We start from the raw sequence: 57,671 nt of genomic DNA, 5'->3' as shown, positions 1-57,671 counted from the left end.
ATGCTGGGGCTGTTTCAGGGGATCCCCGGCGCGCGCCAGTGGCGTCGTTACCTGAGTGAAAATGCGCACAAGGCAGGAGCCGATATTGAAGTGCTCGAGCGGGCACTGAAGCTGGTGGCGGATAAACGCTAATCTTCACTACAATCTGGTCAATTTCACCACGCCTCGCTACCGTATGCGGGGCGTTTTTATTGATAATCAATAGCTTAATTCTGGCACGATTTTTGTAAATATAATGGTATCAAGGCATATTTCGGGGGAGATCGTCATGCTGGAATTACTTTTTGTTATCGGATTTTTTGTCGTGCTGCTGATGACGGGCGTATCACTGCTGGGCATCAGCGCGGCGCTGTTCGTGGCGACGGCGCTGATGTTTGTTGGCGGCCTGTTTGCGCTGGTCATCAAATTGCTGCCATGGCTGTTGCTGGCGGTCGCGGTGGTATGGGTTATTCGGGTAATAAAAGCGCCAAAAGTACCGCAATATCAGTGCAATAAGCGCTCTCGTTACTAAGGAATGTGCAGAGGATCACAACCCCAGCACTTTGGACGAGAATCGCGTAGGCTTTGCTTAGCAAATCTGTCACTATTCTCCGTCTAACGAATTCATCGCGCTGTACCCTACATACGGCCGAACTAAAAAAAAGTAAGGGCTTCCCTCGTGGAAGCCCTAAACTTTTCTAGGGGATCAGCAGGCTTGAACCCTGCGTCGCCCGGCTCTCAAGCGTCTCATGGGCTTTTTGCGCATCCTTCAGCGCAAATTTTTGCGCCTCCGCCACATCCACCTTGATCACGCCGCTGGCGATCAGTGAAAACAGCTCATTGCTGGCTTCGGTCAGCTCCTCGCGGTTAGTGATGTAGCCCTGAAGGGAAGGGCGCGTCGCGAACAAGGAACCTTTCTGATTCAGGATGCCAAGGTTAACGCCGGTAACCGGGCCGGAAGAGTTACCAAAACTCACCATCAGTCCGTGGCGTTGCAGGCAGTCCAGCGAGGACTCCCAGGTATCTTTACCTACCGAATCGTACACTACGTGCACTTTTTTACCGCCGGTGATCTCTTTTACCCGCTCCACCAGGTTCTCTTCGCGGTAGTTAATCACCTGCCACGCGCCCGCCTGCTTCGCCCGCTGCGCTTTCTCCGCCGAGCCGACCGTGCCGATGAGCTTCGCGCCCAGCGCTTTCGCCCACTGGCAGGCGATTAGCCCAACGCCCCCGGCGGCAGCGTGAAACAAAAACACCTCATCCGGTTTAATTTCATAAGTTTTACGCAGTAAATAGAACACCGTCAGCCCTTTAAGGAACGAGGCGGCCGCCTGCTCAAAGGAGATGGCATCCGGCAAAATAGCCGCTTTATCAGCAGGTACGTTGTGTACCGAGCTGTAAGCGCCGAGCGCGGACTGCGCATAAACCACCCGGTCGCCGGGCTTGATATCGCTCACGCCGCTGCCGACTTTACTCACTACGCCCGCCGCCTCGGTGCCTAATCCGCTGGGCAATGACGGCGGCGGATACAGCCCGCTGCGGATATAGGTGTCGATGTAGTTGATGCCAATCGCTTTATTCTCTACCTGAATCTCATTTTCGGCTGGATCGCCCGGCGTAAACTCCACCGCCTGCAACACTTCCGGCCCGCCGTGCTTGTTAAATTCGATACGTGTTGCCATGCTTCCTCCTGAACAATGTGATAATCTTTCGACCCATTCATCATCTCGGTAACTCCATTCACTATGGCAGGAAATAAACCCTTCAACAAACAGACTGAACCTCGCGACCCGCAGGTCGCCGGGCTGAAAATGCCACCGCACTCGATTGAAGCGGAACAGTCGGTGTTGGGTGGTTTAATGCTGGATAACGAACGCTGGGACGATGTCGCCGAACGCGTAGTGTCGGATGACTTTTATACCCGGCCACACCGGCATATTTTCACCGAAATGGGGCGTTTGCAGGAGATGGGGAAACCCATCGACCTGATCACCCTCGCTGAATCCCTTGAACAACAGGGGCAGCTGGACAGCGTCGGCGGCTTCGCCTATCTGGCGGAACTATCAAAAAATACGCCAAGCGCGGCGAACATCAACGCTTACGCGGATATCGTGCGCGAACGCGCCGTCGTCCGCGATATGATTTCGGTGGCTAATGAGATTGCCGATGCGGGCTACGATCCGCAGGGCCGCAGCAGCGACGAACTGCTGGATCTCGCCGAATCCCGCGTTTTTCAGATCGCCGAAAACCGCGCGAATAAAGACGAAGGCCCGAAGAGTATCGATCAGATCCTCGACGCCACCGTGGCGCGTATTGAGACGTTATTTCAGCAGCCGCACGATGGCGTCACCGGGGTGGATACCGGCTATCAGGATCTGAATAAGAAAACCGCCGGTCTGCAACGCTCGGATTTGATCATCGTGGCGGCACGTCCGTCGATGGGTAAAACCACCTTTGCGATGAACCTCTGCGAAAACGCGGCGATGTTGCAGGATAAACCGGTACTGATCTTCAGTCTGGAGATGCCCGGCGAACAGATCATGATGCGTATGCTGGCGTCGCTCTCCCGTGTCGATCAGACGCGCATTCGTACCGGGCAGCTTGATGACGAAGACTGGGCGCGGATCTCCGGCACGATGGGGATCCTGCTGGAAAAGCGCAATATGTATATCGACGACTCCTCCGGCCTAACGCCGACGGAAGTCCGCTCCCGCGCACGGCGTATTTTCCGCGAGCATGACGGGCTGAGCCTGATCATGATCGACTACCTCCAGCTGATGCGCGTGCCGTCGCTGTCCGATAACCGTACCCTGGAGATCGCCGAAATCTCCCGCTCGCTGAAGGCGCTGGCGAAAGAGCTTCAGGTGCCGGTAGTGGCGCTGTCGCAGCTTAACCGCTCGCTGGAGCAGCGTGCCGACAAACGCCCGGTGAACTCCGATCTCCGTGAATCCGGCTCCATTGAGCAGGACGCCGACTTAATCATGTTTATCTATCGTGACGAGGTGTATCACGAGAACAGCGATCTTAAAGGCATCGCCGAAATTATTATCGGTAAACAGCGTAATGGCCCTATCGGTACGGTACGTTTGACCTTTAACGGGCAGTGGTCGCGTTTTGATAACTACGCCGGACCACAGTACGACGACGAATAATTCAGGTAGTTAAAGCAAACACTTATCAAGGAACACACATGCAAGCGGCAACTGTAGTTATTAACCGCCGCGCTCTGCGACACAACCTGCAACGCCTGCGCGAACTGGCTCCCGCCAGCAAGCTCGTTGCGGTGGTGAAAGCGAACGCCTACGGACACGGTCTCCTGGAGACCGCGCGAACGCTCCCCGACGCTGACGCTTTCGGCGTCGCCCGTCTCGAAGAGGCTTTACAGCTGCGTCAAGGCGGCATTCCCCAGCCGATTTTACTGCTCGAAGGCTTTTTCAACGCTGCCGATCTGCCGACCATCGCCGCACAGCATCTGCACACTGCCGTCCATAATCCCGAACAGCTTGAGGCGCTGGAAAGCGCCGATCTCAGCGAGCCGGTTACCGTATGGATGAAGCTGGATACCGGTATGCACCGCCTCGGCGTGCGCCCGGAAGAGGCGGAGGCGTTTTATCAGCGTCTGACGCAGTGCAAAAACGTGCGTCAGCCTGTCAATATCGTCAGCCATTTTGCCCGTGCCGATGAGCCTGAGTGTGGGGCCACAGAGAGACAGCTCGATATTTTTAATACGTTCTGCGAAGGCAAACCGGGGCAGCGCTCTATCGCCGCTTCGGGCGGCATTCTGCTATGGCCGCAGTCGCATTTTGACTGGGCGCGGCCGGGCATTATTCTCTACGGCGTCTCGCCGCTGGAGCAAAAACCCTGGGGCCCGGATTTTGGCTTCCAGCCGGTCATGTCGCTCACCTCCAGCCTGATTGCCGTGCGCGAACATAAAGCCGGCGAGCCGGTCGGCTACGGCGGCACCTGGGTGAGCGAGCGCGATACCCGTCTGGGTGTGGTGGCGATGGGCTACGGCGATGGTTATCCACGCGCCGCACCGTCCGGTACGCCGGTGCTGGTCAACGGGCGTGAAGTGCCGATTGTCGGGCGCGTGGCGATGGATATGATCTGCGTTGATTTAGGCCCGGAAAGCGCCGACCGTGCAGGTGATACCGTGATCGTGTGGGGCGAGGGTTTACCCGTTGAGCGAATTGCTGAAATTACAAAAGTAAGTGCTTACGAACTTATCACGCGGCTAACGTCGCGGGTAGCGATGCAGTATATCGATTAATCCTGGCTTTCCAGGGAGGGAAAATGTCCATACCGGAAATCGCCGCCTGCCTCAGCTATGCCATTTCAGTCTGGCTGGCGGCGCGTAACAGCGTTCACACCTGGTGGACGGGCATTATCGGTAGCGTGCTGTATGGCTGGGTATTCTGGTCGGTACAACTCTACGCCGATGTGACGCTACAGATCTTTTTCATCGCCACCAGTATTACCGGCTGGCTACACTGGCTTAAAGGCTATCACGGCGAGGTGCTTCCCATCAGGAAGACACACGTCGGCCATCTTTTTCTGCTTTTCTGCGGCGCGATCCTCGTCGCCGCTGGCTATGGCCTCTTATTGCATACCTTCACTAACGCCTGGTCGCCGTGGCTGGATTCCTTAATCCTGACGTTCAGCGTGCTGGCGCAGTTTATGCTGATGGGCCGCCGTCTGGAAAACTGGTACGTCTGGCTTGCCGTGAACACGCTGGCAGTCCCGTTGTATGCGTATCGTGGATTGTCCCTGACGGCGGGGCTGTATCTGATTTTCTGGTTTAACGCCTGGCACGGTCTGTGGAAATGGCGCAGAGAGCTGAGAAGGCAATGAAGCGCTTCGCCACCGGTCTTATTGTCGGCAAGTTTGCGCCACTGCACTGCGGCCATGAGCGGCTGATTAACGCCGCGCTGGCGCAGTGCGACACGGTACTGCTGCTGAGTTATTCGGTGCCTGAACTGCCGGGCTGCGAGCCGGAAAAGCGGCAGCGCTGGCTGCAACAGCGGTTTCCTCAGTGTCGGTCAATTGTGCTGACGCCTGAGCGGGTGACGGCGTGGCAACTCCCGGCGATCCCTCATAACGAGGATAGCGCGGATAGCCATCGACACTATGTTGCCACGGTATGCGAGCAGGTTTTTCAGCAACGTCCGCAGGCGGTATTTAGCGGAGAAGATTATGGTGACGGCTTTGCGGCGGTGCTCAGCGAGCGTTTTAAACAGCCGGTTACGCACGTCAGGCTACAGCGCGGTGCGGAGCCTGACGCGCCGTCCGGGACGCTGATCCGCGCCGATGTTCACCGCCATCGTGCGATACTGGCGGACGAGGTCTACCGTGATTTTATTTTTCGCATTTGTCTGCTGGGCGGAGAGTCCACCGGTAAAAGTACGCTCTCAAAAGCGCTGGCAGAGGCGCTGAATACCACGTTCGTCGCTGAATTTGGCCGTGAATACTGGGAACAGAAGCAGGGGGAGTTAGGTTATCACGATCTTCTGCATATCGCCCGCACCCAGGTCCAGCGCGAAGAGGCCGCACAGCCAGCGCAGTATCTGGTCTGTGACACCTCGCCGCTGACGACCCTGTTCTATACGCTTCATCAGTTCGGCCATGCGCCGCCAGAACTTCATCACCTTGCCGAGCGAGATTACGCATTGATTGTCCTGTGCGATGCCGATTTCGATTTTGTGCAGGACGGCACGCGGCAGGGGGAGGATTTTCGCCGTCTGCAACAGGCGTGGTATGAGCGAGAGCTGACGCGCAGAAAGCTGCCGTTTATTCGCGTCCTTGGTCCGGTTTCTGAGCGGATTACGCAAATTCTGACGCACCTGGCGACGCTGCATTAAACGCTGTTATCTCTTTGCAGGCTGGTTTATTGTGTAATTCACTCAGACCGTAAACCTGGAGAACCACCACGTGTTTCAGAAAGTTGACGCCTACGCTGGCGACCCGATTCTCTCCCTGATGGAACGCTTCAAAGACGATCCGCGCAGCGACAAAGTCAATCTCAGCATCGGCCTTTATTACAATGAAGATGGCATTATTCCGCAGCTACAGGCGGTGGCTGAAGCCGAGGCGCGTCTCAATGCGCAGCCGCATGGCGCGTCGCTTTATCTGCCAATGGAAGGTCTGAATAGTTATCGTCACACCATTGCTCCCCTGCTATTTGGTGCCGATCATCCGGTACTGGCGCAGCATCGCGTGGCGACCATCCAGACCCTCGGCGGCTCTGGCGCGCTGAAAGTCGGGGCGGATTTCCTGAAACGCTATTTCCCGAATTCTGGCGTCTGGGTCAGCGATCCAACCTGGGATAATCACGTGGCCATTTTTGAAGGTGCCGGATTCAGCGTAAACACCTACCCCTGGTTTGACGATACCACCAAAGGCGTTCGCGTTAATGCGCTCATCGAAACGCTGAATACGCTGCCCGCGCAGAGTATTGTCCTGCTGCATCCGTGCTGTCATAACCCTACCGGGTCCGATCTCACCAATGATCAGTGGGATGCGGTAGTAGAGGTGCTGAAGGCCCGTGAGCTGATCCCGTTCCTCGATATTGCCTATCAGGGTTTTGGTGCGGGTATGGAAGAGGATGCGTATGCGATCCGCGCGATTGCCAGCGCCGGGCTGCCCGCGCTGGTCAGCAATTCGTTTTCCAAGATTTTCTCGCTGTACGGCGAGCGCGTCGGCGGGCTGTCGGTGGTCTGTGACGATGCTGAATCGGCCTCTCGCGTGCTGGGTCAGTTAAAAGCGACCGTGCGTCGCAACTACTCCAGCCCGCCGAATTTCGGTGCGCAGGTGGTCTCGACGGTGCTGGGTGACGCCGGGTTAAAAGCTAGCTGGCTGGCAGAGGTGGAAGAGATGCGCCTGCGAATTCTGGCGATGCGTCAGACGCTGGTCACGGTGCTAAAAGAGGCCGTGCCGGGACGCAACTTCGACTACCTGCTGCAACAGCGCGGCATGTTCAGCTATACCGGACTGAGCGCGGCCCAGGTTGATCGCTTGCGCGACGAATTTGGTATTTACCTGATTGCCAGCGGACGAATGTGTGTCGCCGGACTGAATACACGCAACGTTGAGCGCGTGGCACAGGCTTTCGCTGCGGTAATGTAAGCGCTCACTTACCCGCTGCCCGGGCGCGAAGTCTGGCAAAATCATGTCGGACTTCGCGCATTACCTGCCTTTTTGATCCCGCACAACCAATGCCGATAAAACCCTTTCTTTCGCCTGCCGCTGAGATTAAGGTCTGAAAAAGCGCACAATAACTGCGCACGTTAACAACATAAAAAATAGGGACTTAAGGGAAACGTATGCGCAAAATTATCATGGCGCTCAGTACCGCCTGCCTGGCTCTGGCACTTAATGGCACGGTCGTCGCCCGCGCCTCCACGCCTTCTCCGCTGTACACAGGCACCAACGTTGCCAGACTCGCTGAACAAGCGCCGGTTCACTGGGTTTCCGTGGCGCAAATCGAAAATAGCCTGACGGGACGCCCGCCGATGGCCGTGGGTTTTGATATCGACGATACCGTGCTGTTCTCAAGCCCTGGCTTCTGGCGCGGTAAAGAAACGTATTCGCCCGACAGCGAGGACTATCTGCACAATCCGGCCTTCTGGGAAAAAATGAATAACGGCTGGGATGAGTTCAGTATTCCAAAAGAGGTGGCGCGCGCGCTGATTGCTATGCACGTTAAACGCGGCGACCGTATTTACTTCATCACCGGACGCAGCCAGACCCAGACCGAAACGGTGTCAAAAACGCTACAGAACGATTTTTCTATTCCGGCGGCAAACATGAATCCGGTCATTTTCGCGGGCGATAAAGCAGGCCAGAATACCAAAACCCAGTGGTTACAGGATAAGCAGATCAAACTGTTCTACGGCGATTCTGATAACGACATTACTGCCGCGCAGGAGACGGGCGCGCGGGCGATCCGTGTGCTACGCGCCTCTAACTCGACCTATAAACCGCTGCCGCAGGCTGGCATGTTTGGCGAAGAAGTGATTGCTAACTCTGAATATTAACGTTCACATGTGAATTGCTGGCTTTTTAAACAAAAAGACGCCAAAGGGTTTACCTTTTGGCGTCTTGCTGCACACTTAGAGAGGTTCATCTTTCTGACTGGAGCAGCTTATGTGGTATCAGCAAACCCTGACATTACGCGCGCAGCCGCGTGGATTTCACCTGGTGACGGATGAGGTGCTGGGGCAAATTCACGATCTATCACGCGTTAACATCGGCTTGCTGCATCTGCTGCTTCAACACACTTCCGCCTCCCTGACCCTCAATGAGAACTGCGATCCGAGCGTTCGACGCGATATGGAACAGCATTTTCTCAAAGCCATCCCCGATAACGCCCCGTATGAACATGATTATGAAGGGGCAGACGATATGCCCTCGCATATCAAATCATCAACGCTGGGCGTTTCCCTGCTGCTGCCGGTGAAAAACGGGCGCGTGCAACTCGGCACCTGGCAGGGGATTTGGCTGGGAGAACATCGTATCCACGGCGGTTCGCGTCATATTATCGCGACCCTGCAAGGAGAATAATCATGACCGATTCGGAACTCTTACAATACTGTATGGCAAAACCGGGCGCGGAACAGAGCGTACACAGCGACTGGAAAGCCACGCAGATTAAAGTCGCAGATGTCCTTTTTGCGATGGTCAAAATAGTGGAAGAACGCCCGGCCGTTTCCCTGAAAACCAGCCCCGAGCTGGCAGAGCTATTACGTAATGAACATAAAGATGTTCGACCCAGCAAGCATCTTAATAAAGCGCACTGGAGCACGGTGTACCTTGACGGCACATTGCCAGCTTCACAAATTTATTATCTGGTAGATGCCTCTTATCAGCAGGTCATCACGACGCTGCCGGAAGATAAACGCAAACTGCTGGCGCGCTGACTCAGAGTGCGGCAATCAGCGTTGCCAGTGCGATATCAAGCAGGCGGATGACAATCGACTGAATGCGACTGCGGAGAGCTATTTCCGCATTATTCGCGCGCAGGCGGGCGATGTCGCGCTGCCCCTCCAGTAAAACGATCAGATCATCCTGGGTAAGCCAGCCACGTGCTTTTTCGCGCAGAGCCAGTGCGATCAACGTTCCGGCATCGCGTATGCCGGCATCTTCATCGCGGGTGGCAAGATCAAGCAGGGTGATAAATTCTGTGGCCGCTGTGCCTAAGCTCGCAGGCTGTCCTTTGGCGTTGGTTAAAAGCGTATTAAGCGATGGCATCTTTATTTCTCCGGATGGCAGGCGGAACCGGGTCGCAGACATTCGCCCTCAATAGCCAGTTGCCATGCCTGCCGGGCCTGCTGTGTGAACAGTCTCGCCTGAACTTCTGTCAGCGCGCTGTTTTGTCGGATTACTCGCGCATGCAGGCGAAAGTAATTGTCTTCCAGCAGGGTCAGATTCTCTATGCGTAGCGGATCGTTAAGCGTTGCCGCCAGCATCAGCGCCTCATCAAAGCCCTGGCGGAGTTCGCTATCGTCCCGGGCAATGATGTTTGTATCCAGCGGCGCGGTGGCCGCATCGGCGATAAAGTGCAGATACGACGTTTCCAGCCCTTCCAGTTGCTGATGGGCCTGAGCGTTGTAGTTATCGGTTAGCGAGCAGGCCGACAGCAAAAGGGCGCAGCATACGGCGGCGCATCGGGTGATCCAGTGATAGCAAAGCATGATCGTTTCCGGCGGTGAACAGGTGCGGCAATCTCATACCAGCCGGGGTGACGGGGCAAATCATAAAAGCTCACGGGGGAGAAATGAGAACGGATGAGGAAAAATGATGCCGCTTCCCGTAACAGGAAGCGGCAGAGAACGGTTACAGCATCGGTTTGAGGAAACGCGCGGTATGCGAAGCTTCGCACTCCGCCACCGTTTCCGGCGTGCCGGAGACGAGGATCTCGCCGCCGCCGCTGCCGCCTTCCGGACCGAGATCGACCACCCAGTCGGCGGTCTTGATGACATCAAGGTTATGCTCAATCACCACGATGGTGTTGCCCTGATCGCGTAACTGGTGCAGCACTTCCAGCAGTTGCTGAATATCGGCAAAGTGCAGACCGGTAGTCGGCTCATCAAGAATATACAGCGTCTGCCCGGTACCGCGCTTCGACAGCTCACGCGCCAGCTTCACGCGCTGGGCTTCACCGCCGGAAAGCGTTGTCGCCGCCTGACCGAGACGGATGTACGACAGGCCAACGTCCATCAGCGTTTGTAACTTACGCGCCAGCGCCGGTACGGCATCAAAGAACTCACGCGCTTCTTCGATGGTCATATCCAGCACTTCGTGAATGCTTTTGCCTTTGTACTTCACTTCCAGCGTTTCACGGTTATAGCGCTTGCCTTTACACTGATCGCACGGCACGTAAATGTCCGGCAGGAAGTGCATCTCAACCTTAATCACGCCGTCGCCCTGACAGGCCTCGCAGCGCCCGCCGCGCACGTTAAAGCTAAAACGTCCTGGCGTATAGCCGCGTGAACGGGACTCCGGTACGCCGGCAAACAGTTCTCGCACTGGCGTAAAGACGCCGGTGTAGGTCGCCGGGTTAGAGCGCGGCGTACGACCGATTGGGCTTTGGTCGATGTCGATAACCTTATCGAAATGCTCCAGGCCCTGCACATCGCGGTACGGTGCCGGTTCGATGATGGTCGCGCCGTTCAGCTGACGCTGAGCAATCGGGAACAGCGTATCGTTAATCAGCGTTGATTTACCGGAACCGGAGACGCCGGTCACGCAGGTAAACAGCCCCACCGGCAGCGTCAGGGTAACGTCTTTCAGGTTATTGCCGCGTGCGCCGGTTAACCGCAGCACTTTCTCCGGATCGGCTTTCACCCGCTCCTTCGGCACCTCGATTTTGCGCTTGCCGCTCATAAACTGACCGGTCAGGGATTCCGGCACCGCCATAATGGCGTCCAGCGGACCTTCTGCTACTACCTGACCGCCGTGAACGCCTGCACCGGGGCCGATATCAATCACGTGATCCGCCGCGCGAATCGCGTCTTCGTCATGCTCCACCACAATCACGGTGTTACCAAGATCGCGCAGGTGAACCAGCGTCCCCAGCAGACGTTCGTTATCGCGCTGATGCAGGCCGATAGAGGGTTCATCCAGCACGTACATGACGCCGACCAGGCCCGCACCAATCTGGCTTGCCAGACGAATACGCTGCGCCTCGCCGCCGGAAAGCGTTTCCGCCGAGCGTGAAAGCGTCAGGTAGTTCAGGCCGACGTTGACCAGGAATTTCAGACGATCGCCAATCTCTTTGAGCACTTTCTCAGCGATTTTCGCCCGCTGGCCGGACAGCTTCAGGTTAGTGAAGAAGTCCATCGCATGACCGATGCTCATATCAGAGATGGTCGGGAGCGCGGTGTTTTCAACAAATACGTGACGCGCTTCGCGACGCAGACGCGTCCCTTCACAGGTCGCGCACGGACGGTTGCTGATGTACTTTGCCAGCTCCTCGCGCACCGCGCTGGATTCGGTCTCTTTATAGCGACGCTCCATATTATGCAGCACGCCTTCAAACGGATGACGGCGCACGGAAGTATCCCCGCGGTCGTTCATGTATTTGAATTCAATAGACTCTTTACCGGAACCAAAGAGAATGACCTTCTGCACGCTGGCGCTCAGGCTGCCCCACGGTGCATCGACGTCGAATTTGTAATGCTCCGCCAGCGAGCGCAGCATCTGGAAATAGTAAAAGTTACGGCGATCCCAGCCGCGGATCGCCCCGCCCGCCAGCGACAGCTCCGGGTTTTGCAGCACGCGATCGGGATCGAAATACTGCTGCACGCCCAGCCCGTCACAGGTTGGACACGCGCCCGCCGGGTTATTAAACGAGAACAGGCGCGGTTCAAGCTCGCGCATGCTGTAGCCGCAAATCGGACAGGCAAAGTTGGCGGAGAAGAGCAGCTCTTCCGCTTTGGGATCGTCCATATCGGCGACGATGGCCGTACCGCCGGAGAGATCCAGCGCCGTTTCAAAAGATTCGGCCAGACGCTGAGAGAGATCGTCACGTACCTTAAAGCGGTCGATCACCACCTCAATAGTATGTTTCTTTTGCAGCTCCAGCGAGGGCGGGTCCGAGAGATCGCAGACTTCGCCGTCAATCCTGGCGCGGATATACCCCTGACTGGCGAGGTTTTCCAGCGTCTTAGTGTGTTCGCCCTTACGCTCTTTGATGATGGGCGCGAGCAGCATTAGCCGCTTTTCCTCAGGCTGTGACAGCACGTTATCGACCATCTGGCTGACGGTTTGCGCGGCCAGCGGTACGTCGTGATCCGGGCAGCGCGGCTCGCCCACGCGGGCAAATAGCAGACGCAGGTAGTCGTGGATCTCGGTAATCGTCCCTACGGTAGAACGCGGGTTATGCGACGTTGATTTCTGTTCAATAGAAATCGCTGGCGATAAGCCTTCAATATGATCGACATCCGGCTTTTCCATCAGCGACAGGAACTGACGCGCATAGGCAGAAAGGGACTCGACGTAGCGACGTTGCCCTTCAGCGTATAACGTGTCAAAAGCCAGAGAAGATTTGCCAGAACCCGAAAGCCCGGTGACGACAATCAGTTTGTCGCGAGGGATAACGAGGTTGATGTTTTTTAGATTGTGGGTACGTGCGCCCCGAACTTCTATCTTATCCATTCACCTTTCCCGGTAGCCTGATTTGTTTGAAGGACAAACGGCGTTTTTTTGCAACTGAAACGGCTAATTATGACACAAATTAACCTGAATGAATATACAGTATTGGAATGCAACTTCCATGCAGATGTGCAAAAATGTCATCAGGAAGTTGTTTAACGGAATCGACTTCACAAGGTATCAAAGCGTGGTCTGGTAATGTTACAATCGCGCGTTTACACTCATTAAGAACGTTTTCAGGAGACACAATTATGGCCAGTAGAGGCGTAAATAAGGTGATTCTCGTCGGTAATCTGGGGCAGGACCCGGAAGTACGCTACTTGCCGAGTGGTGGCGCAGTTGCCAACTTCACGCTGGCTACTTCCGAATCCTGGCGTGATAAGCAGACCGGTGAGACGAAAGAGCAGACAGAATGGCATCGCGTGGTGATGTTCGGCAAACTGGCGGAAGTGGCCGGTGAGTATCTGCGCAAAGGTTCTCAGGTGTATATCGAAGGGCAGTTACGTACCCGTAAATGGACCGATCAAAGTGGTCAGGAGCGCTACACCACCGAGATTAACGTCCCGCAGATTGGCGGCGTGATGCAGATGCTGGGCGGACGTCCGCAGGGCGGCGGCGCACCGGCAGGCGGCGGTCAGCAGGGCGGTTGGGGTCAACCTCAGCAGCCTCAGCAGCAGTCTCAGGGCGGCAACCAGTTCAGCGGCGGCGCGCAGTCTCGCCCGCAGCCACAACAGCAGGCAGCACCTGCGCAGTCCAACGAACCGCCGATGGACTTTGACGACGATATTCCGTTCTAAGCGCGATATCCCGACCAGCTCCTTTACCGGGGCTGGTCAGTTCATTGTGTAACAGACTATCATCAGGTCATGACCACAGGCCATTCCGGCGGCATCTGCCCCATCGTTTCAACCATCACATCTTTTACGTTGCCCCAGATCATAGAGACATCAGCCATCGTGATCCCCAGCAGGTTGGTCGCAAACCAGCAGGCGGCAATCATACCCAGCAGCGTGCTGATCACCGCCAGGCCGATATAATCCGCTTTGCGAAACTGAATGTTCAACGTGCTGGCTAAAAACATTAGCCCGGCGCTTACCAGAGGCCAGCGCAGCAACACGACGCTGGTAGTAATGGTAGCCATGAAATCTTATCCTCAGTGAAAAACGACATGCCTTCGGCCAGCAGCCCGGCCGGGAGGCGCAGACTGTCGTCAGGCAGGGAAATTTTTATGAAACGGCGTTCCTGTGTCACAGGATTTGTGAACTATATCACATTTGTTGTTTTATTCGCCAGTGAAAGAACCGCCTTCGTGCTTGTCGAAGGGCAAGAAAAATGTCATACGTAGTGATGAAACTCCGCTATAGTGATATCTGGTTTTCTCAATTCAGTTTTGATTAAGAATTAAGCGGCGATAACATGTTTCGCCCTATAACTATTTTATAAAATGTCGCAATACGGATTGTTATGCGTCAGCTTAACTTTTTAGCACCCCTTTAACCGCGGGCTTTTTAATTCTCCTGGCATTTTTTTTGCTCGTATTTTTATGTTTCTCAACGCTGCATATATTTTTTTGTAATTTAACGAATACTTAATTATTACGCTGTTTATCTTTAGCGAATATCCTCAAAAGTTGTATCTCTAATTCAGCATTTATGCTGCTAAAAAGGACACTCATCAACCAGTTGATGCAGAACTATACAATACGCTTTAGCCCTTAGCCTGGCTTCTCCTGCTTTAAACAACGCCATGTACATTTTCTCCTCTCCTTAATAAAAACGTGACCTCCACTTTAAGTTTGCCTTACGGAAAAATATTATCGTCATCACTAAATATTAGGTTTTTGCGATAAAAAGTCGGTTGCTAATGTCGTATGATTCATGCAACGTAATCACTTCTTTTATCAAAGTATCCATTTTGGGGCTCAGGCACATAAAATGCAGGGATATTAGGCTGAAATGAACCATAGCGTGCAACGCAAGGTGCTGAGAGTCCTCGGGATCATCATGGTAGTTTTACTGCCGGTGATGCTTGCGCTATGGTTTGCTCATTTAAGAGCCGTTTCAGAAACTCGTGACCAGCTGCGCTCATTTGCGCAACTTGCTCTCAATAAAACGGAAAAAGTAATTCGTCAGGCCGATCTGGCACGCGATGCCGCAGAGCAATTCCGCGGTGACATTTGCAGCGTCCGCCATCAGCAACAAATGCTGAATATCGTTCATGGCCGACTATACGTTGATGATTTAATCTACGCCGAGGGCGATCGTTTTTTATGCTCGACGTCTCTTCGTCCTGCACAATCCTATCTGATGCCGAGACAGAATTACTGGCGTAAGCCCGATATCTTTATTTACTACTACCGTGATACCCCGTTTTACCCTGGCTATAAAATGAACTATATGCGGCGAGGGAATTATGTTGCTGTTATTAATCCTCTCTCCTACAGTGAAGTTATCTCGGAAGATCAGTCCCTGGCGTATGGGGTATACGATACGGTCACCAATGCGTTTTTTTCGGTAAGTGAGCAGGCCGATCCCGCGATATTAAAAAAACTGCTGCTTAATAAAGACTACACCTTTCAGTATAACGGACGCTTTTATACTATTGCGCGATCTGAACGACGGCCAATCGCTATTATTGTCTCAACCGTTTCATCCCGCTTTCATGATAATTTCTACCACCAGGCATCGCTCACGCTCCCTCTGGGAATGATATGCAGTATTCTTATCCTGCTGGTCTGGGCGCGAACGCATCGGGAGTTTAACTCTCCGCGCCGTCTGCTACAGCGCGCGCTTCAGAAACGCCAGCTTCGCCTGCACTATCAGCCTATTATTGATATCAAAAATAACCAGTGCGTTGGCGCAGAAGCGCTATTGCGCTGGCCAGCATTTGAAGGGCAAGTGATGAGTCCGGCGGAATTTATTCCGCTGGCAGAAAAAGAGGGGCTGATTGAGCATGTAACGAATTACGTGGTGGAAGAAGTGTTTACCGATTTAGGCGAGTTTCTTGCCGCGCATCCGCAGCTCTATATCTCAATCAACTTATCGGCTTCGGATTTCCACTCTTCGCGTTTAATCGCGTTAATCTCTGATAAAGCACAAAAATACTCGGTGCTGGCCCAGCAAATCAAAATTGAAGTGACCGAACGTGGGTTTATTGATGTGCCAAAAACCACACCGGTTATTCAGGCGTTTCGTCAGGCTGGCTATGAAGTGGCAATTGATGATTTCGGCACCGGCTATTCTAACCTGCACAATCTCTACTCGCTCAATGTCGATATATTAAAAATCGATAAATCATTTATTGATACCTTAAGCACCAACAATCTGATTGCTGAGCATATTGTTGAAATGGCACAGAGTTTGCGCCTGAAAACCATCGCTGAGGGTGTGGAAACGGCGGAGCAGGTCTCCTGGCTATTGAAACGTGGCGTTCAATACTGTCAGGGCTGGCACTTTGCGAAAGCGATGCCGTCGCACGAGTTTATTCTCTGGCTCCAGCAACCGATAAGGCTGCTGAAGCCGCGTAAGCGTCACGCTGAAATCTGATGGCGATAATCCGTCGGCGTGCGATCAAACTCGCGGCGGAACACGCGGGAAAAGGTCTGCTGGGAGACATAACCCAAATCCATCGCAATATCAAAAATCGGCCGCTGCGTGGTGCGCAACGCCTCCGCTGCCATCAATAAGCGCCGCTGACGGATATAATCACCCAGCGTTTGATGCATCACCGCACGGAACATCCGTTGCAGATACCACTTCGAATAGCCTGATTTTCTGGCAACCATATCGATGTTAAGCGGTTGATCGATATGCTCATCAATCCATTCAATCAGCGTTTGAATAATTTCACGATGCGACATACAGCGTCCTCTTCTCATCATCAGATTCGTCGTTTTCTCTGCGGGCGAGTATAATTCCTCAAGTTAACTTGAGGTAAAGCGGTTTATGGAAAAGAGATCACCCCGGATTAAAGCGATGCTGACGCCCGGCGAGGTTGCCAGACGTAGCGGCGTTGCCGTCTCGGCCCTGCATTTCTATGAAAGCAAAGGGCTGATAAAGAGCGTGCGCAATAGCGGCAATCAACGGCGTTACTCGCGTGATGTGCTGCGATATGTGGCGATTATTAAGATTGCTCAGCGTATTGGCATTCCACTTTCCACCATTGGCGAGTCGTTTGGCGTTCTGCCGGAAGGGCATAATCTGAGCGTCAAAGAGTGGCAGCATCTTTCATCGCAATGGCGAGAAGAGCTGGATCGGCGCATTCATACCCTGGTGGCGTTGCGCGATCAGCTGGATGGCTGTATCGGCTGCGGCTGTCTTTCCCGTCGCGACTGTCCGCTGCGTAACCCCGGCGATAAACTGGGAGAAGAGGGGACCGGCGCACGGCTGCTGGAGGAAGAATAAAGGCCAAACCTCTCCTATAGTTAACAGCTTAACGACAGGAGAAAATTATGCTGAAGGTGCACCATCTGAATCAGTCGCGTTCACAACGCGTGCTCTGGGCGCTAGAAGAATTAAATCAGCCTTATGAGATCGTACGCTACGAGCGCGAAAAAACCATGCTCGCCCCGGAATCCCTTAAAAAGGTGCATCCGCTGGGAAAATCGCCAGTGCTTGAAGATGACGGGCTGATTATTGCCGAATCCGGGGCGATCCTTGAGTATCTCGAAGAGTATTACGATCCCACCCACCAGCTTCAGCCGCAGGATAAAGCGCAGAAATTACAGTATCGTTTCTGGCTGCACTATGCCGAAGGATCGCTGATGCCCCTGCTATTGATGAAGCTGGTCTTCGGGCGGCTGGGTAAACCCCCCGTACCGTTCGGGCTGCGTACACTCGGCAGCGCATTAGGTCAGGGCGTGCAGAAAGCGTACCTGAATAAGCAGATTGAGACGCACGCGCGTTTTATCGAATCTGAACTGGCGCATAAGCCGTGGTTTGCGGGTGACAACCTGAGTATGGCGGATGTGCAGATGAGCTTTCCGGTATTTGCGCTGCTATCGCGCGGCGGCATTGATAATTTGCCGAATCTGCATGCCTGGAAAAAGCGGGTGGAAATGCGTCCGGCATGGAAACACGCTATCGAAAAAGGCGGGCCCTTCACCTTGCCTGGCGAATAGCTTTTTCTAATGGCAAAAGGCCGTTCCTCAAATTGAAAATAATCCGCAATAAAAATGTTGCCAGTTTGCGCATAAACGATAACGTTTGCGCATGCGCTGGCGATTTCTTCACCGTCATAAGCGAAACTTAGCAAAATGCTGCAAAGTTCAGTTGAAAAAGGCGGGTTAAAGGCTGGATAATCGTTTGCCTTTTATTTTGCAGGCCGAGGATGACTGATTTTGTCGCCCTCATTTGCCTGTTGAATAACATTGTTAAGCCGTTTTGTTTGCGCGGAGTTAAACGTTTGCTTTTTACGGTGCTTCTTTACCGTAACGCAGCACAGGGAGATGACGTTTACCTGGCAGTGGATTGTCCACCACGCTAACCAACGAAAGATAAAAAATTCTCAGGGGATGTTTTCTATGTCTACGCCTTCAGCGCGTACCGGCGGTTCACTCGACGCCTGGTTTAAAATTTCTGCTCGCGGCAGTTCCGTTCGTCAGGAGATTCTGGCGGGGTTAACCACTTTTCTGGCGATGGTGTACTCCGTCATTGTGGTTCCAGGAATGCTCGGTAAAGCTGGCTTCCCGCCTGCCGCCGTCTTTGTAGCGACCTGTCTGGTGGCGGGCGTTGGCTCTCTGTTAATGGGCCTGTGGGCCAATCTGCCGCTGGCAATTGGCTGCGCTATCTCTCTGACCGCCTTTACCGCCTTCAGCCTGGTGCTCGGTCAACACATCAGTATTCCGGTGGCGCTGGGTGCGGTCTTCCTGATGGGCGTGCTGTTTACCATTATTTCAGCGACCGGCATTCGTAGCTGGATCCTGCGTAACCTGCCGCAGGGCATTGCACACGGTACCGGGATTGGTATCGGTCTGTTCCTGCTGCTGATCGCCGCCAACGGCGTGGGTCTGGTCATTAAAAACCCGCTGGACGGGCTGCCGGTCACGCTGGGTCATTTCGCCAGCTTCCCGGTGATCATGTCGCTGATTGGTCTGGCGATGATCATCGGCCTCGAAAAACTGAAAGTACCGGGCGGCATTTTGCTGACCATTATCGGTATCTCTATTGTCGGTCTGCTGTTTGATCCGAACGTCCATTTCTCGGGTATTTTTGCCATGCCGTCGCTGAGCGATGAACATGGTAACTCGCTGATTGGTAGCCTGGATATTATGGGCGCGCTGAACCCGGTGGTACTGCCAAGCGTGCTGGCGCTGGTCATGACCGCCGTTTTCGACGCCACCGGCACCATTCGCGCGGTAGCCGGACAGGCGAATTTGCTGGATAAAGACGGGCAGATCATCAACGGCGGCAAAGCGCTGACCACCGACTCCCTGAGCAGCGTCTTCTCCGGCCTGGTCGGTGCGGCTCCGGCAGCGGTCTATATCGAATCTGCGGCAGGGACGGCGGCGGGCGGCAAAACCGGTCTGACGGCAATTGTGGTCGGCGTTCTGTTCCTGCTGATCCTGTTCCTCTCTCCGCTGTCTTACCTGGTTCCGGCCTATGCGACCGCACCGGCGCTGATGTACGTTGGCCTGCTGATGTTAAGCAATGTGGCACGCATCGACTTTGCGGACTTTGTTGATGCCATGTGCGGTCTGATCACCGCCGTCTTTATCGTCCTGACCTGTAACATTGTGACCGGCATTATGATCGGTTTTGCGGCGCTGGTGATTGGCCGTATCGTGTCGGGCGAATGGCGTAAGCTGAACCTTGGCACCGTGATCATTGCGATTGCACTGGTTGTTTTTTATGCAGGTGGCTGGGCTATTTAAGTTAAACGTATTTTTCATGTCTAAAATGGGTGGCTCAGGCCGCCCGTTTTTGTTTTTAAGGCACATCCTGTTTCCCTTCCGTTGACCACAATGTTTTACTATCAAGAGTGCGCAGTGCGCTTGATTCCACACAAAGCAAACAGGGACAGAATGGAAATATTCTTCACAATACTGATTATGACGCTTGTGGTCTCGCTCTCCGGAGTGGTGACCCGCGTTCTTCCTTTTCAAATCCCGCTCCCGCTGATGCAGATCGCCATCGGGGCGCTGCTGGCCTGGCCGACGATTGGCCTGCACGTCGAGTTTGACCCGGAGCTTTTCCTCGTATTATTTATTCCGCCGCTTCTGTTTGCTGACGGCTGGAAAACACCGACCCGCGAATTTCTTGAACATGGACGAGAGATCTTCGGCCTCGCGCTGGCGCTGGTACTGGTCACCGTGGCGGGGATTGGTTTTCTTATCTACTGGATGGTGCCGGGTATCCCGCTGATCCCAGCCTTCGCGCTGGCGGCCGTCCTGTCGCCGACTGATGCCGTGGCGCTTTCCGGTATCGTCGGCGAAGGGCGTATTCCAAAAAAAATCATGGGCATTCTTCAGGGCGAAGCGCTGATGAACGATGCCTCTGGCCTGGTATCGCTGAAATTTGCCGTCGCGGTGGCGATGGGCACCATGGTCTTTACCGTGGGTGGTGCTTCCGTTGAATTTCTGAAGGTGGCGATTGGCGGCCTGCTGGCCGGTTTTGTTGTCAGCTGGCTGTACGGGCGTTCGTTACGCTTTCTCAGCCGCTGGGGCGGTGATGAACCGGCTACCCAAATCGTATTGCTGTTCCTGCTGCCGTTTGCATCCTATCTCATTGCTGAACACGTGGGCGTATCGGGCATCCTGGCGGCGGTGGCGGCAGGGATGACCATTACGCGTTCCGGTGTGATGCGCTCTGCGCCACTGGCCATGCGCCTGCGCGCCAACAGCACCTGGGCGATGCTCGAGTTTGTGTTTAACGGCATGGTATTCCTGCTATTGGGCCTGCAATTGCCGGGTATTCTGGAATCCTCGCTGGCCGCTGCTGAGAGTGACCCGAACGTCGAAACCTGGATGCTGTTCACCGATATTGTGCTGATTTACGCCGCACTGATGTTCGTGCGTTTTGGCTGGCTGTGGACGATGAAAAAATTCAGCCGCCGTTTCCTGAAGAACAAGCCGATGGAGTTTGGATCGTGGAGTACCCGCGAGCTGCTGATTGCTTCGGTTGCTGGCGTGCGCGGGGCCATTACCCTGGCGGGTGTGCTCTCCATTCCGCTATTGCTGCCGGACGGCAGCGGTTTCCCGGCGCGTTATGAACTGGTGTTCCTCGCGGCAGGCGTGATCCTCTTTTCGCTGTTTGTCGGCGTGATTGTTCTGCCGATGCTACTCCAGCGAATTGAAGTTCGCGACCATGCTCAGCAGCAGAAAGAAGAACGGCTGGCCCGTGCCGCCACAGCGGATGTGGCGATTGTCGCCATTGAGAAAATGGAAGAGCGCCTGGCGGCCAATATGGAAGAGAATATTGACGATCAGCTTCTGCGCGAGGTGAGTTCGCGGGTGATTGGTAATCTGCGTCGCCGCGCCGACGGGCGTAATGATGTGGAGCACTCATTCCAGGAGGAGAACCTGGAGCGTCGTTTCCGCCTGGCCGCACTGCGCTCTGAGCGGGCCGAGCTTTACCATCTGCGCGCAACTCGGCAAATCAGCAATGAGACGCTGCAAAAGTTATTGCACGATTTGGATCTGCTGGAAGCACTGCTGGTGGAAAATAAATAACCGCTTTCTCGCCGGGCAGCCCCCGGCGATTATTTTTCCGCCAGCCAGAATCCTTCACAGCAGGTCAGCCACGCTCTGGCACTGTGCGACAAATAGACCCCTTCACGCCAGATCATGCCCAGTTGCCAGCTCAGCTCGCTTTGCAGCGGGATCCAGCGCAGCGTATCTTTATTTAGCCGCTCACAAATCGGCTCGGGTAAAATTGCCAGTCCCACGCCTGCCTGCACCATGGCGGCCAGAAAATCCCACTGCCCGCTACGGACGGCAATTTTGGGTTTTGCATCATGCTGGTCGAAAAGGTGCATAAGCTGGCGGCTGAGGGCAAAATCCTCGTTGTAAATCAGCAGGGGGTGCGCAGCGAGCTGGTGGGGGGAAATCGACTGACAGTTCAGCCACTCGCCCGAGCGGGGAACCAGTACGCAGAGCGGATGGCTAAAAAGCGGCAACGTCGTCAGCCCGCTCTCTTCCTCTACCGGCAGCGCGGTCATGGCGACGTCAAGCTCGCCGTTTATAACCGCCTGCTGCACCGTCAGTCCGCCAAATTCAGAAATTTTTAACTCAACGCCGGGATAGCGCTGGCGAAACAGACTGATGGGGCCAGCCATCAGCACGCCCACCATCGGCGGAATGCCAAGCCTCAATAAGCCTTTATTGAGATGATTGATGTCGCTGAGTTCCGCCTCTAACTGGTTAAACTCATCAAGGATCGCCAGCCCTCTCTCAAACACCACGCGTCCGGTGTCGGTCAGCAGCAGCCTGCGTCCGTCGCGGATCAGCAGCGTGCAGTTAAGCTCATCTTCCAGATTCTTCAGCATTTTACTGATGGTGGGCTGGGTGACAAAAAGCCGCTCCGCCGCGCGGGTGAAGCTCTGCTGGCGTACCACTTCGACAAAATAGCGTAGCGTTCTCAGATCCATGGTTATTCCTTAAAACTATGGGCGCGATGATTTTAATTCATTTTTTTCATCGCCAGCCGCTCACTATAATGCTGGCTCTGATTATATTCCCAGGAATTCTCTTCATGGCTGTGGCCTCCGGGCGCGTTGTGCCTGCTGTCTTTCAACACCTGCAAACTCCGGTGCAGGTTCTACTGTACGCCGGATTTTTCGTGATTGCTGAGTATCTCGTCGCATGGCTGCATTTACCTTTGCCCGCCAATCTGGTGGGCATGCTGATGCTACTCGTGCTGATTGCCTGCCGGGTGATCCCGCTGGCGTGGATCCGCGCAGGCTCACGCTGGTTGCTGGCGGAAATGCTGCTCTTTTTCGTTCCGGCAGTAGTGGCAGTGGTGAATTACGTTCAGCTTCTGATGGTCGACGGCTGGCGTATTTTTGCGGTGATAGCCCTGAGCACGCTAATGGTCCTCGGGGCGACGGCCTGGGTGGTGGATCGGGTGTATCACTACGAAATGCGCAGGCTGAATGATGAATAATCTTCTGCTGAGCCTGATTTGCCTGGCGATGACGCTGGGACTGTATTACGCCAACAAACGGCTGTATCGCCGTTTTCATAAGCTACCGCTGATGCCGCTGGTATTAACCCCCGTTCTGCTGGTGTTGATGCTGGTGGTCGGCCATATTTCGTATCAAAACTACATGGGCGAGTCCCACTGGCTACTGTGGCTGCTGGGACCGGCAACCGTCGCCTTCGCCGTACCGGTTTACGATAACCTGTCGATTATTCGTCGCCACTGGATGTCGCTGTCGGCGGGGGTGATCACCGCAACGGTCGTCGCGGTAACCAGCTCAGTCTGGCTGGCGCGACTGTTTATGCTTCCCGATGAGATCCAGCGCAGCCTGGCGGTACGTTCCGTCACTACGCCGTTTGCGCTGGCAGCGGCAAGACCGCTGGGCGGGCAGCCGGATCTGGTGGCGCTCTTTGTGGTGGTAACAGGCGTGTTTGGCATGGCGGTTGGAGACATGCTTTTTCTGCGTCTCTCTATTCAGGCCGGGATGGCAAAAGGCGCGGGGTTTGGGGCTGCTTCGCACGGAGCGGGGACCGCGCGGTCGTGGGAGTTAGGTCCGCAGGAAGGGGTTATCGCCAGCCTGGTGATGATGCTTTCAGGGATACTGATGGTGCTGATTGCGCCGCTGGTCGCCTGGATGATGTTCTGAAACGCCCCGGCCAGATAGCCGGGGCGATGGGCGTAATTAATCAAACCGCTGACAAAGTGGATTGTCAGGGGAAACACCGGGATTGGGTTCCCGGCGGGAGGCCCAACCCGGTGGTCGCCCCGTGTTCCACGGACGGTTTGTCATCAATCTCATTAATGCGCTTTGCCCTGCTCAATACCAATGCCGGTCTGAGAACGGATAAACTGCGCGCGGAACTGGTCGCACTCCAGTTTACCGGCCGCCGTGTTATCGGTGGCGGAGAAAACCCAGATGCCGATAAAGGCCACGGCGATAGAGAAGAGCGCCGGATATTCATACGGGAAGATGGCTGTTGTGTGGCCGAGGATCTGTACCCAAATGGTTGGGCCGAGGATCATCAGGATCACAGCGGTCAATAAACCCAGCCAGCCGCCAATCATCGCCCCACGCGTAGTGAGTTTCGACCAGTACATCGAGAGCAGAATGATCGGGAAGTTACAGCTGGCGGCAATGGAGAACGCCAGTCCCACCATGAAGGCGATATTCTGGTTCTCGAACAGAATGCCCAGCAGGATCGCCACCACGCCCAGTACCAGCACGGTAATTTTCGATACTCTGAGTTCATCGCGCTCAGATGCGCCTTTGCGGAACACGTTGGCGTACAAGTCGTGCGATACCGCCGATGCGCCCGCCAGCGTCAGGCCAGCCACCACCGCCAGAATGGTCGCGAAGGCCACTGCTGAGATAAAGCCAAGGAACAGGTTGCCACCCACCGCATTCGCCAGATGCACCGCCGCCATGTTATTACCGCCAATCAGGGTGCCCGCCGCATCTTTAAAGGCCGGATTTGCGCCCACCAGCATGATCGCGCCGAAGCCGATAATAAAGGTCAGAATGTAGAAATAACCCATAAAGCCGGTGGCGTAGAACACGCTTTTCCGCGCCTCTTTGGCATCGCTCACCGTAAAGAAACGCATCAGGATATGCGGCAGACCCGCGGTGCCGAACATCAGCCCCAGCCCCAGCGACAGCGCGGAAACCGGATCTTTTACCAGCCCGCCTGGACTCATGATAGCTGCACCTTTCGGGTGTACCGCCATCGCTTCAGAGAACAGGTTACTGAAGCTGAAGCCGACATGTTTCATCACCATAAAGGCCATAAAACTGGCACCGAACAGTAGCAGCACCGCTTTAATGATTTGTACCCAGGTGGTTGCCAGCATGCCGCCGAACAGTACGTACATCACCATCAGCACGCCAACCAGTACCACCGCAATGTGGTAGTTAAGGCCGAACAACAGCTCGATTAACTTACCCGCGCCAACCATCTGCGCGATCAGATAAAGCGCCACCACCACCAGCGAACCGCAGGCGGAAAGAATACGGATAGGGCCCTGCTTCAGGCGATACGAGGCGACGTCTGCGAAGGTGAAACGCCCGAGATTACGCAACCGTTCGGCAATCAGGAACAGAATAATCGGCCAGCCGACCAGGAAGCCGAGTGAGTAGATCAGGCCGTCATAACCGGAGGAGTAAACCAGCGCGGAGATGCCGAGAAATGAGGCCGCCGACATAAAGTCGCCGGCAATCGCCAGCCCGTTCTGGAAGCCGGTGATATTACCGCCCGCGGTGTAGTAGTCGTTGCGCGAGCGCACCCGCTTTGAGGCCCAGTACGTAATATAAAGCGTAAAGGCGACAAAAATCAGGAACATGATTATCGCCTGCCAGTTTGTTGGCTGGCGTTCTACCGCACCGGTAATCGCGTCGGCAGCATTGGCGGCAAAAGGAAGCGTGGCGGCGAGCGCGGTCAGGATCCTCTTCATGATACGTTTACCTCGCGGATGACGGCATTATTCAAACGATCGAATTCACTGTTGGCGCGCCAGACGTATACGCCGGTCAGCACAAATGAAATGACAATGACGCCGATGCCGATGGGAATGCCGCGCGTCACGCTGGTGCCAGCATGCAACGGCGTTCCCAGCCAGCCGGGGGCAAAGGCGATAAGTAAAATAAAGCCGACGTAAATAACCAGCATAATCAGCGAGAGAATAATGGCGAAACGCTGCCGTTTTTCGATCAACTCCCTGAAATGCGCGCTGCTTTCTATCCGCTGATAAATGGTGTCATTCATCACAGAGTCTCCAGAGGTAGGGTAGGTTTTGTTTTAATAACCCTCTCCCTTATCGGGAGAGGGGAGAGGCCTGATTAAGATGGCATCGCCAGGTTCTGCTTCTCTTCGAGCAGTTTTTCCACTACGCCAGGATCGGCCAGCGTCGAGGTATCACCCAGGTTGCTGGTATCACCGGCGGCGATTTTGCGCAGAATACGACGCATGATTTTGCCGGAGCGTGTTTTCGGCAGCGAGTCGGTCCAGTGCAGTACATCCGGCGTCGCCAACGGGCCGATCTCCTTACGCACCCAGTTGCGCACCTCGGTGTACAACGCCGCCGAGGGTTCCTCGCCATGATTGAGGGTGACGTAGGCGTAGATCGCCTGGCCTTTGATATTGTGGGGAATGCCGACCACCGCCGCTTCGGCGATTTTCGGATGCGAGACCAGCGCGGATTCGATCTCTGCCGTGCCCAGGCGGTGTCCTGAGACATTCAGCACATCATCCACGCGTCCGGTGATCCAGAAGTAACCGTCTTCATCGCGACGCGCACCGTCACCGCTGAAATAACAATTTTTAAAGGTCGAGAAGTAGGTTTGTTCGAAACGTTCGTGATCGCCAAACAGCGTGCGTGCCTGACCAGGCCAGGAGTCTGTGATCACCAGGTTGCCTTCGGTTGCCCCTTCCTGCGGATTGCCTTCGTTGTCGACCAGCGCAGGCTGGACGCCAAAGAACGGTCGGGTGGCGGAACCAGCTTTCAGTTCAATCGCACCCGGCAGCGGCGTGATCATGAAACCACCCGTTTCAGTCTGCCACCAGGTATCCATTACCGGGCATTTTTCATTGCCGATCTTTTTCCAGTACCACTCCCAGGCTTCCGGGTTAATCGGCTCGCCGACGGACCCCAGAATACGCAGCGAAGCGCGATCGGTGCCTTCGGTCGCTTTATCCCCTTCAGCCATTAATGCGCGGATGGCGGTGGGCGCGGTATAAAGGATATTAACCTGATGCTTGTCAACGACCTGAGACATGCGCGCTGGGGTCGGCCAGTTTGGCACACCTTCAAACATCAGCGTAGTGGCACCGCAGGCCAGCGGGCCGTAGAGCAAATAGCTGTGGCCGGTGACCCAGCCAACATCGGCGGTGCACCAGTAAACTTCACCAGGATGGTAGTCAAAAACGTATTTAAAGGTGGTCGCGGCATAAACCAGATAGCCCCCGGTAGTGTGCAGCACCCCTTTCGGCTTACCGGTGGAACCAGAGGTATACAGAATGAATAGCGGATCTTCTGCATTCATCTCTTCCGGCTGATGTTCTGCGCTGGCGTTTTCAACCACATCACTCCACCACAGATCGCGCCCCTCCTGCCAGTCGATTTTGCCGCCGGTACGCTTAAGCACAATGACGTGCTCAACGCTTTTTACGTTCGGATTTTTCAGCGCGTCATCGACATTTTTCTTCAGCGGGATGCTGCGTCCGGCGCGCACGCCTTCATCGGCAGTAATGACCAGACGCGAGCTGGAGTCGATAATACGCCCGGCGACGGCTTCGGGTGAGAAACCACCAAAAATAACGGAGTGCACCGCGCCGATACGGGCGCAGGCCAGCATGGCAACAGCCGCTTCCGGCACCATCGGCATATAGATAGCCACAACATCGCCTTTTTTTATTCCCAAATCGACCAGGGTATTGGCAAAGCGGCAAACGTCTTTATGCAGTTCACGATAAGTAATGTGCTTGCTCTGGCTGGCATCATCGCCTTCCCAGATGATTGCGGTTTGATCGCCACGCGTCTGCAAATGACGATCGAGGCAGTTGGCCGCCAGATTTAGCGTGCCGTCTTCGTACCATTTAATAGAGATGTTGCCAGGCGCAAACGAGGTATTCTTTACCTTTTGATAAGGCTTAATCCAGTCGAGGATTTTGCCTTGCTCACCCCAGAAAGCATCAGGATCGGTGATAGATTGCTGGTATTTCTCTTTGTACTGCTCCGGGTTTATCAGGCAGTTTTCCGCAATATTTGCGGGAATGGCGTGTTTATGGATTTGGCTCATGGCTTTTTTTCTCCTTGTAAGATGTTAATGATATGTCACGTAAACGTTAATTACAGGAGGGAGGATGAGCTTTGTTTATTTTTTGGGCGGCAGATCACGCATTAAATGTAGTGTTTGAAAAAACAGCAAACGGATCTTTGAAGGTTAATAGTTTATAGAGGGAATTATTAAAAACTCAGCAGTAAATTATTTATTTATAACAAAAGGTTATAGAACGTAACAGCCCATAAACTGACTTAACATCTGCATTTTGCTCCAACCACGCCGTCGGGAAGGGGTTGCGCAGCATAGGCTGCAAGTGGTACTGATGACACGCGCTAAAAATCCTAAAAAAGGACGCGACACAATTTCATACCGTTCACCCGGTCTCATTCACATTTTGAATGGGGCGGCTCGTTAAGGAAGTCCGTTATTATGAAAATTTTTAAACTCAGCCTGGCATGGCAGATTTTGCTGGCCCTTGTGCTGGGCATCCTGCTGGGAAGCTATCTGCATTACCATAGCGATAGCCGCGAATGGCTTATCGCCAACCTTCTTTCTCCGGCGGGTGATATCTTTATTCACCTCATCAAGATGATAGTCGTCCCTATTGTTATTTCCACTTTAATTGTGGGAATTGCGGGCGTGGGCGATGCAAAACAGCTTGGCCGCATCGGCGCAAAGACGATTCTCTATTTCGAAGCGATCACCACAATCGCCATTGTTATTGGTATTACGCTGGCGAACGTGTTTCAGCCGGGCGCGGGTATTGATATGGCGCAGCTGGCCACGGTGGATATTTCAAAATACCAGAGCACGACGGCGGAAGTACAAAGTCATGCGCATGGTTTGATGGGGACGATCCTGTCGCTGGTGCCAACCAATATTATCGCCTCAATGGCAAAAGGCGATATGCTGGCGATTATCTTCTTCTCGGTGCTGTTTGGCCTGGGGCTTTCTTCGCTGCCCGCCACGCACCGTGAGCCGCTGGTCACCGTATTTCGCTCGATTTCAGAAACCATGTTTAAAGTGACCCATATGGTGATGCGTTATGCGCCAGTCGGGGTATTCGCGCTCATTTCGGTGACGGTGGCTAACTTTGGTTTCGCCTCGCTGTGGCCGCTGGCGAAGCTGGTGATCCTGGTGCATTTTGCCATTATCTTTTTTGCGCTGGTGGTGCTCGGCGCAGTCGCCCGGGTGTGTAAGCTCAGTATCTGGACGCTGATCCGCATTCTGAAAGACGAGCTGATTCTGGCCTATTCAACCGCCAGTTCCGAGAGCGTTCTGCCGCGCATTATTGAGAAGATGGAAGCCTACGGTGCGCCAGCGTCTATTACCAGTTTCGTGGTGCCGACCGGCTACTCCTTTAACCTCGATGGTTCAACCCTATATCAGAGTATTGCGGCCATCTTTATTGCTCAGCTTTACGGTATCGATCTCTCCCTCGGCCAGGAAATTATCCTCGTGCTGACGCTGATGGTCACGTCGAAGGGCATTGCTGGCGTGCCGGGCGTTTCTTTTGTGGTGCTGTTAGCCACGCTTGGCAGCGTCGGTATTCCGCTGGAAGGGCTGGCCTTTATTGCCGGTGTTGACCGTATTCTCGATATGGCGCGTACCGCGCTTAACGTGGTAGGTAACGCGCTGGCCGTGCTGGTTATCGCCAAGTGGGAACATCAATTTGACCGTAAAAAAGCGCTGGCCTACGAGCGCGACATGCTGGGCAAATTTGACAAGACTGCCGATCAATAATTAAGGGGTGCATTAAGACCTCTGCTCCAGACAAGAACAGGCGGGTTTCCCCGCCTGTTGAGTTTAACCAGCCTTACAGGCTAATTTCGCCGCCACTTCCTGATGCTCGCTCTTTATTGTTAACTCGCATAATCTTCCGCGATTAATAAAGGTAAAGATCACTATGGTCAGACAAACCACGAATAACATGGCTAACACATATTTCAATGGCGTCATGCCTTTTACTCCTTGCAAACCTAAGGGTAAGAGGCTAATCTCAACTTGTTGGGAGTTGAGGGATAGCCTCGGGTTAATGGAAACATTGCCCGGGGCTTTCTGCTTTCTGTCCCTCAATCATGCTTAAGACAGAAAGCCTTAAGCACCCGCGAAGTATGATATTCTTTTTAATCAGGAATTAAAGGAAAAGCGTAATGTAATTTACGCGGTGAAAATTACATTAGTTTCTGAATCAGGTTCACAAATATATTATATATAGGGTGAATATTTTCCGTGGGACTTAATAGAATTACAAATAGAACGGGTGCATTAAGACCTCTGCTCCAGACAAGAACAGGCGGGTTGCCCCGCCTGCTGAGTTTAACCAGCCGTACAGGCCAGCTTCGCCGCCACCTCCTGATGTTTACTCTTTATCGTTAACTCGCAAAGCCTGCCGCGATTAATAAAGGTAAAGATCACTATGGTCAGACAAACCACAACTAAAATGGCTAACACATATTTCAATGGCGTCATGCCTTTTACTCCTTGCAAACCTAAGGGTAAGAGGCTAATCTCAACTTGTCGGAGTTGAGGGATAGCCTCGGGTTAATGGAAACATTGCCCGGGGCTTTCTGCTTTCTGTCCCTCAATCATGCTTAAGACAGAAAGCCTTAAGCACCCGCGAAGTATCATATTCTTTTTAATCAGAAATTAAAGAAAAAGCGTAATGTAATTTCTGTAATACAATTACATTTAACTGGAATAATGCTCGCAAAAATAAATTATCAATAAATACTGTAAATAAAAAAGCGGCGAATATTCTCGCCGCTTTTATTATTACTACTCGTAAGCCGAAGCGTTAGCCCATTGCGCTCTCGCGCAGGCTGGCTTTCAGTTTGTTATACTCGTCAATCACATACTGCTCGGCAGCCTGCTGATCGGCAATCCGCTCAACGTTGACCGCGCAGTATTTGTACTCCGGCGTTTTGGTAATCGGGCTGAGGTTTTCAGTGACCAGCTCGTTACAGGCACCAATCCACCACTGGTAGGTCATGTAAATCGCCCCTTTGTTCGGACGATCGCTGACCTGCGCACGGGTGATGATCCGGCCCTTACGCGAGTTAACCCACACCAGCGCTTCATCCTCAATGCCCAGACGCGCCGCGTCGGCAGTGTTGATTTGCGCATAGCCCGGTTCGTCCGCCAGCGCGGCCAGGGCGGCACAGTTGCCGGTCATTGAACGACAGGAGTAGTGGCCGACTTCACGCACGGTGGAGAGCACCATCGGGTACTCGTCGGTGAGTTTGTCGATCGGCGCGACCCAGTCGCAGGTGAAGAACTGCGCCAGACCGTTCGGGGTATCGAACTTCTCTTTAAAGAGATAAGACGTTCCCTGATCGGCATCCGACGTGTCGCGGCACGGCCACTGGATATAGCCCAGTTCGCCCATCTTCTCGTAGGTCGCCCCGTAGAAATCCGGACACAGATTGCGCAACTCATCCCAGATCTCCTGGGTGTTGTTGTAGTGCATCGGATAACCCATGCGGGTGGAGATTTCACTAATGATCTGCCAGTCGGTTTTCAGATCCCACTTCGGCTCAACGGCTTTAAAGAAGCGCTGGAAGCCACGGTCAGCGGCAGAGAAAACGCCTTCATGCTCGCCCCATGACGTAGACGGTAAAATAACGTCTGCGGCAGCGGCGGTTTTAGTCATGAAGATATCCTGCACAATGACCAGTTCCAGATCTTCGAAACCCTTACGCACGGCGGACAGTTCCGCATCCGTCTGGAGCGGATCTTCACCCATGATATACGCCGCGCGTACTTCGCCATGCGCCGCCCGGTGCGGCAGTTCGCTGATACGATAGCCGGTATGCGCAGGCAGACTTTCCACGCCCCACGCTTTGGCAAATTTCTCGCGGTTTTCCGGGAACTTCACATACTGGTAGCCGGGGTAGGTATCCGGAAGTGCGCCCATATCACACGCGCCCTGTACGTTGTTCTGACCGCGAACCGGGTTAACGCCCACGCTCGGCTTGCCGAGGTTACCGGTCAGCATCGCGAGACTGGTCAGGGAACGCACGGTTTCCACGCCCTGATAGAACTGGGTTACGCCCATGCCCCACAGGATCGCCGCACTTTTCGCGCCGGCATACATCCGTGCCGCCTGACGAATGTCGTGCGCGCTCACGCCGGTGATATCCTCAACGGATTCCGGAGTATAGCCTTCGACAATTTTGCGATACTCTTCAAAACCTTCGGTACGATTGGCGATAAACGCCTGGTCATACAGGTTTTCTTCAATAATGACATGACCCATAGCGTTGAGCAGCGCGATATTCGAGCCGTTTTTCAATGCGATGTGCATATCAGCAATGCGCGCGGTTTCAATTTTGCGCGGATCGCAGACGATGATTTTTGCCCCGTTGCGTTTAGCGTTAATCACATGATTCGCCACGATGGGGTGAGAGTCTGCCGGGTTGTACCCAAAGACGAACACTAAGTCCGTGTTATCAATCTCATTGATGGCATTACTCATTGCGCCGTTACCGACCGACTGGTGCAGACCTGCAACCGATGGGCCGTGTCAGACGCGAGCGCAGCAGTCGACGTTGTTAGTACCAATCGCCGCGCGCGCAAATTTTTGCATTACATAGTTGGTTTCATTACCGGTGCCGCGAGAGGAGCCGGTAGTCTGGATGGCGTCCGGGCCGTATTTCGCTTTGATCGCGCTCAGTTTGTCGGCGACATAATTCAGCGCTTCGTCCCAGGAGACGGACTCCAGCTTGCCGCCACGCTGGCGACGGATCATAGGGGTTTTCAGGCGCGGGGTCAGGATCTGGGTATCGTTGATAAAATCCCAGCCGTAATAGCCTTTCAGACACAGAGTACCCTGGTTGGTTTTCCCCTGCGCCGCCTCCGCCCTGACGATCTTGCCGTTATCGACCACCAGATTGATTTTGCAACCTGATGCGCAATACGGGCAAACCGTGACGACTTTTTTCATCGGTCATGCTCCAGTTAATCAAATCGCGCCTACGCGCTTGTCACCCCCCACTATGCATCTTTTATGCCATATTTTTACTGGGGATATTCACTGATATTACGCCTGGAATTTGGTCAGAATGCTGACGAAAAACAGGATGTCGTCATATTTGACGTGTCGAAAAGCTGACCGTGTGACGGGAGGCATACCAAAATCTGCTGCGCAGACTGACAACACGTCAGCCTGCTATAAATATGTGTCTGGGAGAGAGAGCGGCAGCCCATTACCCGAGCGCAGCGGCGGCAGGCTGTGCTAAATAGCGACTACGGGCCAGCGTTGCGGCTCCCAGCGCGCCATTGAAGGAGGAGGATGAAGCCGTAATGAAGCGCACCGCCTGGTAGGGCAGCGGTCGACGAAGATGGGTACCAGTCAGCGCGATCAGCGTCTCACGCGGAAAAGCGGACATATCCATGACGCCGCCGCCAAGGATCACTGCATCCGGATCGAACAGATTGATGCTGGTGGCAATAGCGCGGGCGGCATGTTGCAGGAGGTGCTGAACAAACGGCTCTTCAACAGCATGAATAAACAATTCCCCGAGTTCATAGTCGCGCGGCTGCTGTAAGTACCAGCGTTGCAGCGCCACGCCGGAGCATACGGTTTCGAGGCAGCCGGCATTGCCACAGCCGCAGCGCTGGGACATATCACCCTGTGGAATATGTCCCAGCTCCCCCGCGACGCCGTGCGCTCCGGTCCACGGTGCGCCGTTCAGCCAGATGGCGAATCCCATGCCGGTCCCCAGGTACGCTGCCAGTACCTGTTGATCCTGGAGGTCATTCTCCTGCACGTCGAATGACAGCTGAAGATTCACATCGCGGGCAAACGTCACCGGACAACCCAGATCCTGCTCCAGCCGGTCAGCGAGACCTCGCAGTTCGTTCATATCCAGCGGCAAGTTGGGCGTGGAGATAATCGTGCGCCCGTCTTTACCGACCAGCGCCGGAAACCCCATCACCAGGCCGTGACAGCGGGCAGAAAAGGCCTGCAACTGCGCCTGAATCAGCGAGACGATCCCTGCCTGAACGCCACCGGCAATCACCTCCGCCGTACGGTGCTTCTCGCTGTGGAGTACCGAACCATCATCGCGTTGCAGGCAGAACCGAATATGCGTCGCCCCCATATCCACGCCTGCGACAACGTTATGCTCTTCTCGCATGAGGAAATACCTCGTTTTTGGCGGCCAGGATGTGTTCAGCCATCACGGACCAGGCGTCGTCGATCTGTTCGGCATGATTAAACAGCCCTGACGTGCCGACAATAAAGACATCCGCACCCGCCGCCATCAGCTGCTGATAAGTGCCCTGATTACAGGAGCCGTCGACCTCAATCTCATAATTCAGGCCTGCGCGCTCGCGCCAGGCTTTCAGCTCGCTGATTTTCGCCAGCATTTCCGGGATAAACGGCTGACCGGCAAAGCCGGGATCGACCGTCATTACGGTGATCTTATCGGCCTTATGGATGTAATACTTCATGGCCTCCACCGGCGTCTCAGGGTTAAGGATCAGGCCAACCTTCATGTTGTGGCGGCGGATCTCCTCGATCAAACGGAACGCCTGACCGTTGATGGTCTCCGGATGCAGGGTAATAAAATCTGCGCCGGCGCGCGCCAGCTGGCCGATATAATCCTGCGGACGGGTCACCATCAGGTGACAATCCAGCGGTTTGCTGGCGAGCTTTTTCACCTGGCTGACGAAAAACGGCGAGAGCGTCAGATTGGGGACAAAGTGACCGTCCATAATATCGATATGGAAGTAGTCCGCGTGCTGGTCGATAAATTCAATCTGCTCCTGAAACTTCAGCAGATCCATACACATCAGAGAGGGGGAAATTTTCATCATTAACTCCTGGATACGACGCGTTTATTTGCTAATCAGTCTGTCGAGAGCCACGGCGGCAATGATCAGCCCGCCCATCACCACCAACTGATAATAAGTTTGTACTTGCAGGATATTCAGCCCGTTGTTGATGGTGCCGATGATCAGCCCACCAATCACCACCGAGAAGATGCGGCCCTTGCCGCCGAAGAAACTGGTGCCGCCAATAATGGCGCTGGCGATGGCGTAAGTTTCAAACCCCATCCCCGCCAGCGGTTCCGCAGCGCCCAGCCTTGCAGTGGAGACCACGCCCGCGAGGCCCGCGCAGATACCGGAAATAATAAACACCACCAGGATATGAAACTTCACATCAATGCCGGAGTAAAACGCCGAGTTTTTATTGCCGCCGAGGGCGTAAATATTGCGTCCCAGCCGCATACGGGTGGTGAGGAACCACAAAATAAGCGCCACGATCAGCGAGAAAATGACCGGTACCGGTATGCCGATTACGCTGGCGGCAAAGAAGTTAACGAAATCAAACGAAAAGCCATAAACCGAGTTGGCGTCGGAAATCACCAACGTCACGCCGCGAAAAATCGCGTTAGTGCCGAGGGTGATAATAAACGGGTGCAGTCCGGTCCAGTTCACCAGACAACCGTTAATCGCTCCCAGCGCGCCGCCGACCAGCACGCCGCCTATTAGCGCCGCAAGGAACGGATCGACGCCAGCGAGCATCAGTTTGGCCGTCACCATGCCGGAAAGCGCCAGAATCGCGCCAACCGAGAGGTCGATACCGGCGACCAGAATGGCGAAAAACTCTCCCATCCCAATCAACACCGTTACCGAGCTTTGCACAAAAATTTGCGTAATATTGTTCGCGGTCAGAAAGTATTCCGACGACAGCGTGCCGAAAATCGCCACGATAATTGCGAGGATGAAAAAGGTGCCGTACTTATCCCAGAACAGCGCGAAGTTAAACGGCTTTTTGCCGTCCACATCGCCTTTTACTCTTGTGGTAATGCCCATGCCATAATCTCCTCTTCGCTCATATCATCGCGATTGGTCAGGATTTGCGTCAGTCGCCCTTCACAGAACACCGCGATGCGGTCACAAACGGCGATGATTTCCGGAAGTTCAGATGACACCATCAGGATGACTTTTCCCTCGTCAGCCAGTTGGCGCATCACTTTGTAAATTTCCGCTTTCGCACCGACATCAATACCGCGCGTCGGCTCATCAAAAATAAGGACTTCCGGATTGCAGTTGAGCCATTTGGAAATCAGCACCTTTTGCTGATTGCCGCCGGAGAGTTCGGTAATGTTCTGATCGACAGAATGGCATTTCAGCGCCAGCAGGTTGCGCTGCGCCTCGGCGGTTTTATGCTCATCAGCCTCGCGAAACAGGCCCATCGCGCCTTTATAACCACCGTTCTTCAGGCTGCGGCTAATCGCCATGTTCTGCGCAATAGAGAAGTTGGGGAAAAAGCCGTTATCGCGTCGGCTTTCGGTGATGTAGCCCATCCCTTTTTTCAATGCGTCGAGCGGAGAGCGGGGAGAAATGGTCTGTCCGTTCAGGCGAATTTCACCGCTGCTGCGTTTATCGACGCCGAATAAGCAGTCCATCAGTTCGGTACGCCCGGAACCGACCAGCCCGGCAAAGCCGAGGATCTCGCCGCGGTTGACGCTAAAGGAGATATCGCGAACCTTTTTCTTATCCCGACTGGTAACGTTTTTCACCTCAAAAACGGTGTCGCGCTCGACGTTGCCGGTGTTCTCTTTCATCACGTTAAAACGGTTTTGCAGTTCGCGACCGACCATCAGACGCACGATATCGTCATTGGTAACGTCGCTGACTCTGCCGCTGCACACGCTGCTGCCGTCCTTCATTACCGTATAGCGATCGCAGATACGGCGAATTTCCGCCAGCTTATGCGAGATATAAACAATTGCCGTGCCCTCTTTACGCAGCTGATTCATGATCAAAAAGAGATAATCCACTTCCTTATTAGTGAGCGATGACGTGGGTTCATCCATAATGATGACTTTTGCATCCAGCATTAACGTCTTGGCAATTTCCAGCATCTGCTTATGGCTGATAGATAAATTTGCCACTTTTTCATCAAGATCCACTTTCAGACCAATGCGTAATAACATCATCGCCGCGCGCAAACGCATCTCTTTCCAGTCAATAACATTAATGCCGCAGACTTTCTTCGTCAGATGGCGGCCGATATAGAGATTCTCCAGAACCGTTAATTCATCAATGACGCTGAGCTCCTGGTAAATGATACCGATGCCAAGCTGGGCTGCCAGTTTATGATCGAGCTTGTCGTAATTGACGTTATTAATCGTAATGATACCTTTGGTCGGGTCGTGTATTCCCGACAGGACTTTCATTAACGTCGATTTACCGGCACCATTTTCACCTAACAGGGCATGGATCTCATGCGTATAGATCGTTAAATCAACCGATTTTAAGGCGTGAACCGGACCAAAAGATTTGCCGATCCCCGCCATGGAAATATATGGCGTGACCATAAGTCGCCTCTACACAATATTGGCTAAATTCCCCAGGCCGGAGGCGTATTACCCCCCCGGCCTGGCTACAGACTTACTTTGTGACCAGAACAGAATCTACGGTCTTTATTTCCGGTGATTTATCCAGCGGGATCACTTTGCCGGTTTTGGCCGCATCAACCATCAGCTTCAGGCCAGTGGCACCGATATCCGCCGGATTCTGTGCCACCGTAGCGGTCATCTGGCCGCCATCGACCATCTTACGGGCTTCCGGGATACCATCGGTGCCGACCACCAGCACCTTACCTGCCTTGCCTGCGTTGGCAACGGCCTGCGCCACGCCCATCGCCATCGTGTCATTCGCGCAGTAGAACGCTTTCAGGTTCGGGTTTCGCTGCAAAACATTGGTGGCAACATCGAGTGCTTTGATGCGGTCCCAGTCGGCAGGCTGGCTGGCAACCAGTTTGATCTGGCTGGCTTTTTTGAACGCATCTGTTGCGCCGTTACGGCGGGCTTCTCCGGATGCGTTTCCGGCTTTGCCTTCAATAATCGCCACTTCGCCGCCTTCAGCGCCCAGTTTATTGATAATAAATTCTGCACCTTTCGCGCCGACAGCGACGTTATCGGTGGTGACGAAGCCTTCGACATTCCCGCCCGCTTTTTTCAGGTTATCCATATCGATTTTTTCATCGAGATTCACCAGGTAAATCCCCTTTTTCCACGCGCGGGCTACCGGCATCACCAGGTTAACGGAGGAGAGGGGAGCAAAGGCGATGCCTTTATAATTCTTGTTGCTCAGATCTTCGAATAACTGTAATTGTGACTGGAAATCACCTTCGGACGGCGAGGCAAAAATATCAACGCTGACACCAAGCGTTTTGGCTTCATCTTCAATTCCCTTTTTCATATCCACCCAAAATGGGTTAGATAATGTTTTTAATACCACAGCGTATTCGGCAGCCGCAAATGCGCTGGTGGATAACATTAGGCCCACGGCAGCACCGCTGAATAATTTCAGATATTTATTCATAACAATGATCTCAATGGTAGGGTAGAGGTGAGTCCATCCCGCGGATAGACTCTATGCCCGTCATACTTCAAGTTGCCTGTGCGTTGGCTTTCCCCAGTCACGGACTGGAGTACGCTCCCGGGGATTCACTGCGTCGCCGCCTTCATGCAACTCGAATTATTTAGGGTATATTTTATTTCAGCGCGCCTGGTGAAAAGTAATCAACAATTGCGCCGGTTTTTTTCATATTTAATGTTGCCTGTTCAATGTTTTGTTGCGCCACAGAAACAAAGAATGCATCTAATAAGGTTAATTGTAATATCCGCGCCGAAGCGTTACGCCCTAATAGCGGCGTCTCTGGCGCAGGTGAGCAAATAATAAAATCTGCCAGTTTGGCAATCGGCGAGTGATAGCTGTGGGTGATACAAATGATCTTCGCGCCATTCTTCTTCGCCAGTTCGGTGGCCGATTTTAAATCGCTGGTCCGCCCGGAGTGGGAAACGACCAGTACCACGTCACCTTCCTTCAGCAGTGAGGCCGACATCATCATAATGTGGGCGTCCTGATAAGACTGGCAGCGCACGCCGATGCGTAAGAATTTATGGTGAATATCGGCACAGATGGCGTTCGATCCACCTACGCCATACAGATCGCGCTGTTTTGCCTGATAGAAAAAACGCGCTGCCCGGTGGATCTCATCCACGTTAACGATCGACTGCCCTTCCATAATGGTGCGCAGGGTGATGTTAAAGACTTTATTGACCACGTCCAGCGGGGCTTCATCAAAGGCAAGCTCAGCGGGCAGAACCTGTTCAGACTGAGAGAAATAGTCCACCAGCGCGCTGCGCAGATTACGAAAGCCGCTAAAACCCAGCAGTTTTGAGACTTTCACGATCATCGCTTCCGAGACCATCAACGCTTCTGCCACGTCTTTTATCGCTGGCGCGTCGCTCAGGTTACCCGGTGACAGCAACCAGTCCACTATCCGGCTTTCATTTCCGGTCATGCCTTCCTGCTTCATTCGCAGGTAAGGGGCCAGGCCGATGCCATTGGGAAGACCTTGATCAAATTCTGTCTGACTCATTGCTCTGTGTGTCCTTGAAGTGAAGACATCACTATATCACCACAGCGGAAACAATAAATATGTTGACCACTTCACAAAAATAGTTAATTCATAAAGTTTTAGTTTTTGTGAAGTTTATGGTGAGGGCTAACGGGTTGTGGTTCATTTTAAAATATTATAATTCATGTACTTGTGTTGATATTAACTATGGGTGGTCGCAGCTCTATTACCCGTATATCTCATAATCATGACTTGATTTGTGAAATCACGGCGTGTAGAACAGGCGTCGGTCCCGGTGTTTTTGGGGATTTTATCAACATGTACCGGTCTTAAATCACAAACTACACCGGGCCAGTAAAGTTTGGCGTAAAGCGAGGCAAAAATGAAAAAATTGGCGTTGGGTTGCGATCATGTCGGATTCATCCTTAAACAGGATTTGCTGGCGCATCTTCACAGCAAAGGCATCGAGGTTATCGACAAAGGCACATGGTCGGAGGAGCGCACCGACTATCCGCGCTATGCCAGCGCCGTGGCGGAAGCAGTCATACAGGGCGAGGTAGACGGTGGGTTGCTCATCTGTGGTACCGGCGTGGGGATATCAATTACCGCAAATAAGTTTCCCGGTATTCGGGCGGTCGTGTGTAGCGAACCGTATTCTGCGCAGCTTTCCCGCCAGCACAATGATACAAACGTGCTGGCGTTTGGCTCACGTGTGGTCGGACTGGAGCTGGCAAAAATGATCGTTGATGCCTGGCTGGCGGCGGAATTTGAAGGTGGCCGACATCAGGCGCGGGTGCAGGCGATTTCAGAGATCGAACAACGACGCGAATAGCATCACCATTATTTTGTGCCACCCGTTTCAACACAGGTAGCGCGTGGGATCGCCATCAGTCGTTCGCCGCTCGTCAGGATCAGATCGATACCCAGTGGCGCTGACAAAGGGCGTTCCATCAACTCATGCAGTAAGCACGTCGGCAGTTTTGGCGCGACCATGCGCTCCTCTGCGATACCACTTCCGGTCAGTCGCAGCATATGCCCACCGCTGAGGCTGGCAACGTCTAAAATCAACATGGCGTTACCGCCAAAGCGCAAATTCTGCTGCACGACATGATGACTGGCGGTAGCGGGTAACCAGACAGGAGTATCGCTACCGGCAAGCGCCATCAGTCGATTTGCCGTAGCGAGATCGAGCGGATGGTCGAGCGAAATAATCACGCCCGGCTCGCTCAGGGCTTTCATTAAGCGACGGGAGCCTGGCGGGGTGGTCTGCGCGGGCAGGGTAAACGCGGTTTGTAGGGTCATACATTATCTCCGCCAGGTAGAGTTAAAAGTCATTCCGGCTGGCTGGCGATTTTACGGCACGGTGACGAGATCATTATTAGATGTAGCCTGCTGAGAGGCACATTCATCGTGACGGTTTTAGATGACAATTTCGTTACGGCGGCGTGAACGGGAGATGAAGAGTAGAAGGAAGGTATCAGGCGGACAGGGTGTGCCCGCCCTGAGGATCAGTTCTTTTTCACAAACTCTGATTTCAGCTTCATCGGGCCAAAACCGTCGATTTTACAATCAATGTTGTGATCGCCTTCAACCAGGCGGATATTTTTCACTTTGGTGCCGATCTTCAGCATTGAAGAGCTGCCTTTCACTTTCAGATCTTTCACCACCGTCACGCTATCACCATCCGCCAGCAGGTTGCCATTGGCGTCTTTGACGATCAGCTGGTCGTGATCCTGTGCGGGCTCGGCGTCGTTCCATTCATGGGCGCATTCCGGGCAGATGAACATACCGTTATCTTCATAGGTGTATTCGGAATTGCATTGTGGGCAATGGGGAAGTTGCATGTTGTGATCCTCATAAGTGCTTGCAAAACTGGCAGTTAGCCAGAAAAACCCGGCATTTTACCGGAAAAGGCGGCGATTATACCCTAAATTCCATACTTTTGTTGCTGCTATTGTTGGATCTTTATGCGGCGGTTAGCCGCTGCGAAGAGACGTTCCTCGACTAAAGAGAATTTTTATGGCCGGAAATTGCTACCCTTAACTATTTCAGATATGGTGAAGCTACGCCTTTTCCCCAATAAGAGTGCGATTTCTTGCCAGCTACCACTGCCTCTGCGCGTGGTCAGATATATCCAGCTGTTTATTAAAAATGAGCTACGCTGAACATTTTCCTGTCGTTTGAGGAGTATGCTATGTATTGCTCATTCAGCGTCAAAAAAATATATTAGCTAATGCCAACGGGTATTATGGCGTTAAAACTATTTGCCATATAAAAATTATAGAAATCTAAAATTGGTAATAAAAAGTCTGACAAATAAAACCAATAAAATTTGCGTTAAGGGAAGACTTTAACCATGTACACACAGACAATCTATGAATTAAGCCAGGAAGCTGAACGCCTGTTACAGCTTGCGCAGCATCATTTGCAGGCGATAAAAATTCCGCTTCCCGAGCTTGTGGATGGCGAGCCTACTATTAATGGTAGCCAGGATCAGCACCATTTTAGTGCGCGAGGTGTGGACGCTCAGCAAGCCGCATTAAATAACGAATTACGTAAAATTACCCGCCTGGAAATGGTACTGGCGATTATCGGCACAATGAAAGCAGGTAAATCCACCACCATTAACGCTATTGTCGGTACGGAGGTTTTACCTAATCGTAATCGTCCGATGACGGCATTACCCACGCTCATTCGACATACTTCAGGGCAGAAAGAGCCTATTTTGCATTTCTCGCATGTTGCTCCCATTGAAAAGCTGATGCATGAGCTACAGGGGAGCCTGAGACAGGTTGAGCGGGAAACTCTGGCTCAACATCTTGAAATCGATAAAGATATGGCGTTGTTATTAGAAAGTATTATTAACGGCGTGGCATTTGAAAAACATTATCTGGGTGCCGAACCTATTTTTCACTTTCTAAAAAGCCTCAATGACCTCGTCAGACTATCACGAGCGTTAAACGTTGATTTTCCCTTCTCTGATTATGCCGCGATTGAGCATATCCCGGTAATTGAAGTTGAGTTTATTCATTTATCCGGGCTGGAAACCCATCCGGGTCAACTGACGTTGCTGGATACGCCGGGACCGAATGAGGCCGGACAGCCACACCTGCAAAAAATGCTTAATGAGCAACTGGCGCGCGCCTCAGCAGTGCTGGCGGTGATGGACTACACCCAGCTCAAATCGATTTCGGATCACGAGGTGCGCCAGGCGATCTCTACGGTGGGTAAATCTGTCCCGCTCTATGCCCTGGTGAATAAGTTCGATCAAAAGGATCGTAATAGCGACGATGCAGAGCAGGTGCGGGCGCTCATCTCCGGTACGCTGATGAAAGGACTGATTGCGCCGGGACAGATCTTCCCGGTCTCTTCCATGTGGGGTTATCTGGCCAATCGCGCACGTTACGAGCTGACAACACACGGCAAGCTGCCCAATCCGGATGAACAACGCTGGGTGCAGGATTTTGCCGAGGCGGCGCTCGGGCGGCGCTGGCGTACTGCCGATCTGGATGATATTGAACACATCCACCATGCCGCCGATCTGCTGTGGGAGGACTCGCTTTTCGGACTGCCGATCGTCAGCCTGCTGCATGCCGCGCACGCCAACGCGTCTCTCTATGCCCTGCGCTCAGCCTCGCATAAATTACTGAACTACGGGCAAAGCGCCCGGGAATATCTTGAGTTCCGCCATCAGGGACTGACAGTCACCTTCGAGGAGTTGCAGCGTAGCATTACGCTACTGGAAGAGGATATGGCGCAATTACGGCTGAAGCACGAAGGCGTGCGGGATGAGATCAACCATGAAGTTGAGCAGTTGCTCGCCACGGTGACCGATTTTGCTGCCAGCCAGCAGTGTGAGACCCGGCGTGAGATTGAAGAGAGTTTCAGGCCCATGCGCTTGCTTAGCCTGATGAGCCTCAGTCATGGCGATTTCCGTCAGGATAATGAGACTGGACACAAGCAGCTGGTGTTGAGTAACGAAAGCCAGGCGCAGATTATGCTGAGTAAAGTTCGGATGGCCTGTGAAACCACGCTGACGGCGGCACAAGAAACGGCATCACGCGAGTTAACGTCACGTTTTAGCCAGTTAGAATCCACCCTGACGCGCACGCTCAACGATACGCTGCGGCCCATCGAACAACGGGTCAAACAAGAACTCAGTCAGTCCGGTTTTAGCGTGCGGATCGCTCTGCCTGCGTTTCAGACGAGCAGCGTGAGTTTCAATGCGCCGCAATTATTTAACGACGTCATTGTTGCCGAAGATAACGACGGTGACGCGCCGACGCGGACCTCTGGCATGCGCGAAGCGGTGTCGCGCTGGCTGAATAATCCCAACTGGGGCTGGGATGATTATGTTATCTCCACCACGCGCTATGTCATCGACCTTACCGCGCTGGAGGAAAAACTGACCCGTCAAGTTGATGATTTTTATACGCAGCTCATCACCACCGTTACCACGCAAGTGGAGCTTTCCGTCTCGTCGGCAATGAATGCCTTTTTCAATGAATTTTCACACACGCTGAGCGGATTACAAAACAGTTTGCAGGACAGCCTGGCCTTGCGTCAGCAGCGTGAATCGACGGTTAAGGCCTTGCGTCAGCAACTGCAACACAGTTTGACCACCGTGCGTTGGATCCAGGAGGACGCGCGTTTGCTGCGCGACGATATTCAAACTCTTTTTGCGGCTGAAAACCCATGAATACGCCATTGCTGGATGGGCCCGCGCGCCCGCTTGAATCTGTTCATGCAAAATTTATCGTCGAACTGGTATTGGGGATTGATAACCCCCGGCAGACGGCAATTGCCCCTCAGCAGTTACGTTTTCGCGAACGTTTAATGAATGACATTATGGCTCAGGCACAACTCCGATCCTGGTCAATGGTGGATGCGCTCAGTGAAAATCCGGCGATGCGGGTGGGGCTGGCGGATAAGCTGGCCAGCACGCTGGATCCGGGGTATCTAGCGTTAACTAAAATGGGACACCATCTGCATATTCTGCAACAGAAGGGCAATGAGACGCCCGGCGTGCTGCAACTTTATGCCACCACGGGGGAGCGTTTTCTCCGCCGTGCAGAACATAAACAGCGTGCATTATCCCGGCGCGGTCTGATGGTGCAGGCTGGCGAACATAGTGAGCAAGTTTTTACCCGTTGGCATGCAGGAAGCTACAGCGGCTGGTCGCTGGCGGGCCGCTGTTTCGTCGCGCTGGAAGAGCTGCGCTGGGGAGCGTTCGGCGATGCCTGCCGCCTGGCAACCGGGGAGGCGAAAGCGCTGCTGATGGATAATTTACGCGCGACGGCCACTCAGTATCTGGCACAAAGCATTAACGCCGCGCCCGCCACCCGTCATTTTTATCATCAATGGCTGAGCACGCCGGTAACTCCCGCACCGATGGATCATAAAGAGATGTTGTGCTGGCTTGGCAGCGCCTGCGACAGCGAGCGGCACCCGGTGAGCTGGTCGGTCACGCAGACCTGGCAGACTATCGCGCTGGGGATGCCGAGACTATGTTCAGCCATGCGACTGGCCGTGGCAATGGTCGATGAAATCTTTCAGGAGGAGAATTTTTTCACCGTGGCGTAAGGGCGCTTCTCCTCTTTTTTTTCGCTGCACGATAATCCCCGTTAACGTACCCGGCTGAATTTCGTGAAGTTGATCACGTTTTTAAACGCTGGTAGGGTAGATGTATTATTCATGGCGTGAATGCGTTTGGTTATGCAGGCTTTGGTCAGCCAGCATAAGTAAACCTGCTACGCTTGAAGTGTGGATTGACGATCATGAAGCACCGCTCGCGAACAACCGCCGTCGTCAAAGGTTGACGATGCGTTTGCGTTGCTCATTCAGGGCGAAAGTTAACGAGGATAACTATGCTTAAAAGGAAAAAAGTAAAGCCAATCACCCTGCGCGATGTCACCATCATTGATGATGCCAAACTGCGTAAAGCGATTACCGCGGCTTCGCTCGGTAACGCGATGGAGTGGTTTGATTTCGGCGTTTATGGCTTTGTCGCTTATGCGTTGGGTAAAGTCTTTTTCCCGGACGCCAACCCCAGCGTGCAGATGATCGCCGCGCTCGGGACCTTCTCCGTTCCCTTCCTGATTCGCCCGCTGGGCGGCCTGTTCTTCGGGATGCTTGGCGACAAATACGGTCGGCAAAAGATACTCTCTATCACCATTATTATCATGTCGGTCAGTACCTTCTGTATCGGCCTGATACCTTCCTATGAATCGATTGGCATCTGGGCTCCGATCTTACTGCTGCTCTGTAAGATGGCGCAGGGGTTCTCGGTCGGCGGGGAATACACCGGCGCGTCCATCTTTGTGGCCGAATACTCTCCCGACCGTAAACGTGGGTTTATGGGCAGTTGGCTGGACTTCGGGTCCATCGCCGGGTTTGTGCTCGGGGCAGGGATCGTGGTGCTGCTGTCGGCCATTGTGGGTGAAAATAACTTCCTTGACTGGGGCTGGCGTATTCCGTTCTTCCTGGCGCTACCGCTGGGTCTGATTGGTCTCTATCTGCGTCATGCGCTGGAAGAGACACCGGCATTCCAGCAGCATGTTGATAAGCTTGAACAGGGCGATCGCCAGGGGCTCCAGGAAGGTCCGAAAGTGTCCTTTAAAGAGATCGCCACTAAACACTGGCGCAGCCTGCTGACCTGTATTGGTCTGGTCATCGCGACCAACGTGACCTATTACATGCTGCTTACCTACATGCCGAGCTACCTGTCGCATAACCTGCACTATTCGGAAGATCATGGGGTGCTGATTATTATCGCCATCATGATCGGCATGTTGTTTGTTCAGCCTGTTATGGGGCTGCTGAGTGACCGTTTTGGCCGTCGTCCTTTCGTGCTGCTGGGCAGTATTGCGCTATTTGCGCTGGCAATCCCGGCGTTCATCCTGATCAACAGTAACGTCCTCGGCTTAATTTTTGCCGGCCTGCTGATCCTGGCCGTGGTGCTTAACTGCTTCACCGGGGTGATGGCCTCTACGCTGCCAGCGATGTTCCCAACGCACCTGCGTTACAGTGCGCTCGCCAGCTCGTTTAATATCTCGATCCTGGTTGCCGGTCTGACGCCGACGCTGGCCGCCTGGCTGGTGGAAAGCACGCAGAACCTGATGATGCCAGCGTACTATTTGATGGTCGTCGCGGCGATTGGTTTGATTACCGGCCTGACCATGAAGGAAACCGCGAATCTGCCTCTGAAAGGCGCTACCCCTGCGGCGTCTGACCTCCAGGAAGCGAAGGAAATTCTTCAGGAGCATCACGATAACATTGAGCAGAAAATTGAAGATATCGACAAAGAAATTGCCGATCTTCAGGAGAAACGTTCTCGTCTGGTGCAGCAGCACCCGGTGATTAACGACTGAGGGACAACGCCTTATTAACTGGGCCCGGCCTTATGTGCCGGGCTTTTTTATATCCCTCTCTTTGCAACGGCACGTCTCGTATTGGCTATTATCGTGATAATTTGCGATGATGAAGAAAGCGAAGTGGACAGACCACAAATGGCTTTTGGTCGGTCCACATTTTACGTCTAAGCGAGCGTGACAGAAATGAGATTATATCAGGAGATAGGGCAAAAATTACGCGATGCCATCCAGCAGGGTGTGTTCAAAGCGGGGGATAAACTCCCGGCGGAGCGCGATATCGCGGCCCAGTTCAGCGTCAGTCGCAGCGTGGTAAGAGAAGCGCTGATCCTCCTTGAGCTGGAGCGATGCGTGGAAATACGCAAAGGGTCCGGCGTGTATGTTCTTCCTGCTTCTCCTGATGCCGTATCGTCACCGGCACCTGAATCGGATAGCGTGAACTGCGGCGTTTTTGAACTGCTACAGGCCCGGCAGCTTCTGGAGAGTGAAATCGCCGGATTTGCCGCTCTCCAGGCCACTAAAAATGACATCGTTGAACTGCGTAAAGCCGTTGAACTGGAACGCGTGCAGCTCTCTTCTGGCACCATTGCTGACGATACCGATGAGCATTTTCATTATCTGGTCGCTATGGCGACACAAAACGCGGCGCTGGTCGCCATTGTGCAGGAAAGCTGGAAGCTGCGTCACCGTTCCGGCATGTGGCAGAATCATCATCACGATACCAGCGATTTTAGCGCGCGCTGGGCGTGGTTTGAGGATCGGCTGCGTATTCTGCAAGCTATCCAGCATCGCGACGCCGCCGCCGCAAAACAGGCGATGTGGCAACATATAGAAAACGTGAAGAACAAAATGCTGACGCTGGCGGACATCTCCGCTGCGGATTTTGACGGTTACCTGTTCACTTCCACACCGCTGGATAACAAAAAATCGCTGTAATGCCATTATTGGTCAGGCCAAAAATGACGTTAACCGCCAAGTTGACTGACCAATTATGTGCCCCGCCTCACACTCTGCACCTGAGCGCCTTTACCGCTGGCAAAAACTTCTATTAAGCTCATTTTATCGCCTTCCCCGGTTTAGCCGATCATCTGGAGAGTCATATTATGCGCCATTAATATCGTCCTGAATAATGTTTTCCCTGTTACTTTTTTCTTTGGCGAATTCGCTTTTTTTTAAGCGAAGGGCAGCCCTGTATTCATTATAAGAGATGGCCTATGACCGATTACGCGCTCTCTAAGTATTTACCGCTTAAGAATATAATTACCTTTGATAATTTTAATTATGGCCATTGTGGCTGGTTAGATCTGCGACCTAATTTTGTTAAAGCCGGTTTTGCGCCGCATTCGGAAGAAATCGATCTTATTCACTGGGGGCCGACAATGCTCTCCTCCGCCACGTTTCCAATGATGGGAACGCACGGCGCGATGAGCGGTAGCCGCTCCCTAAAGTTGACGACCCGGGCCAATAGCGCGCCCATCGACCAGCCGCCCGCGCCGGGCAGCATGGGGCTGGCGATTAAACGTATGGCGGTTCCCGGCAGCCTGCATTTGCTCCAGCTGGAAGCCTGGTTTACCTTCACGCCGGAGCCTTCGGTGGCCGGGCTTGGCGACCGCGACGTGCGTGCCTTTGGCTGTTTTATCGATCTGCAAAGCCAGCAAAACCGCTGGATGCCGGGGGTACGCTATGTCAACAGCGCCGATGGCGAATATATTAAGCGCTGGCAATATTTCCGGGTTAATGAGGGTGTCGATCACCGCCGCTGGAATTATGGCCACGACGGCTGGCATAAGGTTGGCGTTGACAGCCAGTGGTATGGGCAGCGCCAGGCTGACGGGTCCGCCGATGGTTTTCAGTGGGTTGAAGACGGGCATCAGGATCTGGTCGCTAATGAAGCCGATGATAAAATTAACTGGATGTATATGCGTTTAACGGTGGACGTATCCCGCAGAGAATATGTGGAATTACAGTGCATGGATAAAGTTATGGATCTCCGCGGAAAACAACCAACGCTGGCACCAGAATATAAAGGCATTACCGGTTTGCTTAATCCGGTGTTCTTTATTGAAACGGGCGCTAACCGACGCGTTTTCCTTTACCTGGATTCCGTGGTTTTATCCACCGGTGATTACCTTAATCGTCAGGCGTGAGGATGAATTAATGAAAGAGTTTTATACCTCGGTCGTGGAATTACGCCAGCCGATTAAAAATACCTTTTTAACTGAACCTTATGAATGTGGCTGGGCAAACGAAGCGCTGTTCTTTTTAACTGTTCATCCGGAGCTGGCGGATTTTACGCAAATAGTGGTCAGGCCAAAAATCTCGCCCGATGGTATTCACTGGATCGATGCGCCAGGCGAGGCAACGAGAGTGGATAAACCGGGCACCATCGCCATTGCGCAATCGCATTTTGGCGGCTGGCTGTGCCTTGAACTTACGCTCGCAGACGCTAAACAGGCTGCGATGATCACTTTACATCTGGCACTGAAGGGGTGAGCCATGTCTAATGCAAAACGTTCGGCGCTGGCCTCCACTGTAGGCACTGCGCTTGAGTGGTATGATTTCGCGCTTTACGGCATGGCCAGCGCGTTGATTTTTCCTTACGTTTTTTTCCCGGAAATGAGCGGCGCATACGGCATCCTGGCATCGTTCGCTACTTTTGGCGTGGGCTTCTTTGCCCGTCCCTTTGGCGGCCTGATCGTCGGCTCGCTCGGCGATAAACTGGGTCGCCGGGGCATGCTCTTTTTCACCCTGGTGCTGATGGCGGTATCCACCACGCTGATTGGGTTGATTCCGGCTTATCACACCATCGGTCTGTGGGCACCGATCCTGCTGGTCATTTGCCGCCTGGGACAGGGTTTCGCGGCGGGCGGAGAGTATTCCGGCGCGGTATTGCTTTCGGCGGAACATGCCGGGAAAAAGAACCGCGGGCTGTTTGCCTCTATTCCGGGGGCAGGTAATGCGCTGGGATCGATTATTGCCAGCCTGGCGATCATCGCCGTCCAGCAGTTACCGCGTGAAGAGATGATTAGCTGGGGATGGCGGGTTCCGTTTGTCGCTTCATTCATCATCGGGATCGTGGGGATTTGGATCCGAACCGGCGTGGCAGAAAGCCCTGAGTTTAAGGCGGTTAAAGTCACGGATGCCCCTAAACGCCTACCGCTGGTCGAAGTGTTTCAGCGCAAACCGCGCAATTTTATCGGTGCTTTCCTGCTAAGCATCGGACCCAATGTCACCTCCTATCTTCCCTCGGCATTCGCGCTGACCTATCTGGTCGTGCATGTCGGTGTGGATAAAAGCGTCGGCGTCATGGGAGTGATGATCTGCAATTTCATTAAATTCATTACCGTGCCTGCGGCAGGAGCCTTTAGCGACAAATTCGGTGCCAGGAAGGTCTTTCTGGCTGGCGCAGTGGGTCTGGGTGTATTGATTGTGCCGTTTTTCCTGCTGCTGAATACCGGGGAGCAGGGGCTTATCTGGCTGGGGATGTTCCTCATCTACTGCGCCTGTAATGACGCGATGCTGGGCGCGCAGGCGGCGATGCTATCGGAAGCGTTCCCCGCGCATATACGCTATACCGGAATGGCAGGCAGCCGCGAGCTGGCTGGCGCGGCGGCAGGCGGGACATTGCCGTTTATCGCTGTCGCCCTGCAAAGCAGCGCGGGCGGTGCGTGGTGGCCTATCGCGTTTTACGCCATTGTGCTGGCGGTGCTGGCCGCCGTGGGCGCGCTGATGCTACGTCATGGTGACGATAACCCGGATGAACTGCGCGTAAAGGGAGCCGTTACCGATCATTAACCTCAATGCCCGGCACGCCGGGCATCTCCTTAACGCTCGCGAAACGCTTCCGCTCTGGCGCGCAGGATTGGTTTCATCAGGTAAGCAAGGATGGTTTTCTTGCCGGTGATAATATCCACCGAGGCGACCATGCCCGGAATGATTAACAGCGGCTTGCTGTCGCTGCCGAGATGGTTTTTATCGGTACGCAGGCGGATCACGTAGTAGCTTTTACCGTCTTTATCCGTCACCGTATCGGGGCTGATCTGTTCAAGTTTACCTTCCAGACCGCCATAAATGGTGTAGTCGTAAGCGGTAAATTTGACGATGGCCCGCTGCCCCGGATGCAGGAAGGCGATATCCTGCGGGCGGATTTTGGTTTCAATCAGCAGCGTGTCATCCAGCGGCACAATCTCCACCAGGTCGTTGCCCGGCTGGATCACGCCACCGATAGTATTGACCAACAGTTGCTGCACGATACCTCTCACCGGCGAGGTGACCAGCGTGCGGTTAACCCGGTCTTCAATCGCCTTCCCCGACGCCTCAATCTTACTCAGATCGGTACGTGCTTCATTCAGTTGTGAAAGGGCATCGCTACGGTAGCGTCCCCGGGTCTCGGCGATTTTACTCTGGATCTCTTTAATCGCCGCTTCTGCGCCGGGGATCGAGAGCGTTACAGAATCAAGCTGGCCGCGCGTATCGACCTCAGAGCGCTGGAGACGCAGCACTTCTACTTTGGATATTGCGCCCTTAGCTACCAGCGGTACAGACATGGAGATTTCCTGCTGGAGCAGGCGCAGACTGTTACGGAACTGGGCCTGTTTAGCTTTATAATCGAGCAAATCCTGCTTTTTCTGCACCAGTTGTTCGTTTAACCCGGCAATTTCATCCTGAATGCGTTTATTAACGCTGTTAAAAAGGTCGATTTCCCCCTGAGCGATGTCCGGTGCTTGTTTGACGATCTCCGGGTTAAGCGTCAGCGTTTGCTGGTCGTTTAACTGTGCGTTAAGACGCTGGATGCGCGCCTGCAACGACAGCCGATCGGCTTCCGTCTCCCCGGCGTTGGATTTGAAGCGCGTATCGTCCAGGCGCAGCAGCGGCGCGCCAGCCTGCACCACTTCCCCTTCGTGGACAAACACCTGCGCCACAATTCCGCCTTCCAGGTTCTGTACTTTTTGCAGCCGGGAGGAGGGGATCGCGCGTCCTTCGCCGCGCGTCACTTCATCAATACTGGCAAGCGAGGCCCAGACAATCAGCGCCAGAAAGAAGGCGAAAATCGCCCATAGCGTAATACGCACCACGCGAGGTGAGTCGTCCAGCAGAGCCTTATTCACTTCGCTGGTGGAGAACTGATTCGCGCTTTTATCGCCGGAGAGCCAGCTCAGCAGACGGTTAGCGGTTCGCATGGATCTGTCCTTTTTTCAGCGCGCTCATCACGCTCTCTTTCGGTCCGTCGGCAATAATTTTACCGTTATCCAGAATAATCAGCCGATCGACCAGTGACAGCAGGGAGGCACGATGCGTAACCAGCAGCAGGGTTTTTTGACCGATCACCGTCGCCAGCGCTTTCTTAATCAGATCTTCGCTGGTGTTGTCCATTGAACTGGTGGGTTCATCCATTAACAACACGGGGGGATCGAGCAGCAGCGAGCGGGCAAGGGTCACCGCCTGGCGCTGACCGCCGGAGAGATTCATCCCGCGCTCGCCCACCTGCATACTGTAACCAGACGGGTGACGGCGGGCGAACTCGTGGACGCCGCTGATTTGCGCCGCGCGCAGCATGGTTTCTTCATCGACATAGCTTGCGCCGAATAACAGATTGTCGCGCAGCGTACCGTTGAACAGATGCACATCCTGCGGCGCATAGCCGATGTTATGCCGCAGATCGTGCACGTCAATTTGCCGGGCATCGATGCCATCAATCAGCACGCTGCCCGCATCCGGCTGGTAAAAGCCGAGCAGCAGCTTCGCCAGCGAGCTTTTTCCCGATCCGCTACGCCCGATGATCCCCACCTTTTCACCGGGCGCGATACTCAGCGACACGTTGGTCAGCGCGGCATTCTGGTTATCGGGATAGCTGAACGTTACGTCGCGCAGCTCAATCGCGCCGGAGAGCGTTTCGCGTTTTAACGGCACCTCAACCTGCTCGCTTTCCTGTTCCAGCGACATCATGCGGTCGATGGTTGTTTTGGTCATACTGGCGCGCTGGTAGCGGGTGACCAGACTGCAAAGATGGCTCACCGGGATCATCGCGCGGCGGGTCAACAAATAGCAGGCAATCAGCCCGCCCATACTCAAATTGCCGCCGATAATGATATAGACCCCGGCCACCACGATACTCACACCGCAGACCTGTTGCAGCCAGGTGGTGAAATTCACTGCCACGTAAGAGAGCGACTTCACCCGCATCTCCAGCTTGCTGAGCTGGCCGATAATCTGCTCCCACTGATACTGACGGTCGCTCTGGGCGTTATTGATCTTAATGGCATCCAGGCCGCCCAGCGTTTCAATCAGCATTGCCTGGCGCTCGTTGGCGAGCTTATAGGTTTTTTCGATAGTGGACAGTAGCGGGCGTTGAATAGCCCAGTTCACGAGCAGCGCGACGGGATAGGCCAGCAGCGGAATAAACACCAGCGGGCCGCCAATGATGCCAATCACCAGCAGGATCAGCAGGGTAAAGGGCAGGTCAATCAGCGCGGTCAGCGTCAGCGATGAGAGAAAATCGCGCAGCGACTGGAATTCCTGAAAATTCTGCGCGAAGCTGCCGACGCGTTTGGGACGCGTCTTTATTTTCATCCCCAGAAGACGTTCAAACAGCGCGGCGGAAACAATAAGATCGGTCTTTTTCCCCGCCAGATCGAGGCAGACACTGCGTAAAATCTTGAGGATAAAATCAAACACAAACGCAATCGTAATGCCAATCGCCAGCACCCATAGCGTAGCGGTAGCCTGATTGGGCACCACGCGATCGTAGACGTTCATCACGAACAATGGTGTCGACAGGGCGATGATATTAATAATAAAACTGGCGACGACCGCATCTACATACAGCAAGCGGGAGAGCTTTAACGTATCCCGGAACCAGTTCTTTGTCCGCGGGATCGTCGCGGTCGGCTGGGTATCATACTCATGCTCCGGCTGGATAAAAATTGCCTTGCCTGCATAGTTTTCCGCAAGCGTCTCACGCGGCACGCGGATCTCGCCGCCTTCCGTTTCACTCGGCAGCAGACGCGCCTGACCCTGCTCATCCCACCCGAGCAGCACGGCGGCGCGATCGTGGGTTAACAGCACAATGGCCGGTAGCGAAAGCGCGGTTATCTTCTCAAGCGGGCGCTGGATCGCCCTGGCTTTCAGCCCGGCGCGCTGCGCCGCGCGGGGGAACGTGCTGAGCGTCAGCGAGTGCGCCGACAGCGGCAGTCCGGCGCTGAGCATTGTACGAGTTGCGATAATGCCGTGCAGTTTGCACATCACCAGCAAACAATCCAACAACGGATCGTCATGATGTAGTCGTGGGTCGTTTTTTATTACGTTATCAACAGGAGCGTCTGAGATATCCTGGATATCGGGGTAAGCAGCCATAACCTGACCTTTATTACCGTTGGCGGATCCAACGCAGGCATAAGTAAAAACGGGTTATTTCCGCAGCCAGTACGTGAAATAACCCATCAGATCTTTTTAATATAAGATTTATTTAAGTTCCGGTAACTCGTTTTTTGACGTCTGCATATCATCCAGCGGCTGTGCGGCAGACGGCGGCTGGATATTCAGCGTTTTCAACAATAAACCGGTCCGGGCGCTAATACGATAGGTATTAAACATCTCGGTGAATTGCATCTCAACATAGCGCCGCTGGGCGGTAAATACTTCGTTCTCACTGTCCAGCATATCCAGCAGAGTACGATCCCCGAGGCTGAACTGCTCCTGGTAAGCGGTGCGCACGGTCATACTGCGATCCGCATACTCTTTGGCAATCGGCACCTGTTTTTCGGCGTTTTGCAGGGCGTTCCACGACAGACGCAGCTCTTCGTTCAACTGGCGCAGGGCGTTATTGCGGATGTCTTCCGCCTCTTTCATTTTATAGGCGTAGGAGGTGAGGGTGGCCTTATCGCTGCCGCCGTTATACAGGTTGTAGCGCATGCGCAACATCGCCTGCCACTCCTGGTCATGACCGCGGGTGCCGTCGATGTTGTTGTCCATCCTTCTGCCCACGTCCAGGTCCACATCAGGATAAAACCGCGACTTCTGGGCTTCATACTGCTGACGGGTGGCCTCCACATCTGCCGCCGCCTGTTTTAACAGCGGGCTGTTTTCCAGCATGTTTCTTTTCGCTTCTTCAAGCGACGCGGGCGCCGGGACCTTCATCGGCATCGTCAGATCGACCGGTTCAGTGCCGGTCACGCTTTGATAATTGGCCTTCGCATCTTCCAGATTAGTCTGCTCGGTCAGCAGATTATTTCGCGCCTGCGCCAGACGCGCTTCCGCCTGCTCATAGTCCGCCTGACGGCCCACGCCCTGCTCGGTACGCAGCCGTATTTGATCGAACACCCGTTCGTGATTTTTCAGGTTCTCTTCCGCCAGCGCGACCATTTTCTGCCGCATCAGCACGCCAATATAGGTTTGAACGGCGGTCAGCGCGGTATCTTCGCTGGTGTTCAGCACCGTCCAGGCGCGTGAGTTTACCGTCGCTTTCTGGCGGGCGACTTCGCTGGTGGTGGCAAAACCGTTAAACAGGTTCTGCGTCAGATTAATACTGGATTCGCTGCGGTGCAGATCGCGCAGATGATCGCCTTCCGCGCGGGTGGTTGAGTTATCCGTCTGTTCCCAGCCGGTGCCCGCCCGAAGATCCAGCGACGGTAAATAACCGCCCTGCGCGGCGCGCAGATCCTGATCCGCGGAATAACGGCTATTGGACGATGAGCTGACTTCCGGGTGCCAGGCCAGCGTATCTTTAATCGCTTTTTCGAGCGTCGTGGCATGTGCCGCACTCAGCGTGAGCAGCGAAAGGGATATCCCTGATAATAATTGGCTGCGATATTTCATAGGTCGTCCTTTGCTAACGATCATTTCCCTGAATGTTGCCCATCAGAGATGATGTCTTCAGATAATTAACTTTTCATTCCCTGTTCTGATAAAACAGGAAGGATTTATACCCAGGCTCCAGCATGGATGCCGTTATCCTCCCCGGGCCGGTGGGATAACGGCGGATACGTTTAACTGTGCAGCTCTTCCGGTTTCGCGATCAGGTTTTCAACCAGCGACTCGTCGACGGCATGATAGCTTTCGGCGATGTTCGCATCGGGAACCGCAGGGGTATTGGCTTCCGCGCCCGCGCTGTGATCTGGCTCTGCCGCTGGCCCCGGTTCGATCGTCGGGATCAGGCTGGTGAGATCTTTGCCGTCATCCGCATCGCTGACGACATCGCTGAGCTGGATCGGATCGTCCGCTGCCAGGATCGAGGCGACAGCGTGATCGGCCTCAGCGTGATCGTCGGTCGCTGTCTGGGCATGCTCTGGGGTAGTGGCGTGATCGTCATGGCTATCGTCCAGCAGATTGCTGAGCGAGGTATCCTCTGGCGTGGCGGGGTGAGTATCCGCTTCAGCGACCGTGATGCTGGTCGGCTCCTGGCTCAGATGTAGCTCGCTATCATCAATTAGCCCGGCGGTCTGATGATCTTCCTCAGCCGTTACTGGCTCGTTCTGCGTTGCCTCATGACTGTCACTTTGCGTGTCCGCCTGGTGGCTGTGATCGTCCGTTTGCTCGTGGGCATCAGTATGATCGTTTGACGTATCGGCACTGTCTTCATGCGACATTATCAACGTATGGGCGGCCGCATCACTATGATGCTCATCGGTGGTCACTGCCGAATCGCTGTTATCATAATGGGTGCCGTTTTCACCGTTAATGGTGAATTCAGTTTGATGCTGATCGGCTACGGTAGAATCAACGCTCAGCGTGATATCGCCCAGCTTGCTCTGGCCCTCCGGCAAATCCACCGTCAACTGACCATCAAACGTCGAACCGTTCAGCGTCAGGGTATAGACGCCGTTATCCCAGCTCACCGCACTATGATTACCGGTAAATGTCGCCCCTTCCGGAATACCGGTGAGGGTAATCTGGGTGAGATGGGCATCTGTGATATCGCTGGCCAGCGCCAGATGAATATCCACGGTGATATGCTGAACCGTGTTGGTGGTTACCGTCGTCGTTGTGGTTCCCGACGACGAGGTTGTACCGTTGCCAAAAATCACGCCTTCAATATGGTTGGCATTTTCATACAGCCCCTTACCGGTGGTTTTATCGGTAATTTTCAGGCCGTCATAAGTGTTATTCTGCGTGCTGGCATTATTATTCGAGCTATAACTAACGTTGTAATTCTCGCTATTTCCCGAAACAAAAATATAGTCTTTTCCGGCATCGCCCTGCGCAACGCCGCCATTACCGGTAATGCCCTTCAGATCCCTGAACTGCGCCTGACTCGGCTGCCAGTCACCCTGCTGGTAATAGCCCCCGGTATGACCGCTGACGACAAAAATATCGCTATAGCCTTTGGCGGTGTCGTCGGTGTTCGCATTACTGGACTGATCGTAATATTTAATCTGCGAGGCGTTATCGTGTGCAGGCACGCTATCGCCCGCGATTTTGCCATCCGGACTGGTCGGGGTTAGCCACACCCGAACGTTTGAGCCGATGGCAACAATCTTGCCATCCTGAATATCGAAACCGTTGGGATCCTTGCTGCCACCATTGATATGGATGACTTCACTGCCCGTTTGTACCGTATTTTGGGCAACGTCGACTTTGACGTCGAGATCGGTGTGGGCGTCGGCGTCGGCATCGGCATCGGCGTCAGAATCAGCGTCTGCATCAGCATCTGAATCGGCATCGGCATCGGCATCGGCGTCAGAATCTGCGTCGGAATCAGCGTCCGCATCGGCATCAGAGTCAGCATCGGCATCTGCGTCTGCGTCTGCGTCGGCATCAGCATCGGCGTCGGCATCCGCGTCAGAATCAGCGTCTGCATCGGCATCAGCGTCAGAGTCAGAGTCAGCATCAGTGTCTGCATCGGCGTCAGCATCCGCATCGGAATCAGCATCAGCGTCCGCGTCGGAATCGGCATCGGCATCAGCGTCGGCATCCGCATCGGCATCAGAGTCTGCATCGGCGTCGGAATCGGCATCAGAGTCAGCATCGGCATCAGCGTCCGCATCCGCGTCAGAATCGGCATCGGCATCGGCATCCGCGTCAGAATCAGCATCAGCGTCGGCATCAGCGTCGGCGTCCGCATCTGCGTCAGAATCTGCGTCCGCGTCAGAATCGGCATCGGCATCGGCATCAGCGTCCGCATCAGCGTCCGCATCGGAATCGGCATCAGAGTCTGCATCGGCGTCGGCATCTGCATCAGCATCAGCATCAGCATCGGCGTCAGAGTCTGCATCAGCATCAGCATCGGCGTCAGAGTCTGCATCGGCATCTGCGTCTGAGTCGGCATCTGCGTCCGCATCTGCATCGGCATCTGCGTCGGCATCGGAATCAGCGTCAGCATCGGCATCGGCGTCAGAATCTGCGTCTGCATCTGAGTCGGAATCGGCATCGGCATC

At 54.0% G+C, this 57,671-nt stretch carries 52 protein-coding genes and 1 pseudogene (1 of these 53 only partly in view); 27 read left to right on the top strand and 26 right to left on the bottom strand.

Annotated elements, in window-relative coordinates; all coding sequences use genetic code 11:
* Nucleotides 1-132, top strand: the 3' end of a protein-coding gene (gene dusA, locus INT84_RS13740) for a tRNA dihydrouridine(20/20a) synthase DusA (protein WP_194207226.1). Its footprint begins 894 nt before the window's first position; the window shows 132 of its 1,026 coding nt (coding positions 895-1,026); its start codon lies beyond the left edge, outside the window; its stop codon occupies nucleotides 130-132.
* Between the two features lie 136 nt (nucleotides 133-268).
* Nucleotides 269-511 carry an envelope stress response protein PspG gene (gene pspG / locus INT84_RS13735; protein WP_194207225.1) on the top strand — a complete coding sequence of 81 codons (243 nt, stop codon included), beginning with the start codon at nucleotides 269-271 and terminating at the stop codon, nucleotides 509-511.
* A gap of 166 nt (nucleotides 512-677) precedes the next feature.
* Here the strand turns inward: pspG and INT84_RS13730 are convergent, their stop codons facing one another.
* The gene (locus INT84_RS13730; protein WP_176920894.1) at nucleotides 678-1,661 is read right to left on the bottom strand and encodes a quinone oxidoreductase; all 984 of its coding nucleotides are present in this window, start codon (nucleotides 1,659-1,661) and stop codon (nucleotides 678-680) included.
* Between the two features lie 63 nt (nucleotides 1,662-1,724).
* On the opposite strand from INT84_RS13730, the gene dnaB reads away from it, so the two are divergent.
* The 8 genes from dnaB (at nucleotide 1,725) to INT84_RS13690 (ending at nucleotide 8,894) form a co-directional block, all read left to right on the top strand.
* On the top strand, nucleotides 1,725-3,131 hold the full coding sequence (dnaB, locus tag INT84_RS13725) for a replicative DNA helicase (protein WP_194207224.1): 1,407 nt from the start codon (nucleotides 1,725-1,727) through the stop codon (nucleotides 3,129-3,131).
* 38 nt (nucleotides 3,132-3,169) lie between these two features.
* Entirely contained in the window at nucleotides 3,170-4,249 is a 1,080-nt protein-coding gene (gene alr, locus INT84_RS13720) for an alanine racemase (protein WP_194207223.1), read from the top strand.
* Between the two features lie 23 nt (nucleotides 4,250-4,272).
* Nucleotides 4,273-4,830, top strand: coding sequence for a nicotinamide riboside transporter PnuC (gene pnuC, locus INT84_RS13715; protein WP_194207222.1), 558 nt, complete (start codon nucleotides 4,273-4,275; stop codon nucleotides 4,828-4,830).
* A complete protein-coding gene (locus INT84_RS13710) occupies nucleotides 4,803-5,837 on the top strand; it encodes an AAA family ATPase (protein WP_228066224.1) in 1,035 nt (344 codons plus the stop codon). The genes pnuC and INT84_RS13710 overlap by 28 nt, the downstream gene beginning before the upstream one ends.
* 70 nt (nucleotides 5,838-5,907) lie before the next feature.
* On the top strand, nucleotides 5,908-7,101 hold the full coding sequence (gene tyrB / locus INT84_RS13705) for an aromatic amino acid transaminase (protein WP_194207221.1): 1,194 nt from the start codon (nucleotides 5,908-5,910) through the stop codon (nucleotides 7,099-7,101).
* Between the two features lie 197 nt (nucleotides 7,102-7,298).
* The gene (aphA, locus tag INT84_RS13700) at nucleotides 7,299-8,012 is read left to right on the top strand and encodes an acid phosphatase AphA (protein ID WP_194207220.1); all 714 of its coding nucleotides are present in this window, start codon (nucleotides 7,299-7,301) and stop codon (nucleotides 8,010-8,012) included.
* Nucleotides 8,013-8,121: 109 nt separating this feature from the next.
* Nucleotides 8,122-8,538, top strand: coding sequence for a secondary thiamine-phosphate synthase enzyme YjbQ (locus INT84_RS13695; protein WP_194207219.1), 417 nt, complete (start codon nucleotides 8,122-8,124; stop codon nucleotides 8,536-8,538).
* A gap of 2 nt (nucleotides 8,539-8,540) precedes the next feature.
* Complete coding sequence (locus INT84_RS13690) at nucleotides 8,541-8,894, top strand: MmcQ/YjbR family DNA-binding protein (protein ID WP_176920887.1); 354 nt, start codon at nucleotides 8,541-8,543, stop codon at nucleotides 8,892-8,894.
* Nucleotide 8,895: 1 nt separating this feature from the next.
* On the opposite strand, the gene INT84_RS13685 is transcribed toward INT84_RS13690, so the two are convergent.
* The 3 genes from INT84_RS13685 to uvrA all read right to left on the bottom strand — a co-directional run bounded on the left by INT84_RS13685 (nucleotide 8,896) and on the right by uvrA (nucleotide 12,633).
* Nucleotides 8,896-9,225, bottom strand: coding sequence for a hypothetical protein (locus INT84_RS13685; RefSeq protein WP_194207218.1), 330 nt, complete (start codon nucleotides 9,223-9,225; stop codon nucleotides 8,896-8,898).
* A 2-nt stretch (nucleotides 9,226-9,227) separates the two neighbouring features.
* A complete protein-coding gene (locus tag INT84_RS13680) occupies nucleotides 9,228-9,668 on the bottom strand; it encodes a hypothetical protein (protein WP_194207217.1) in 441 nt (146 codons plus the stop codon).
* A gap of 142 nt (nucleotides 9,669-9,810) precedes the next feature.
* Nucleotides 9,811-12,633 (bottom strand): excinuclease ABC subunit UvrA, encoded by a 2,823-nt coding sequence (uvrA, locus tag INT84_RS13675; RefSeq protein WP_194207216.1) that lies wholly within the window; start codon nucleotides 12,631-12,633, stop codon nucleotides 9,811-9,813.
* Between the two features lie 248 nt (nucleotides 12,634-12,881).
* On the opposite strand from uvrA, the gene ssb1 reads away from it, so the two are divergent.
* The gene (gene ssb1, locus INT84_RS13670; RefSeq protein ID WP_176920883.1) at nucleotides 12,882-13,427 is read left to right on the top strand and encodes a single-stranded DNA-binding protein SSB1; all 546 of its coding nucleotides are present in this window, start codon (nucleotides 12,882-12,884) and stop codon (nucleotides 13,425-13,427) included.
* A gap of 62 nt (nucleotides 13,428-13,489) precedes the next feature.
* Here the strand turns inward: ssb1 and INT84_RS13665 are convergent, their stop codons facing one another.
* The gene (locus INT84_RS13665; protein ID WP_194207215.1) at nucleotides 13,490-13,771 is read right to left on the bottom strand and encodes a YjcB family protein; all 282 of its coding nucleotides are present in this window, start codon (nucleotides 13,769-13,771) and stop codon (nucleotides 13,490-13,492) included.
* Between the two features lie 814 nt (nucleotides 13,772-14,585).
* Between INT84_RS13665 and INT84_RS13660 the strand changes: the two genes are divergently transcribed.
* On the top strand, nucleotides 14,586-16,175 hold the full coding sequence (locus INT84_RS13660) for an EAL domain-containing protein (protein WP_194207214.1): 1,590 nt from the start codon (nucleotides 14,586-14,588) through the stop codon (nucleotides 16,173-16,175).
* On the opposite strand, the gene soxS is transcribed toward INT84_RS13660, so the two are convergent.
* Nucleotides 16,160-16,489 carry a superoxide response transcriptional regulator SoxS gene (gene soxS / locus INT84_RS13655; RefSeq protein ID WP_176920880.1) on the bottom strand — a complete coding sequence of 110 codons (330 nt, stop codon included), beginning with the start codon at nucleotides 16,487-16,489 and terminating at the stop codon, nucleotides 16,160-16,162. The genes INT84_RS13660 and soxS overlap by 16 nt on opposite strands.
* 85 nt (nucleotides 16,490-16,574) lie before the next feature.
* Between soxS and soxR the strand changes: the two genes are divergently transcribed.
* The 4 genes from soxR to INT84_RS13635 all read left to right on the top strand — a co-directional run bounded on the left by soxR (nucleotide 16,575) and on the right by INT84_RS13635 (nucleotide 21,298).
* Nucleotides 16,575-17,033, top strand: coding sequence for a redox-sensitive transcriptional activator SoxR (gene soxR, locus INT84_RS13650; RefSeq protein ID WP_176920879.1), 459 nt, complete (start codon nucleotides 16,575-16,577; stop codon nucleotides 17,031-17,033).
* A 47-nt stretch (nucleotides 17,034-17,080) separates the two neighbouring features.
* Nucleotides 17,081-17,749 carry a glutathione S-transferase family protein gene (locus INT84_RS13645; protein WP_194207213.1) on the top strand — a complete coding sequence of 223 codons (669 nt, stop codon included), beginning with the start codon at nucleotides 17,081-17,083 and terminating at the stop codon, nucleotides 17,747-17,749.
* Between the two features lie 402 nt (nucleotides 17,750-18,151).
* Nucleotides 18,152-19,501, top strand: coding sequence for an NCS2 family permease (locus tag INT84_RS13640; RefSeq protein ID WP_194207212.1), 1,350 nt, complete (start codon nucleotides 18,152-18,154; stop codon nucleotides 19,499-19,501).
* 150 nt (nucleotides 19,502-19,651) lie between these two features.
* On the top strand, nucleotides 19,652-21,298 hold the full coding sequence (locus INT84_RS13635) for a Na+/H+ antiporter (RefSeq protein WP_194207211.1): 1,647 nt from the start codon (nucleotides 19,652-19,654) through the stop codon (nucleotides 21,296-21,298).
* A 29-nt stretch (nucleotides 21,299-21,327) separates the two neighbouring features.
* Here the strand turns inward: INT84_RS13635 and INT84_RS13630 are convergent, their stop codons facing one another.
* Nucleotides 21,328-22,215 carry a LysR family transcriptional regulator gene (locus INT84_RS13630; protein ID WP_194207210.1) on the bottom strand — a complete coding sequence of 296 codons (888 nt, stop codon included), beginning with the start codon at nucleotides 22,213-22,215 and terminating at the stop codon, nucleotides 21,328-21,330.
* 104 nt (nucleotides 22,216-22,319) lie between these two features.
* Here INT84_RS13630 and INT84_RS13625 point away from each other — a divergent pair, with 104 nt between their 5' ends.
* Nucleotides 22,320-22,730 carry a CidA/LrgA family protein gene (locus INT84_RS13625; protein ID WP_176920874.1) on the top strand — a complete coding sequence of 137 codons (411 nt, stop codon included), beginning with the start codon at nucleotides 22,320-22,322 and terminating at the stop codon, nucleotides 22,728-22,730.
* Nucleotides 22,723-23,412: an LrgB family protein gene (locus INT84_RS13620; protein ID WP_176920912.1), complete on the top strand. Its 690-nt coding sequence runs from the start codon at nucleotides 22,723-22,725 to the stop codon at nucleotides 23,410-23,412. Before INT84_RS13625 ends, INT84_RS13620 begins: the two co-directional genes overlap by 8 nt.
* 152 nt (nucleotides 23,413-23,564) lie before the next feature.
* Here the strand turns inward: INT84_RS13620 and actP are convergent, their stop codons facing one another.
* The 3 genes from actP to acs form a co-directional block, all read right to left on the bottom strand.
* Nucleotides 23,565-25,214 carry a cation/acetate symporter ActP gene (gene actP / locus INT84_RS13615; RefSeq protein ID WP_194207209.1) on the bottom strand — a complete coding sequence of 550 codons (1,650 nt, stop codon included), beginning with the start codon at nucleotides 25,212-25,214 and terminating at the stop codon, nucleotides 23,565-23,567.
* Complete coding sequence (locus tag INT84_RS13610; RefSeq protein WP_176920872.1) at nucleotides 25,211-25,525, bottom strand: DUF485 domain-containing protein; 315 nt, start codon at nucleotides 25,523-25,525, stop codon at nucleotides 25,211-25,213. The genes actP and INT84_RS13610 overlap by 4 nt, the downstream gene beginning before the upstream one ends.
* 74 nt (nucleotides 25,526-25,599) lie before the next feature.
* Complete coding sequence (gene acs, locus INT84_RS13605) at nucleotides 25,600-27,558, bottom strand: acetate--CoA ligase (RefSeq protein ID WP_194207208.1); 1,959 nt, start codon at nucleotides 27,556-27,558, stop codon at nucleotides 25,600-25,602.
* 414 nt (nucleotides 27,559-27,972) lie between these two features.
* Between acs and gltP the strand changes: the two genes are divergently transcribed.
* A complete protein-coding gene (gltP, locus tag INT84_RS13600) occupies nucleotides 27,973-29,286 on the top strand; it encodes a glutamate/aspartate:proton symporter GltP (RefSeq protein WP_194207207.1) in 1,314 nt (437 codons plus the stop codon).
* 63 nt (nucleotides 29,287-29,349) lie between these two features.
* Here the strand turns inward: gltP and INT84_RS13595 are convergent, their stop codons facing one another.
* The 9 genes from INT84_RS13595 to alsR form a co-directional block, all read right to left on the bottom strand.
* A complete protein-coding gene (locus tag INT84_RS13595) occupies nucleotides 29,350-29,502 on the bottom strand; it encodes a Hok/Gef family protein (protein ID WP_194207206.1) in 153 nt (50 codons plus the stop codon).
* Nucleotides 29,503-29,862: 360 nt separating this feature from the next.
* A complete protein-coding gene (locus INT84_RS13590; protein ID WP_194207205.1) occupies nucleotides 29,863-30,015 on the bottom strand; it encodes a Hok/Gef family protein in 153 nt (50 codons plus the stop codon).
* 325 nt (nucleotides 30,016-30,340) lie between these two features.
* The gene (gene fdhF, locus INT84_RS13585) at nucleotides 30,341-32,488 is read right to left on the bottom strand and encodes a formate dehydrogenase subunit alpha (protein ID WP_176918802.1); all 2,148 of its coding nucleotides are present in this window, start codon (nucleotides 32,486-32,488) and stop codon (nucleotides 30,341-30,343) included.
* 262 nt (nucleotides 32,489-32,750) lie between these two features.
* Nucleotides 32,751-33,683 carry an allose kinase gene (gene alsK / locus INT84_RS13580; protein WP_194207204.1) on the bottom strand — a complete coding sequence of 311 codons (933 nt, stop codon included), beginning with the start codon at nucleotides 33,681-33,683 and terminating at the stop codon, nucleotides 32,751-32,753.
* Nucleotides 33,667-34,362, bottom strand: coding sequence for a D-allulose 6-phosphate 3-epimerase (gene alsE / locus INT84_RS13575; RefSeq protein WP_194207295.1), 696 nt, complete (start codon nucleotides 34,360-34,362; stop codon nucleotides 33,667-33,669). The genes alsK and alsE overlap by 17 nt, the downstream gene beginning before the upstream one ends.
* Before the next feature lie 24 nt (nucleotides 34,363-34,386).
* A complete protein-coding gene (gene alsC / locus INT84_RS13570) occupies nucleotides 34,387-35,367 on the bottom strand; it encodes a D-allose ABC transporter permease (protein ID WP_194207203.1) in 981 nt (326 codons plus the stop codon).
* A complete protein-coding gene (gene alsA, locus INT84_RS13565) occupies nucleotides 35,346-36,878 on the bottom strand; it encodes a D-allose ABC transporter ATP-binding protein AlsA (RefSeq protein WP_194207202.1) in 1,533 nt (510 codons plus the stop codon). Before alsA ends, alsC begins: the two co-directional genes overlap by 22 nt.
* A 73-nt stretch (nucleotides 36,879-36,951) precedes the next feature.
* Nucleotides 36,952-37,887: a D-allose transporter substrate-binding protein gene (alsB, locus tag INT84_RS13560; protein WP_176918798.1), complete on the bottom strand. Its 936-nt coding sequence runs from the start codon at nucleotides 37,885-37,887 to the stop codon at nucleotides 36,952-36,954.
* 172 nt (nucleotides 37,888-38,059) lie between these two features.
* Nucleotides 38,060-38,950, bottom strand: a complete 891-nt coding sequence (gene alsR / locus INT84_RS13555) for a D-allose utilization transcriptional regulator AlsR (RefSeq protein ID WP_194207201.1) — start codon at nucleotides 38,948-38,950, stop codon at nucleotides 38,060-38,062.
* Nucleotides 38,951-39,311: 361 nt separating this feature from the next.
* Between alsR and rpiB the strand changes: the two genes are divergently transcribed.
* Nucleotides 39,312-39,761 (top strand): bifunctional allose-6-phosphate isomerase/ribose-5-phosphate isomerase RpiB, encoded by a 450-nt coding sequence (gene rpiB / locus INT84_RS13550; protein WP_194207200.1) that lies wholly within the window; start codon nucleotides 39,312-39,314, stop codon nucleotides 39,759-39,761.
* Between the two features lie 8 nt (nucleotides 39,762-39,769).
* Here the strand turns inward: rpiB and INT84_RS13545 are convergent, their stop codons facing one another.
* Nucleotides 39,770-40,231 (bottom strand): phosphonate C-P lyase system protein PhnH, encoded by a 462-nt coding sequence (locus tag INT84_RS13545; protein WP_194207199.1) that lies wholly within the window; start codon nucleotides 40,229-40,231, stop codon nucleotides 39,770-39,772.
* Between the two features lie 206 nt (nucleotides 40,232-40,437).
* Nucleotides 40,438-40,773, bottom strand: coding sequence for a zinc ribbon domain-containing protein YjdM (locus INT84_RS13540; RefSeq protein WP_176918794.1), 336 nt, complete (start codon nucleotides 40,771-40,773; stop codon nucleotides 40,438-40,440).
* A gap of 512 nt (nucleotides 40,774-41,285) precedes the next feature.
* Here INT84_RS13540 and crfC point away from each other — a divergent pair.
* From crfC to INT84_RS13505, 7 genes are all read left to right on the top strand, one after another.
* Nucleotides 41,286-43,628, top strand: coding sequence for a clamp-binding protein CrfC (gene crfC / locus INT84_RS13535; RefSeq protein ID WP_194207198.1), 2,343 nt, complete (start codon nucleotides 41,286-41,288; stop codon nucleotides 43,626-43,628).
* Nucleotides 43,625-44,512 (top strand): diguanylate cyclase regulator RdcB family protein, encoded by an 888-nt coding sequence (locus INT84_RS13530; RefSeq protein WP_194207197.1) that lies wholly within the window; start codon nucleotides 43,625-43,627, stop codon nucleotides 44,510-44,512. The genes crfC and INT84_RS13530 overlap by 4 nt, the downstream gene beginning before the upstream one ends.
* A gap of 284 nt (nucleotides 44,513-44,796) precedes the next feature.
* Complete coding sequence (proP, locus tag INT84_RS13525; RefSeq protein ID WP_194207196.1) at nucleotides 44,797-46,299, top strand: glycine betaine/L-proline transporter ProP; 1,503 nt, start codon at nucleotides 44,797-44,799, stop codon at nucleotides 46,297-46,299.
* A 186-nt stretch (nucleotides 46,300-46,485) separates the two neighbouring features.
* The gene (locus INT84_RS13520; protein ID WP_194207195.1) at nucleotides 46,486-47,235 is read left to right on the top strand and encodes a GntR family transcriptional regulator; all 750 of its coding nucleotides are present in this window, start codon (nucleotides 46,486-46,488) and stop codon (nucleotides 47,233-47,235) included.
* Nucleotides 47,236-47,513: 278 nt separating this feature from the next.
* The gene (locus INT84_RS13515) at nucleotides 47,514-48,446 is read left to right on the top strand and encodes a DUF6772 family protein (protein ID WP_194207194.1); all 933 of its coding nucleotides are present in this window, start codon (nucleotides 47,514-47,516) and stop codon (nucleotides 48,444-48,446) included.
* 10 nt (nucleotides 48,447-48,456) lie between these two features.
* A complete protein-coding gene (locus INT84_RS13510; protein ID WP_194207193.1) occupies nucleotides 48,457-48,792 on the top strand; it encodes a hypothetical protein in 336 nt (111 codons plus the stop codon).
* Between the two features lie 3 nt (nucleotides 48,793-48,795).
* Entirely contained in the window at nucleotides 48,796-50,094 is a 1,299-nt protein-coding gene (locus INT84_RS13505) for an MFS transporter (protein ID WP_194207192.1), read from the top strand.
* A 29-nt stretch (nucleotides 50,095-50,123) separates the two neighbouring features.
* On the opposite strand, the gene INT84_RS13500 is transcribed toward INT84_RS13505, so the two are convergent.
* The 5 genes and pseudogenes from INT84_RS13500 to INT84_RS13480 all read right to left on the bottom strand — a co-directional run.
* Complete coding sequence (locus tag INT84_RS13500; RefSeq protein WP_194207191.1) at nucleotides 50,124-51,479, bottom strand: HlyD family type I secretion periplasmic adaptor subunit; 1,356 nt, start codon at nucleotides 51,477-51,479, stop codon at nucleotides 50,124-50,126.
* Nucleotides 51,466-53,652 carry a type I secretion system permease/ATPase gene (locus INT84_RS13495; protein ID WP_194207190.1) on the bottom strand — a complete coding sequence of 729 codons (2,187 nt, stop codon included), beginning with the start codon at nucleotides 53,650-53,652 and terminating at the stop codon, nucleotides 51,466-51,468. Before INT84_RS13495 ends, INT84_RS13500 begins: the two co-directional genes overlap by 14 nt.
* 108 nt (nucleotides 53,653-53,760) lie before the next feature.
* On the bottom strand, nucleotides 53,761-55,113 hold the full coding sequence (locus INT84_RS13490) for a TolC family outer membrane protein (protein ID WP_194207189.1): 1,353 nt from the start codon (nucleotides 55,111-55,113) through the stop codon (nucleotides 53,761-53,763).
* A 170-nt stretch (nucleotides 55,114-55,283) separates the two neighbouring features.
* Complete coding sequence (locus tag INT84_RS13485) at nucleotides 55,284-56,696, bottom strand: hypothetical protein (RefSeq protein ID WP_194207188.1); 1,413 nt, start codon at nucleotides 56,694-56,696, stop codon at nucleotides 55,284-55,286.
* 38 nt (nucleotides 56,697-56,734) lie between these two features.
* Nucleotides 56,735-57,671, bottom strand: a pseudogene (locus INT84_RS13480) (hypothetical protein); the annotation flags it as partial.

The sequence above is a fragment of the Superficieibacter sp. 1612_C1 genome, from assembly GCF_015234305.1.
In the GTDB taxonomy this organism is placed as follows: domain Bacteria; phylum Pseudomonadota; class Gammaproteobacteria; order Enterobacterales; family Enterobacteriaceae; genus Superficieibacter.
This window is presented reverse-complemented; position numbering and strand designations above follow the sequence as displayed.

Bases quoted from the DNA above. Each gene is read 5' to 3' on its own strand.
- INT84_RS13630 (WP_194207210.1), bottom strand. From the start codon at position 22,215: ATGGATCTGAGAACGCTACGCTATTTTGTCGAAGTGGTACGCCAGCAG.
- actP (WP_194207209.1), bottom strand. From the start codon at position 25,214: ATGAAGAGGATCCTGACCGCGCTCGCCGCCACGCTTCCTTTTGCCGCC.
- INT84_RS13645 (WP_194207213.1), top strand. From the start codon at position 17,081: ATGCTGAAGGTGCACCATCTGAATCAGTCGCGTTCACAACGCGTGCTC.
- alsA (WP_194207202.1), bottom strand. From the start codon at position 36,878: ATGGTCACGCCATATATTTCCATGGCGGGGATCGGCAAATCTTTTGGT.
- INT84_RS13515 (WP_194207194.1), top strand. From the start codon at position 47,514: ATGACCGATTACGCGCTCTCTAAGTATTTACCGCTTAAGAATATAATT.
- INT84_RS13530 (WP_194207197.1), top strand. From the start codon at position 43,625: ATGAATACGCCATTGCTGGATGGGCCCGCGCGCCCGCTTGAATCTGTT.
- gltP (WP_194207207.1), top strand. From the start codon at position 27,973: ATGAAAATTTTTAAACTCAGCCTGGCATGGCAGATTTTGCTGGCCCTT.
- alr (WP_194207223.1), top strand. From the start codon at position 3,170: ATGCAAGCGGCAACTGTAGTTATTAACCGCCGCGCTCTGCGACACAAC.
- INT84_RS13590 (WP_194207205.1), bottom strand. From the start codon at position 30,015: ATGACGCCATTGAAATATGTGTTAGCCATTTTAGTTGTGGTTTGTCTG.
- soxS (WP_176920880.1), bottom strand. From the start codon at position 16,489: ATGTCGCATCGTGAAATTATTCAAACGCTGATTGAATGGATTGATGAG.
- crfC (WP_194207198.1), top strand. From the start codon at position 41,286: ATGTACACACAGACAATCTATGAATTAAGCCAGGAAGCTGAACGCCTG.
- INT84_RS13505 (WP_194207192.1), top strand. From the start codon at position 48,796: ATGTCTAATGCAAAACGTTCGGCGCTGGCCTCCACTGTAGGCACTGCG.
- INT84_RS13500 (WP_194207191.1), bottom strand. From the start codon at position 51,479: ATGCGAACCGCTAACCGTCTGCTGAGCTGGCTCTCCGGCGATAAAAGC.
- INT84_RS13730 (WP_176920894.1), bottom strand. From the start codon at position 1,661: ATGGCAACACGTATCGAATTTAACAAGCACGGCGGGCCGGAAGTGTTG.
- INT84_RS13510 (WP_194207193.1), top strand. From the start codon at position 48,457: ATGAAAGAGTTTTATACCTCGGTCGTGGAATTACGCCAGCCGATTAAA.
- INT84_RS13595 (WP_194207206.1), bottom strand. From the start codon at position 29,502: ATGACGCCATTGAAATATGTGTTAGCCATGTTATTCGTGGTTTGTCTG.
- INT84_RS13625 (WP_176920874.1), top strand. From the start codon at position 22,320: ATGGCTGTGGCCTCCGGGCGCGTTGTGCCTGCTGTCTTTCAACACCTG.
- proP (WP_194207196.1), top strand. From the start codon at position 44,797: ATGCTTAAAAGGAAAAAAGTAAAGCCAATCACCCTGCGCGATGTCACC.
- INT84_RS13710 (WP_228066224.1), top strand. From the start codon at position 4,803: ATGGCGCAGAGAGCTGAGAAGGCAATGAAGCGCTTCGCCACCGGTCTT.
- INT84_RS13685 (WP_194207218.1), bottom strand. From the start codon at position 9,225: ATGCCATCGCTTAATACGCTTTTAACCAACGCCAAAGGACAGCCTGCG.
- INT84_RS13680 (WP_194207217.1), bottom strand. From the start codon at position 9,668: ATGCTTTGCTATCACTGGATCACCCGATGCGCCGCCGTATGCTGCGCC.
- INT84_RS13545 (WP_194207199.1), bottom strand. From the start codon at position 40,231: ATGACCCTACAAACCGCGTTTACCCTGCCCGCGCAGACCACCCCGCCA.
- INT84_RS13540 (WP_176918794.1), bottom strand. From the start codon at position 40,773: ATGCAACTTCCCCATTGCCCACAATGCAATTCCGAATACACCTATGAA.
- ssb1 (WP_176920883.1), top strand. From the start codon at position 12,882: ATGGCCAGTAGAGGCGTAAATAAGGTGATTCTCGTCGGTAATCTGGGG.
- aphA (WP_194207220.1), top strand. From the start codon at position 7,299: ATGCGCAAAATTATCATGGCGCTCAGTACCGCCTGCCTGGCTCTGGCA.
- alsR (WP_194207201.1), bottom strand. From the start codon at position 38,950: ATGAGTCAGACAGAATTTGATCAAGGTCTTCCCAATGGCATCGGCCTG.
- alsE (WP_194207295.1), bottom strand. From the start codon at position 34,362: ATGAAAATTTCCCCCTCTCTGATGTGTATGGATCTGCTGAAGTTTCAG.
- INT84_RS13635 (WP_194207211.1), top strand. From the start codon at position 19,652: ATGGAAATATTCTTCACAATACTGATTATGACGCTTGTGGTCTCGCTC.
- INT84_RS13665 (WP_194207215.1), bottom strand. From the start codon at position 13,771: ATGGCTACCATTACTACCAGCGTCGTGTTGCTGCGCTGGCCTCTGGTA.
- pspG (WP_194207225.1), top strand. From the start codon at position 269: ATGCTGGAATTACTTTTTGTTATCGGATTTTTTGTCGTGCTGCTGATG.
- INT84_RS13495 (WP_194207190.1), bottom strand. From the start codon at position 53,652: ATGGCTGCTTACCCCGATATCCAGGATATCTCAGACGCTCCTGTTGAT.
- dnaB (WP_194207224.1), top strand. From the start codon at position 1,725: ATGGCAGGAAATAAACCCTTCAACAAACAGACTGAACCTCGCGACCCG.
- alsK (WP_194207204.1), bottom strand. From the start codon at position 33,683: ATGCGAGAAGAGCATAACGTTGTCGCAGGCGTGGATATGGGGGCGACG.
- alsC (WP_194207203.1), bottom strand. From the start codon at position 35,367: ATGGGCATTACCACAAGAGTAAAAGGCGATGTGGACGGCAAAAAGCCG.
- soxR (WP_176920879.1), top strand. From the start codon at position 16,575: ATGGAAAAGAGATCACCCCGGATTAAAGCGATGCTGACGCCCGGCGAG.
- pnuC (WP_194207222.1), top strand. From the start codon at position 4,273: ATGTCCATACCGGAAATCGCCGCCTGCCTCAGCTATGCCATTTCAGTC.
- INT84_RS13660 (WP_194207214.1), top strand. From the start codon at position 14,586: ATGAACCATAGCGTGCAACGCAAGGTGCTGAGAGTCCTCGGGATCATC.
- INT84_RS13695 (WP_194207219.1), top strand. From the start codon at position 8,122: ATGTGGTATCAGCAAACCCTGACATTACGCGCGCAGCCGCGTGGATTT.
- INT84_RS13520 (WP_194207195.1), top strand. From the start codon at position 46,486: ATGAGATTATATCAGGAGATAGGGCAAAAATTACGCGATGCCATCCAG.
- uvrA (WP_194207216.1), bottom strand. From the start codon at position 12,633: ATGGATAAGATAGAAGTTCGGGGCGCACGTACCCACAATCTAAAAAAC.
- INT84_RS13620 (WP_176920912.1), top strand. From the start codon at position 22,723: ATGAATAATCTTCTGCTGAGCCTGATTTGCCTGGCGATGACGCTGGGA.
- INT84_RS13690 (WP_176920887.1), top strand. From the start codon at position 8,541: ATGACCGATTCGGAACTCTTACAATACTGTATGGCAAAACCGGGCGCG.
- INT84_RS13610 (WP_176920872.1), bottom strand. From the start codon at position 25,525: ATGAATGACACCATTTATCAGCGGATAGAAAGCAGCGCGCATTTCAGG.
- acs (WP_194207208.1), bottom strand. From the start codon at position 27,558: ATGAGCCAAATCCATAAACACGCCATTCCCGCAAATATTGCGGAAAAC.
- rpiB (WP_194207200.1), top strand. From the start codon at position 39,312: ATGAAAAAATTGGCGTTGGGTTGCGATCATGTCGGATTCATCCTTAAA.
- INT84_RS13640 (WP_194207212.1), top strand. From the start codon at position 18,152: ATGTCTACGCCTTCAGCGCGTACCGGCGGTTCACTCGACGCCTGGTTT.
- alsB (WP_176918798.1), bottom strand. From the start codon at position 37,887: ATGAATAAATATCTGAAATTATTCAGCGGTGCTGCCGTGGGCCTAATG.
- INT84_RS13490 (WP_194207189.1), bottom strand. From the start codon at position 55,113: ATGAAATATCGCAGCCAATTATTATCAGGGATATCCCTTTCGCTGCTC.